The sequence below is a fragment of the Sulfitobacter sp. HNIBRBA3233 genome (assembly GCF_040149665.1).
Lineage (GTDB): Bacteria > Pseudomonadota > Alphaproteobacteria > Rhodobacterales > Rhodobacteraceae > Sulfitobacter > Sulfitobacter marinivivus.
Map to the genome: position 1 here is coordinate 1 of NZ_JBEFLP010000006.1, position 55,985 is coordinate 55,985.

Here is a 55,985-nt window from a genome sequence, read left to right on the forward strand (position 1 = left end):
CCCGCACCGCAGCCTTGCCGGGCTGCTCGGCGCGCACTTCGACGACCCGCGCCTGGCGCAGCTCTTCGCGCGGTACGCCACCTACGTGGGCGGGCTGCCTGCCTACAGCCCCGCCCTGCTCTCGCTGGTGTGGGAGGCAGAGCGGCGCGGCGTCTGGCACGTGCGCGGCGGCATGTACCGGCTGGCGCAGGCGATCGAGCGCCTGGCGCGGCAACGCGGGGCGCACTTTCTCTACGATACACCCGTTACTCGGATCGAGGTTCAGGACGGCAGACCCTGCGCTGTCCACGCGGGCGACACCCGGCTCGATGTCGACGCGGTTCTGTTCAACGGCGATCCGCGCGCGCTGGTCGAGGGGCTGCTCGGGCACGGTGCGCGCGACGCGGTGGCCCGCAGCGCGGTAGAGCCGCGCAGCCTGTCGGCGCATGTTCAGGCCTTTGCCGCAGATGTCGCGGGGGATTTCCCGCTGGCGGCCCATAATGTGTTCTTTGCCGATGATCCCCTGCGCGAATATGCGCCGCTGGCGCAGGGCGGCGCGCAGGACGACCCGACACTCTATGTCTGCGCGCAGGACCGTTTCGGCGGTGCCCGCCCTCGCGGTGCCGAACGGTTCGAGATCATCCTGAACGCAGCACCGATCACGGGCGACCCGCCCGTCCGCCCCACAGCCGCCGCCGCGATCCACCCCCGAGAGGAGCATCCCCCATGTCACACACTGATCTTCAAGAGGCTCGCCCGCTTCGGCCTGCGCTTCAGCCCCGCGCCGGACACCGGCACGCTGACCTCTCCGGCGGCGTGGAACAGCTTGTTTCCGGGATCGAACGGCAGCCTCTACGGGCGTTCCCCGCACGGGATGATGGCGGCGTTCCAGCGCCCCACGGCGCGCACGAAGATGCAGGGGCTATATCTGGTAGGCGGCGGGGCGCATCCGGGGGCGGGGGTGCCGATGGCGACGCTCTCCGGGCAGCATGCGGCCGAAGCGATGGCGCAAGACCTCGGTTTGACCTCGACGTCCCAGCGGGCGGATACGCGTGGTGGTATGTCGACGGCGTAAGCGATTGCGGCACCATGGCAGTGTCGGTCATCGGCTTTATCGGGTCGGTGTTTTCACCTTGGTACCATTGGTCGGGGCGCGGCAATCCGGCGAACCACTGCTGCATCAACGTGGCGACCTACGGACGCGGCGGACGCTTTGCCATGACCGACAGAGGGGCGGCGGCCCTGCGCGCCACGCCGGACGCGCTGGTGGTCGGCCCCTCGTCCATGCGCTGGACCGGCGCGGCACTGGAAATCGACATCGACGAGGTCTCCTCCCTCCCGCTGGTCTCGCGGATGCGGGGACGGATCACGCTTGTGCCCCAGGCCATTACATCGGTGGAATTGCCCCTGACGCTGGACGGCGCCCATGTCTGGCGGCCCTTCGCCCCTTCCGCACGGATCGAGGTCGCGCTGGAGGCGTCGGGCTGGCAATGGTCTGGCCACGGCTACTTCGACGCGAATTTCGGGACGCGCCCGCTGGAGCAGGATTTCAGCTACTGGACATGGGGGCGCTATCCCACGCGTGCCGGGGCCACCTGTTTCTACGATGCGGACCGGCGCGATGGCACCACCCTCGATGCGGCGATCGCTTTCGGACGCGACGGCGCCGCGCGGCAGGTAGAGGCGCCACCGCGCACGCCGTTCAAACGCACCCTCTGGGCGCTGCGCCGCGAGACCCGTGCCGACGCCGGCACCGTGCCGCGCCAAATCAAGCCGATGCTGGACGCGCCCTTCTATTCGCGGTCGGTCGTCGAGACCCGCATCGACGGCGAAACCGTGCAGGGCGTGCACGAAGCGCTGGATCTGGACCGCTATGCACAGCCCTTGTTGAAACCGATGTTGGCGGTGCGGGTGCCGCGCAGGCGCGGGTGGCGATTCTGATCGCACCGCGGCACCCGACGCGAGTGCGGGATTGAGTTTAAGGGCAAAATGGAGAAGACCCCGTCGCCCGGCAGGAGCGGTGACGCCCGGGGCGTAGGGCGCTAGAGCTTGTCCACGCGCAGCGGTTCGACCTTGGGGTTCAGCCGCCACATGCCGAGGTTCAGCGCTGCGGCCACCGTGACCCATGCCAGGTAGGGCACGAAGGCGGCACCGGCCCAGAAATCGAGCCAGAAATGGCTGAGCGTCGCCCCCAGAACACTGAGCCAGAGCGGCAGCATCACCAGCAGCGCGCCACGGATCCGGCGCAAGCCGAAGAAGATCGGTGTCCACAGGGTGGAGAAACCTGCCTGGACCGCCCAGAAAGCCATCGCATAGGCATTGTCGTTGAGCACGGCCACCCGTGCGCCCGCGAAGGAAATCAGCAGATAGATCGTCGTCCACGCGAGCGGGAACGCCCAGTCGGGCGGTGTGAACCACGGCTTTTCAAGCGTCTTGTACCACTCCCCCGGCGGGAACATGGCCCCCGTTGCACCGGCAGCGGAACAGGCGAGAAGGAAGAGAAGAAAAAGTGAAATATCCATGTCGGTCCATATGGGGCAGAGTTACTCGGCGGCCACCCCGTTCATGCCGCGCCGGCCGTCCTCGCGGGCGCGCAGGTCGGCCATGATCTGCATCAGCCCGTCCATCGGGCGGGGCACAGCACTTTGATGGGCGGCCGCATCGACGAGGAAGGCAACTTCCGGAAGCGGTCTTGCGTAGATGACCGGTGAACGCGGCAGGGTCAAGGTGGCCCCCGCGCGCAGACCGGCCTTGCCCAGAAGCACCAGCTTGGTCGCGCGCCCGGTGCGGGCGCGGCGGGTGACGCTGTCGCAGCCGTTGCGCCGCACTGCCGTGCCGATCCCCGCGTAGATATAGCGCGCGGCGAAGATGCCCGCGCGGGCCGAGGGCGGCAGGGCCGCGACGCCGGCTTCGGACCGGATGTAGAGCCGCTGCGCCTCGGCCAGCAGCCGGCGCACCATGCGCCGCAGTTGCGGCGTCGCCTCGGGTGCGGCGAGAAAATCGCCGACGTCCACACCGGCCTCGGCCAGCCAGTCGGTGGGCAGGTAGATCCGCCCGGCGGCCGCGTCTTCGCCCACGTCGCGGGCGATGTTCGTCAGCTGCATCGCCACGCCCAGATCGCAGGCCCGCGCCAGCGCGTTGCCGTCGCGGACCCGCATCAGCACACACATCATCGCCCCCACCGCAGCGGCGACGCGCGCGGAATAGGCCCGCACGTCCGACAGCGATGCGTAGCGCTGCCCGACCGCATCCCACGCCAGCCCTTCGAGCAGCGCATCGGGCAGCGCGCGCGGCATATCGAATTCGGCCACAATGGCGGCAAAGGCGCGATCCTCCGGCGCGTTGCGGGGCGTGCCCGCATAGACCAGATCAAGCCGCTTCTGCAGATCGAGCACGGCGCGCCCCTTGGCGTTGCCCTCGTCGACCTCGTCGTCGGCGAGACGGCAGAACGCATAGAGTGCCAGCGCCGGATCGCGCACCGCCGCAGGCAGCAGGCGCGATGCCGCGTGGAAAGACAGGCTGCCGGTGCGGATCACCGCGCGGCAATGGGCAAGATCGTCTGCGTCAATCATTCGGCGGCCATCCTTGTCTCTTTCTCGACCGGGGGCAGGTCCGGCACCAGCTTGCCCAGCACCTCGGCGCTGGAGACCACTCCGGGCAGCCCCGCGCCCGGATGCGTGCCCGCGCCGACGAGGAACAGCCCGCGCGCCTCCTCGCTCACGTTATGGGGGCGGAACCATGCGGATTGCAGAATCCGCGGCTCCAGCGAAAAACCCGAGCCGTTGGGGCTGAGATACCGGTCGCGGAAAGTCTCGGGCGTGAATTCCAGCTCGGTCGTGATCCGGTCGCGAAAGCCCGGCATATGCTCTTCGAGCACGGCGGCGACCTTCTCGCGGTATTTCGGGGCCTCGGTCAGCCAGTCCACGGGATCGTCCCAGCCCAGATGCGGCACCGGCGAGAGCACGTAGAAACTGTCGTCACCGGCGGGGGCCACCGTGGGATCGGTGATCGCGGGGCGGTGGATGTAAAGGCTCATGTCGTCGGAGAGCGTGCCACGGATGAAGATATCCTTCAGCAGCCCGGTGAAACGCGGCCCGTTGACGATGGTGTGATGGCCCAGATCGGGCCACATCGCGGCGGTACCCTTGGTTCCGAAATACCAGACATAAAGCCCCATCGACCACCGCTTGCGCGCGAGCTTCGGCGCGGTCCAGCGGCGGCGCGGATGATTGCGCAGAAGGTGGCTGTAGGTATGGCCCGCATCCGCGTTCGACACGATCAGCGGCGCGTCGAGACGGCTGCCGTCGGTCAGCCGCACCGCCCGTGCGGCCCCGCCTTCGACGATGATCTCGTCCGCCTCGGCCCCGTGACGGATGACACCGCCCTGCGCGCGCACCACATCGGCCATGGCGTCGGCGATCGCCTGCACCCCGCCAATCGCGTAATGCACGCCGTAGGTTTTTTCCAGATGCGCCACCAGCGCGTAGATCGAGGTGACATGGGTCGGATCGCCCCCGATGAAGAGCGGATGAAACGACAGCGCCATGCGCAACCGCTCGTCCCTGACCCGCGATGCGACCAGCCCGTAGATCGACCTGTCCGCGCGCAGCTGGGCGAATTTCGGCAAGACCTTGATCGTCTCCCACAGCCGGTGCATCGGCTTGGCGACCATGCCTTCAAAGCCGACCACGTAGCGCGCGGCGCTATCGCGCAGGAAACGCTTGTACCCTTTCAGGTCGCGGGGCGAGATTTTCGAGACCTGTTCGAACATGCGCTCGTCATCGGTCGATGCCTCGAAGCGCGTGCCGTCCGGCCAGCGCACCTCGTAAAAGGGATCGAGCGGGCGAAGGTCCACATCCGCATGGAAATCACGACCGCAGGCTTTCCACAGATCCTCGAACACCTGCGGGACCGTCACGATGGTCGGGCCAAGGTCGAAGCGGTGGCCGTCCTGGGTGATCGAGGAGCCGCGCCCCCCTGCCCGGTCAAGCCGGTCGAGCACGGTAACAGCGTAGCCCTTCGCCCCCAGACGCATGGCGGCGGACAGGCCGCCAAGCCCCGCACCGATGACAATGGCGCGGCGATCAGGGACGTCGGCGGAATCTGCTGTGTGAAAGACCATGAGAAATGCTACAACTGTCTAGCTTGATTTACAATCGTCCTGTCCACTCTTCCATACAAACCCGTAATGTGTAAAGCTGAGTTGACAGCCAAGGGACTCACGAACCAATGCAGCAGGTGGTCAGCCTCAGCTTCTATCGCTTCGGCAGCGTGCCCGCGCGCCTGTGGGCCTTTGCGCAGATGGGCCTTGCCCGCCGCGCCATGGCGCGCACCCCCGGCATCGGTTTCTGGAAGCTTTGCGGATCGGGCACCGGCGAGGGGTTCACACCCAAACCCAACCTGTCGGTCTACGCGATCCTTGCCACTTGGCCGGACGAGGCGACGGCACGCGCGGCCCTCGGATCCGGTGTATTCGCCCGGTACAGAGCCACATCAAGCGAGGACTGGACCATCCTGATGGCCGCCACCTCGGCGCGCGGTCAGTGGTCGGGGGTGGCCCCGTTCACCGCGCAGGACCACGCCGGCAACGGCCCCATCGCCGCCCTGACCCGCGCCACGATCAAACCGGGCATCCTGCACCGGTTCTGGGGGCGCGTCCCCGATATCTCGGGGGTGATCGGGCGCGATCCGTCGGTTCTGTTCAAACTCGGCATCGGTGAGGTGCCCTGGCTGCATCAGGTCACCTTTTCGATCTGGCCCGATGCCGCGGCCATGAATAATTTCGCCCGCACCGGCCCGCATGCGGAGGCGATCCGCGCCGTCCGCCGCGACGGCTGGTTCTCGGAAGAACTCTATGCCCGCTTCGCGCTGATCGCCGAAGAAGGGACATGGGGCGGCACATCGCCCCTCGCCACAAAGGACACGCCATGAAACAGCCCTTCCCGTTTTCCGCCATCGTCGGTCAGGAGGACATGAAACGCGCCATGATCCTGACGGCAATCGACCCGTCCATCGGGGGTGTTCTGGTCTTCGGAGATCGCGGCACCGGCAAATCCACCGCCGTGCGCGCGCTGGCGGCCCTGCTGCCACCGATCCGCGCCGTCAAAGGCTGCCCGGTCAATTCCGAGCGCAAGGCCGACTGCCCGGACTGGGCGCAGGTCCCCGGCAAGACGACAGAGGAAATCGCCACGCCGGTCGTCGATCTGCCACTGGGCGTCTCGGAGGATCGCGTGACGGGCGCGCTCGACATCGAGAAGGCTCTGACAAAGGGGGAAAAGGCTTTTCAGCCGGGGCTTCTGGCGCAGGCAAACCGCGGATACCTCTATATCGACGAGGTGAACCTGCTGGAGGATCACATCGTCGATCTGCTGCTTGATGTGGCGCAATCGGGGGAAAACGTGGTCGAACGCGAGGGCCTGTCGATCCGCCATGCCGCGCGGTTCGTTCTGGTCGGTTCCGGCAACCCCGAGGAGGGCGAGCTGCGCCCGCAGCTTCTGGACCGCTTCGGCCTGTCGGTCGATGTCGCCTCTCCCACGGTGATCGCCGAGCGGGTCGAAGTCATCAAGCGCCGCGATGCGTTCGAGAACGACAACACCGCTTTCATGCTGCGCTGGCAGGCCGAGGACGCGATGCTGCGCGAGCGGATCGTGGCGGCGCGCGCGGCGCTGAAACAGCTCAAAACCCCGGAACAGAGCCTGCATGACGTGGCCGAACTCTGCCTTGCGCTCGGCTCGGACGGGTTGCGCGGAGAGTTGACGCTGCTGAAAGCGGCGCGCGCCTATGCCGCCTTCCGCGACGATACCGCGCTGACACGCAGCCATATCCGCGATGTGGCGGCCCTCGCCCTGCGGCACCGGATGCGGCGCGATCCGCTGGACGATGCCGGATCGGGCACGCGCGTCGCGCGGGTGGTCGAGGATGTGCTGGGCGCATGACACCGCTGGCGCGCGCCCGCACTGCGCTGGCCCTGCTGGCGCTTGATCCGGCGCTCGGCGGCCTGCGCCTGCGGGCGCGCCCCTGTCCTGCCCGCGATGCGGTGCTCGACGCCGCCCGCGCGCTGCCCCTGCCCCTGACGCGTCTGCACCCCGCCATGGGCGCCGAGGCGCTGGAGGGCGGAATCGACGTTTCCGCGACACTTTCGGGCGGGACGTTGACGCGCACGCGCGGTCTGCTCGCCACGCCCGCGACGCTGGTGCTGGCCATGGCGGAACGCGCGCAGCCTTTCCTTGCCGCGCGGATCGCCGCCACGCTGGACGCAGGGACAGGCCATGTGCTGATCGCCCTCGACGAGGGGACGCAGGACGAGGCGATGCCCCCTGCCCTTTCCGACCGGCTGGCGTTTTGTGTCGATCTTTCCGACGTGGCGCTTGCGGATCTGGACGCCCCCGCCCCCGCCAGCGCACCGTCGCCGCACGGGCCCGTGACAGCCCCGGACGATCTGGCCGATACGCTTGTCGCGCTGGCGGTACGGCTGGGGATCCCGAGCCTGCGCGCGGTCACCTTCGCGCTGCGCACCGCCCGCGCCCATGCGGCGCTCAACGGCAGGTCCACCGTCACCGACGAGGATATCGCGGCGGCGGTCGAGCTGACCTTCGCGCATCTTGCCACGCGCCTGCCGGAGGCGGACCCGCAGGATCAGGCCGAAGACCCCCCCGAGGACCCCGCGGAGGACCCACAGGACCCCTCCCGGCAGAGCCACCTGCCCGAGGATCTGCTGCTCGACGCGGTGAAGGCCGCGCTGCCTGCGGATCTGCTGGCCCGCCTCGGGGCCGGCGCGGTGCAGCGCAGCGCCAGCGGGGCGGGCGCGGGCGTGAAAAAGACCGGAAACCGCCGTGGCCGCCCCCTGCCCGCGCGCCTCGGCGGCAGCACGCAGGCGCGTGTCGATCTGATCGCCACCCTGCGCGCGGCGGTCCCCTGGCAGACCCTGCGCCGGGCCCATGAGCCCGACCGTAGCGGCGCGATCATCACGCGCAGCGACCTGCGCCGCAAACGCTATCAGGACCACTCCGACCGGGTGCTGATCTTTGCGGTCGACGCCTCCGGCTCGGCGGCGATGGCGCGAATGGGCGAGGCGAAGGGCGCGATCGAACTGTTGCTGGCCGAAGCCTATGCCCGGCGCGACCACGTGGCGCTGATCGCCTTTCGCGGTGACGGGGCGGAGGTGCTGCTGGAGCCGACCCGCAGCCTTGTCCAGACAAAACGCAAGCTGGCCGCCCTGCCCGGCGGAGGCGCCACACCGCTGGCCGCCGGATTGATGTCGGCGCACGCCATGGCGCTTCAGGCGCGGCGCAAGGGGCTGAGCCCGACAATCATCACGCTGACGGACGGGCGGGCCAACATGCCCCTCGATGGCACACCTAGCCGCCCGCGCGCCGCCGAGGATGCCCGGACCGCCGCCACCGCCATCGGCGCCGCGCGGATCGACACCATGGTGATCGACACGGGCCGCAGACCCGAGGCGGCGCTGGCGCAGCTTGCCGCGCGCACGGGGGGTCATTACCTCGCCCTGCCCCGCGCGGATGCGCGCAGCCTGTCGGACGCGGTCAGCCGCACCCTGGACAGCTAGGGGATGGATTGGGCGCGCGAATGGCATGACTGGCCCCATGCGGAGTATTCGCGATTCAGTCTCTGCAAACCGCATTACTGGCATATTCAGGAGATGGGCGACGGCCCGCTCCTGTTGCTTTTGCACGGCGCCGGCGGGGCCAGCCAGAGCTTTCGCCACCTCATGCCCCTTCTTGCCGAGGCGTACCGCGTCGTCACGATTGACCTGCCCGGTCAGGGCTTCACCCGTCTGGGCGCACAGGCGCGGTGCGGCCTGCGGCCCATGGCCGAAGACATCGCCAAACTCTGCGCCCAACAGGGCTGGCACCCGATGGCCGTCATCGGCCATTCCGCGGGCGGTGCCGTCGCGCTGGAGCTGTTGAACCACCTGCCGCCCCCTGCCCCGCGCATCATCGGCATCAATGCCGCCCTTGCAGGGTTTTCCGGCCTTGCCGGTGTGCTGTTTCCGGTCATGGCGAAGGGGCTGGCGATGGTCCCCGGTGTAGCGGCGTTTTTCACCGCCTCGAACGCCAATCCGAAATCTGTACAGAGACTGTTAAGCGGAACAGGCTCTGATATCCCGCTGGAGGATCAGCGGTTCTACCGCCGCCTCGTGGGGGATACCGGCCACGTCAACGCGACCCTCCAGATGATGGCGCAATGGGATCTCGCCCCGCTTCTGAGAGACTTGCCAACGAGCGGTGCCGAAGGGCTGCTGATCACCGGATCGCGCGACCGTGCGGTGCCCCCGCGTACCTCGGCCGAAATCGCCGCAAAGGTGCCGGGGCTTTCGCATCTGGACCTTCCCGATCTGGGCCATCTGGCCCACGAGGAAGCGCCCGAGACAGTCGCCGAGGCTATTATCACAGACCTCACCCCCTGAACGCAGAATTGCCCGCGCAAATGGCGGGCAAATTTGGTGTATATTATTATTTTTCAATGCGTTATGCGGAAATTGCCCACGGGCAAGTCAGCTTTTGCCATACCGCGCCTTCACGAACGCATCGAAAGCGCCGCGCAGGCTTTCCGCACTCAGGCTGTCATCGAATTCCAGCTGGTATTTCCGGCCGCGCTTGCGGGCGGTGATCCCCCGCTCTCCCACGCTGCGGCTGTGGATCGTTTCTTCGACCGTGCGCTGGGGCTTCACCTTGGGAGGCTCCGCCGCCTGCCTGAGCCGCTTCATCACCTCCACAGGATCGACGAAGGCCCCTCGCCCGTTGCGCGCCGTCTGCTGCTGGGCCGCGATGCGCAGCGCCTCGGCAATCACGGGCTCCGCCGTGGCGGGCCGCGCCAACAGCGGCTTGAGATCGCGGGCGTGCCGTTCGCGCAGATCACGGATTGTCGGGAACGCATCCACCACCTGCTGCGGCAGAGACGCGAGCGCCAGATAGCGGCTCAGCCAGCTCTGGCTGACCTCCAGCCGCTCCGCCATCGCCTTTTGCTTGCCACCGTAGTAGCGCGCGATCGCGTCGGCGTAATCGATGGCCCGCTCGTAATCGCTGATGTCCTCGCGTTCGCGGTTCTCGATATCGGCGAGGCGGAACGCCTCTTCATCCGACAATTCGCGCGCTTCGATCAGGTATTTGAACTGCTGGTAGTTGTTCGCCCGCAGCCAGCTGACGGCAAAGTGCCGCCGGGCGCCGCAGATCACTTCGTACTTGTAATCGGGATCGTCGATGGGCCGGACGACCGCCGGAAATTCCTGCCGCCCCTGCGCCTTGATCCCGTCGATCAGGTCGCGGCAATTCTCTTCGTTCAGCAGGTCGTAGTCGCGGTTGTGGCGTTCCCACATGCGACACTCGGCAGGATCCACCCAGCGGAGCGTTTTCTCCTCCAGCTCGCCCGACAGCCGGTCGCTGATCGTGGTGGAGCGTTTCAGGAAGCGGGCGCTCTCGCGATCGCTGCGGGGGCTTTCCGGTCCGTCCAGCCCGCTGAGGACATCGTCGAAAATGGCGTCGTGCTTGCGGCTCATAGCAGCCCCTCCTTGCGCAATTGCTTGTGGTGGCTCGGCCAGGTCTTGCGGATCAGAAGTTCGATCTCGCCGTTGACCGCATCCAGATAGGCGCGGCAGCGCCGGTGTGTGTCCGACCGTGTGGCCGCCCCCGTCAGCTCGTATACCGTCGCGAGGTTCGCGGCGGCGTTGTCGATTTCGGCGCTGTCCTTCAGCACCGCGTTCAGCATGTCGTGCGGGAACACCGCGTCCATCATCCGCTTGATCGCCTGATGTGCCGACTTGCCGTCGTTCATCTTTGTCGCAAGAATTTTAATAAATGCGTAATCGCGCGCACCCCCGGCCCTTGCCAACTCGTTAAGGGTCGCGCCCATCATCTTGAGGAAGTGCGCCGTGGACCCGAAATCGATGTTGTTGGGCGGCGCGGGGATGACGATGGCATTGGCCGCCCGCAGCACGCTGAGCGACAGCATACCAAGGGCGGGCGGCGGATCCATCAGGATCACATCGAACTCGTCCTTGATGCTTTCGATGCCGTCGCGCAGCCGGTCGAGGACAAAGCTCTGGTCACGCGCCATCCGCGCCGCGAATTCGTATTCGGCGTCGTAAAGACCGAGGTTGGCGGGGATCAGCGCAACGCCCGGCCAGTAGGTTCCACGCAACGCGTAGTGCAGCGTCTTGGGGCCGCCGTGACGGAAGAAGGGGTAGAGCGTCTCCTCTTCCTCATCCACGTCGATGTCGGGGTTCAGGCCAAAGACCGATGTCGTCGACGCCTGGCTGTCGCAATCAATCACGCAGACGCGGTATCCCTTCAGCGCAAGATACTGCGCGAGGTGGCAGACCATGGTCGACTTCCCGACGCCGCCCTTGAAGTTCTGGATTGCCAGAACCATCGCGGGGTCGTCGGGGCTGCGGTGGGGCAGGGTGCCGAACACGCGCCGCATCTCGTTGACCTCTGCGAGGCTGTATCCCGTGCGGCGGCCGGTGTCGGAATCCTTTTCGGGTTCGGGCAGGCGCCCGTCGGCCTCCGCATCGCGGATCAGCTTGTCACTGCGGCCTACCATCTCGGCGGCCTTGCGAACGGTAAACCGCAGATCGAGTGTCTTGGCGGTGCCCGGCGCGAACAATCGGTCGCGCAGGCGGTTGATGACGGTGGACGCACGGGTGCTGAGCTGGTCGAGCTCGGCAAGAGTGACGGGGGGGAGAACAGGCTGCTCCATGGATGCCTCATGTTATTATGGTTAGGCGAATCATGAACGGGTGGCAGCGAATGCTCAAGTGTGAAGTTTTGCGCAGATCGTCCAAATAACGGGAAATCGCGGGTCAGGGGCGCAGAGAGTGGAATTTTGCCGACCGGCTTTGGGAAAGCACCTTAAAAAGCGGCCTGATCGGGCCAAACACCCGATAAGTAAGTTTAGCGATCCAGGCGCTCCGCGTGCTGTCAGGAATACCCCTAATCCTGAACCAGAAAACACCCCTGATGTTCTTCCTTCGGAATCTTCTATGTTCGTCTCCGGCAAGCAGCTGTTTCCATGTGGAAATCAGTCTCTAACCTTACGTGTTGGGATTGCTTCGGCTACATCAGGGGATGGCTGGACTTACACCTTGGGGCGGGTTGCCTTACGGGCAGGGAGGGGCCTGAAACCTTACCTTTCGGGTGCTGCCCCACGGGGGCTAGGCGGGGGTCGAAAAGCCCCTACAATACAGGCAGATGCGAATCGGTAGCGCCCGATCGGGTGATTCTAGACTTACTTTTCGGGTGATTGCCCATGGGCAATTTTTCGGCTAGCTTACACATCAAGAATAACAAATGTAAGAATAACCATGTAAGCGAGCAGGCACATGGCGACCAAACCCTACCGCACGATCTCGGCGCGACCGAACGCCGAAAGCCTTGTGAAACCCGGCGAACTGGTGGACCTCGTCGAGGTCACGCCGCTGACGCTGGCCGACAGGCGGATCTATAACCAGCTGCTGGAAAACGCGTGGGATGCCATCGACAAGCCGGTGACCCACGTGATCGCCAAGGCCGATCTGCGCGGATCGCATAATTCAAACGACCGGGTGGGCGAATCGATCGAGCGTCTGATGGCGTCGATCGTGAAGGTCAGGGTGCAGCGCGACGGCGAAGACGCGATCGAACGGGTGCAGCTTTTGGGCGGCAACATCGAGACGACGCGCCGCGACGGTTTGCTGGAATACGAAATCCCCACACGGCTGCGGCGGATCATCAAGGACAGCACTGTTTTCGCGCGGCTCCAGCGCGAGGTGATGTTCGCGCTGAGTTCGAAATACGCGCTGACGCTCTACGAGATGATCCAGAAACGCGGCAACCTGCGCTGGCGCAGCTCCGAGAAATTCGGTCTGGAGGATCTGCGCGGAATCCTCGGGGTGCCGAAGGGCAAGCTGACCTCGTGGTCAAACCTCAAGCTGCGTGCGATTGATCCCGCGGTGGCCGAGGTGAACGCGCTGAGCGATTACATGGTCGAAATCGCACCGGTCAAGACCGGCAGGCGGGTGACCCACGTCGAACTGCGCTGGTGGCGCAAGGACGCCAAAACCGAAGCCGAGGCCGAGCGCGAGTTGAGCTTTTCCAAAGTGGGCCGGAAGGCGCGTATGGAAGGGCGGGCAGAGATGCCGGCAGAGGGCAGGGCGAAGGCGGAACCACGCGCCCAGCCGCTGCGCCCGCGGCCGGTGTGGCTGGAGGCACGCGGTGCCGCCCTGCGTGCCGACACCTACGAGACCGCGCGCCTGCGCTATCCCGGCTACGATATCTATCACGTCGAAGGCGAATGGCGCGACTGGGCGAAAACGCGCGAGGCCCCGCGCGACCCGGACCGCGCGTTCCTTGCGTTCTTCAAGACCTTTGCCGAGAACAATCCGATCTGACCGCAGGCCGCCACATCGCCGGCGGGGCAGGGGCCCAGCCCCCCGTGGTGCCGGAAGAGAGCGCTTACCCGTTGCGGACCGTGTCGATCATCAACTGCACGTTCTCGGGGTCCGCATCTGGCGTGATGCCGTGGCCGAGGTTGAAGATATGCGGGCCCGACCCCAGTGCATCGACGATGCGGCGGGTTTCCGAGACAAGGGCCTCTCCGCCGGTGACCATATGCGAGGATTTCAGGTTGCCCTGAACGCAGCCGCCGGACTGGACATTCTCGGCAACCCAGGCCGCATCCACGCCGTCGTCCACCGCGATGCAATCGGCGCCGATGGCCGCGTGTGCACCGATGTAGCGCTTTCCGGCGCCGCGCGGGAAGGCGATGACCGGCACGCCGGGGTGTTTTTCCTTCAGCGCCTGCGTGATCCGGGCCATCGGCTTGATCGAGTAGTCGGTGAAATCGTCGCCGGTCAGCGATCCGGCCCAGCTGTCGAAAATCTTGACCACCTCGGCGCCCGCGTCGATCTGGGCGGACATGTAATGGATCGTGGCTTCGGTGATGCGGTCCATCAAGGCGTCGAACACCGCGCGGTTCTCGGCCTTCAGCGCGTGGGCCGGGCCCTGATCGGGGGTGCCGCGCCCCGCGATCATATAGGTGGCAACGGTCCAAGGGGCACCGGCGAAGCCGATCAATGTCGTTTCGGCGGGCAGTTCGCGGCTGAGGATCTCGACGGTCTTGTACACCGGCGACAGATGGTCGTGGATCGCGTCGGGCGGCAGCAACTTGTCGAATTCTTCCTGCGTGGTGATCGTGGACAGGCGCGGCCCCTCGCCGGTGACGAACCACAGGTCGGCCCCCAGCGCCTGCGGCACCAACAGGATATCGGCAAACAGGATCGACGCGTCGAATCCGTAGCGGCGGATCGGCTGCAAGGTCACCTCGGCGGCCAGTTCGGGATTATAGCACAGCGACAGGAAATCACCCGCCTGCGCGCGGGTGGCGCGGTATTCCGGCAGGTAGCGTCCTGCCTGCCGCATCATCCAGATGGGGGGCGTGGGCAAAGTTTCCCCGGCCAGCGCGCGGAGGATGGTTTTCTGGGCGGTCATGTGGTGTCTTTCCGTAACAAGGGCTTGGCGTCATCATGCGCCGAAGGGCAGGGGAGACACAAGAGTTGTCAGGTTTGGTTTACACGGCTAGAGATGCAGAATGACATTGAATTTGCCAACCCCCGCCCAACCGCTGAAGATCGGCACCCGTGGATCCCCGCTTGCGCTGGCGCAGGCGCATGAGACGCGGGAGCGGCTGGCGAAAGCGTTCGATCTCCCGTTCGAGGCGTTCTCGATCGTCGTCATCAAGACCACCGGTGACAAGATCATCGACCGCCCGCTGAAAGAGATCGGCGGCAAGGGTCTGTTCACCCGCGAGATCGAAGCGGACCTGCTGTCCGGCCAGATCGACATCGCGGTGCATTCGATGAAGGACATGCCGACGCTCCAGCCCGAGGGGCTGTTGCTGGACACCTACCTGCCGCGCGAGGACGTGCGCGATGCGTTCATCTCGCCCACGGCGACGGGGCTCGACGATCTGGCGGAAGGCACCAAGATCGGCACATCGAGTTTGCGCCGCCGCGCGCAGCTGATGGTAAAGCGCCCCGATCTGGAGGTCGTGGAGTTTCGCGGCAATTTGCAGACCCGGCTGATGAAGCTGGACCAGGGCGTGGCGGCAGCGACGTTTCTGGCCATGGCGGGATTGAACCGGCTGGGGATGGACGATGTGCCGAAGACCGCGATCGAGACGGATGTGATGCTGCCCGCCGTCGCACAGGGCGCCATCGGCATCGAGCGCCGCGCCGACGACACCCGCATGGCCGAGATGCTGTCCGCGATTCACGACACGCCCACCGGCCAGCGGCTGGCGGCGGAACGGTCATTCCTGCTGACGCTCGACGGCTCTTGCGAGACACCCATCGCGGGGCTGGCCGAGCTTGAAGGCGGCACATTGCATCTACGCGGCGAAGTGCTGCGCCCCGACGGGTCCGAGGCGCTGGATGACGCGGTGTCTTGCCCGATAGAGGACGGGCCGGAAGCGGGGCGCGTCATGGCGGAAAAACTGCTCGCGCAGGCCGGTGACGGATTTTTCGACTGGCGCTAGGCGCTGCGCGGAAGCTCGTCGGCGTAAAGGTTCAGCTCGTATTCCGCTTCGGGTCCGGTCGAGGACACACGGTGCGCGCCGCGCCGGACCAGAAGCTTGCGCATCCCCTGATTGCTGCCCTGCAACAGCGCCACGAATTGGGTGATCCCGGCGGCTTTGCCGGCTTCGATCAGCGCATCGATCAGAACGGTGCCCAACCCGCGCCCCTGCCAGTCGTCGATCACGGTCAGGGCGATCTCGGCCGTGTCGCTGTCGCCGATACGCACGTAGCGCGCGGTGGCCAGCGGGGTGCCGCCGGACAAAGCACCGATGGCGAAGTGGTTGTCGTCATTCGTTGCGGTGAAGGTATCAAGCTCGTCTTCACTCAGCACCGGATGGGATGCCAGAAACCGCATCACGCGCGAATCCGGGGACAGCTGGGTAAAGCCGTCCTGCATCAGGCAACGGTCTTGCGGGCCGATCTCGCGGATCGTGACCTCGGCGCCGTCGCGCAGGGTGGTGGTGAAGAAAACCGGTCTTGTCATGTGGAGGGAACACCGCGGCGGGGCGGGTTGTTCCGCGAAAGGACGTCACGTCTTTTTGAACCCGCGGGCCTCGTGCAATGACAAACGGGGCGCCCGTGCGCCCCGTCGCCCGCAAGTGCCGCACGGGCCGTGGTCAGGCCACCGCGTGGCTGATCGCGCATTGCCGCCACAGATGGCTCAACGCGTTGATCAGATGGGCAATATCCTCGTCCGTGTGCAGCGGCGACGGGGTAAAGCGAAGCCGCTCGGTGCCCTTGGGAACGGTGGGATAGTTGATCGGCTGCACGTAGATGCCCCATTCTTCCATCAGGTAATCGGCCAGCATCCGTGTCTTGACCGGATCCTTGATCATCACCGGCACGATGTGGCTTTCGTTCATCATGTGGGGAATGCCCGCGCGGTCGAGCCCGGCGCGCAGCTTGGCCACCTGTGCGCGCTGCCGGAGGCGTTCGTCGCTCGATGTCTTGAGGTGCATGATCGACGCGCGCGCCGCTGCCGCCACTGCAGGGGGCAGGGCGGTGGTAAAGATAAATCCCGAGGCGAAGCTGCGGATGAAGTCGCACAGCGACGCCGACCCGGTGATATAGCCGCCGACAACGCCGTAGGCCTTGCCGAGCGTGCCCTCGATCAGGGTGATCCGGTCGGCCAGCCCCTCGCGTTCGCTGACGCCGCCCCCGCGCGGCCCGTAAAGGCCCACCGCGTGCACTTCGTCGAGGTAGGTCATCGCGCCGTATTTTTCCGCCACTTCGACGATCTCGCGCATCGGGCAAATGTCGCCGTCCATGGAATAGACACTCTCGAAGGCGACGATCTTGGGCACGTTCAGCGGCAGCGCCTGAAGCTTGGCTTCCAGATCCGCCACATCGTTGTGCTTCCAGATCACCTTTTTCGCCTTCGAATGGCGGATCCCTTCGATCATCGAGGCGTGGTTGCCCGCATCCGACAGGATGACGCAGTTTTCCAACCGGCTGCCAAGGCACGACAGCGCCGCCCAGTTCGACACATAGCCCGAGGTGAACAGCAGCGCCGCCTCCTTGCCGTGGAGGTCGGCCAGTTCGCGTTCCAGCAGCAGGTGGTCGTGGTTGGTGCCCGAAATGTTGCGTGTCCCGCCCGCGCCGGTGCCGGTGCGCTGGACCGCTTCGCACATGGCGGCGATGGTCAGCGGGTTCTGTCCCATGCCCAGATAGTCGTTCGAGCACCAGACCGTGACCTCGCGCTTTTCGCCCTGGACGTGGTTGGCGGCGCGGGGGAACTTGCCGCATTTGCGCTCAAGCTCGGCGAAATAGCGATAGTTGCCGTCCGCCTTCAGCTGGTCGATCTGTTCGTCAAAAAGCGCGTCAAAGTTCATGGGGATTGTCCTGTCTTGAAGTCGTGGGATTTGGCAGCATCCAGCGCCAGAGCTTGGCGTCGGGCAGCGGAACCACCATCAACCAGTGTTCAATGGCGGCCAGCGCCGCCAAGGCAGTGAGCAGAGCGAAGGCGGTCACGGAGGCTTCGGTTTCTGCGGCGATCAGGCGTTCTGCGAAACAGGCCGCGCTGATCGAAAGGAAGGTCACGCCGATCGGAAAGGCCATGGTGATCGGCCCGCGGCGGAAATAGCTTTTGATATGGTCGAGAGGGGTGGGCACGAATTCTGTATTGATCCGCGGCACGCCGAAAAACAGGTTCAGCTTGGCCGAAATCCGTGCGGTGAAGAGGATCACATAGGTCCACAGGCCGACGGTATTCTGCGCCCCCGCGCAGATCACCACGACTCCCAGAAGTGTCGCCGCAAGCAGCAGTTCGTGGTGCGAAATCGTATCCCACGCGCGCGAAAACCGCGCATAGCCGTCCAGACCGGGCGGGCAGGGGCGGCGTTCGGGGCCGGTGATGATCCCGGCAAGAAACGCCAGTTCGATCCAGCCCCAGATCAGCAGCACGGACAGGAAAGCAAGATAGGCGTTGGTGGCCGTCAGCTCCTGCGCGGTGATGACCAGACCGGCCACGCCCAGTGCGGCCAGCGGCACCGACAGGAACACGTTGCGCCCGTGCGCCACCGCATCGCCCGCGTCGGCCCGCCGCACGATCAGCAGGATCGCCCCGGTGAAGAACCACCAGGCGAACAGGGCTGAAAGTGCGGCGAGCCAGGCTGTCATCAGTACGCGGGCTCCATCACGGGGCTTTCGGGCACGTCATGCTTGATCGCCGGGATCGTGTAGATCGAGACGAAGGCGCCGGCCGCCTTGGCCATGCCGCCCAGCCGCGACAGCGTCCCGCCGATGCCGCCGCGCTTCTTCGCTGCCGCGATCTGGCGCGAGGCCGCTTCCATCCGGTCGAGGTTCCGGCGCCAGCGCGGGTGGTCGATGTCCAGCGTCATCGGGAACACCTGCTTGGAAATCTCCGATGTCTTGCGGAACACTTCCTGCCCGTACCATGTGGTGTCGACGCCGAGCGCCTCGTGAAACAGCGGGCGCTGATGGTCGCGCACCCACATGGTCGAATAGACCGCCGTCAGGAAGAACTTGATCCACAGCTTGTTGGTGAAGCTTTCGGTCAGTTTCGGGTCGGTCTTCATCAACAGGGCGAAGGCTTCGCCGTGAGAGAACTCGTCGTTGCACCATTCGCGGAACCAGCCAAAAATCGGGTGGAACTGGTGCTCGGGGTGTTTTTCGAGGTGCCGGTAGATGGTGATGTAGCGGGCGTAGCCGATCTTCTCGCTTAGGTAGGTGGCGTAGTAGATGAACTTGGGCCGGAAATAGGTGTATTTCTTCTGCTGCGTCAGAAAGCCGAGGTTCACGCGGATGCCTGCCTCGCGCAGGGCGTCGTTGATGAAACCGGCGTGCCGCGCTTCGTCGCGCGCCATCAGTTGGAACAGCGTGGTGATGTCCGAATTGGACCCGCGCCGCTTCATTTCCTTGTACAGCACGCAGCCCGAGAATTCGGCGGTACACGACGAGATCAGAAAGTCGATGAACTCGGCCTTCAGGGCGGGGTCCATCCCGTCCCAGTTGGCGTCCCATTCGTCGGTTTTCTTGAAATGGCCCTTGTTGGGGTCCGATTTCATCCGTGCGATCAGGCGATCCCAATCGGCGCGCACGGGGGTGACGTCGATCGCGTCCATCTCGGCGAAATCCGTGGTGTAGAAGCGCGGCGTCAGCAGGGTGTTCTGCATTGCCACCTCGGTCGCTTTCTCCGAGGTCATGGCGCCATTGTCGAGCGCGTCCTGCGCGGCAATCGCCTCTTCGGCGGTGTTGGCATAGGCGGAATGGGACGGGGTCTTGGTGTGTGCGTTCATGACAGCACCTCCTCGGAGAAGCTGAATTCGCACAGCTCCATGAATTCGAAATCACCGGTGGCGCGGGTCCAGAGCTGTTCGAGCTTGGACGCCCGCGTGATGGTGGCCGTGCGTTCCTCGCGGACGACTTCGCCGTAGGGGGCCATGATCTCGGCCCCGTGGACAAGCACGCTGTCGCCGGGGTTCACGACCGCCCCGTTGAGGAATTTCACATGCGCCGACAGCTCCTCGAAGCGGTGCGAGATCGTGACCTCGCAGGGCGCGGTTTCCTTTGTTCTGGTTATCAGTCCCATAATTTCAGTCCCTATCGTTTACAGGTGGCGCATGTCTGGCTGGACACGCATCAGTCGATCAGCCTGGCGAAGGCTGCGACGTTGTCCTGGCCGTACCCGATCAGGGGCAGCGACCAATTGGTGGTATCGTCGATAATATCGGTGCGCCCGCCGTCACGGCGGACGATGCGCAGGGGGGCAGCGGCGTCGACGCCCTGCACCTTGCGTTCACGCATGACCGCGACCCAGACCACGTCGATGAAACCGGCCTTGTCGCGGGTAGAGGCGGCGATTTCCGCGCCGCTTTCGTCGAAGATCTGGATGCCCGTGGTGCGGTCCCCGCCAAAGGTGATCAGCCGCTCGGCCACGATGGGCCGCTCTGCGGTGACACCTGTGAGGGGCATGTCGGTCAGCCGCGCGTAGGCGACCAGCGCCAGCGAGGCCAGCATCAGCGAGAACATCGCGATCACCAGACCGCGCGGGACCATATCGCGGTCGCGTGCCTTCATCTGGTTGGCGAGGGAGGAGGTCTGGTTCATGCTCATGGTCCTTGTTCCCCTCACTCTGCCGCGACGGCGCCGGGGGCACCTTGCGCTGGATCAAGCCGTTCGATTTTCGGCTGGTTTACCCGTGTTTCGGCGGCATCCGCGAAAATCTGCGCCACGCGGGCGGCATCGGGGATCGACCGGAAGGCCGGTTGCGTCTTGGAGACATACCACGGCCGGACATGCGGCCATGTCATGATGTGTGAAAACCGTGTGTCGCCGATCAATTCGAAGGCGATGGTGCCATGGCCGTCGCGGCGCACGGCGGCATTCGCGTTGCCGATGCAGACATAGGGCAGGTTCAGCGTCATGGTCAGCGCAGCACCTATGCGCATCGCGACACGCTTGTTGGTCAGCGTATAGACGGTGGATCGCGCCTGAACGGTGGCGATCGTGTAGACGATGGCGCAGGCCACGAGACCCGCCAGAAGCAGCGGAATACCGTGGCCCATCGCCGTTGAAAGTGGCACGGTCGCCGCCGAAACGGCGACCCGCCAGAGTGCGAGCACCACGAAGTACCCCATGATCCAGTTCATCTTCCATGCGTCTTTGGCCAGACGCAGGGCCGAGGGCGCCCCCTGCCAGAGGATATGTTCATCCTTCGGCAGTGCTTCGGGCAGTCCGCGAACCGGTTCGAATTTGAAATCGTCGTGATGCATTGTCTTGTCCCCTGATGGTTGCCGGGCCCGTTGGCTGGCGGGCCCGGAGTGTTACGTCAGATCTGTGGCTCTGCGCGCTTGGGGTCGGCATAAAGGGTGCCGCCCCCGTAGTAGGCCATGATCTTTTCCTCTTCGAGAAGCGTGATCTCGCTGTCGGATTTGGTGCCCGGCACATTCGCGAAATTCGCCCCGTAAAGCGATTTGACCGACACCCGGTCGGATTTGATCCGGGCGAAGTTCGCGGGGATCAGGCAGGTCTTGCCCGTGCCTTCGGGATTCAGATCAACCGTGAGATAACGGACGTATTGTTCCGGCACGTCGACCCACATGTCGGTGACGCGGCCAACCACTTCACCATCGGCGGCGACAACGGCCTTGCCGCGCGGGTCGGTCCCCGACGAGACGGCGAAATCGTCCAGCATGCTCAGCGGTTTGATTTTCGCGTGGCCGTGGGCATCGAGCTCGGGGTGGTCGTTGCGCGGTGCCCAGGATCCGGGGCCCACACCGTCGAGCATCGGATCACCGGTGGGCACATAGGGGCTGCCCGCCGCGGTGGAGGTCTGCGCCAGTGCCAGATCGGCGCGGTCGCCGCGCTGGCCGGAGGGCACCACAAGATCGCCGCGCCCGTCGCGCAGGTGGAACGTCTTGTCCTTGGGCACCGGAAACGGCCCCTGGTTCGGCGATTCCTTCCCGTCGTCGGTGACGAGCGGATAGCCTTCGCGCATGTTTTCGGTTTGCAGGTAGTAAACCAGACCCGCAAAGAAGATCCAGAAGAGCCATATCGCGGCGCTCGCCAGATCGAAGTTTCCAAAGAATTCAGTGCCAACCATTGGGGGATCCTCCGTGAAAGGGTGGTCAGGTAGGGAAATCGGCAAGGCCGATGGGCCGTGTCGACGGTTCTGCCATCGCACGGGTCCGGACCAACGGACCGAGTGCGATAAGCGTGATGAAAAGAAGGCCGATCTCGATGTGGTAGACGACCGAATAGCCGGTCGCGTTCGATTGCAGCGCCGGACCCAGCTGGCCCGAGGTTGCGGCGTGGTTGATGATGTCGCGCAGCGCGCCGCCCGCGAAGATGGATACACCGGCCGCGGTGGCCTGTGCGGCCCCCCATGCGCCAAGCGCAAGCCCGCGTCCCGCGGTGCCGGAGGTGTCCAGCGTCATCGCCGCCGTCAGCGTCGCGACCGAAAACAGCCCCCCGCCCAGACCGATGCCGAAGGCGCCCGCGAAAAACAGCGTGCCGCTGCCCATGGGCGCTGCGAAAATCACGGCGCAGAAGGCGGCCAGCCCGACAAGGATACCGCGCGCGGCCATGCGCATCGGCAACAGCCCGGTTCTGAGCCAGCGCGCCGCACAGCCAAAACCCAGAAGCGCGCCGCCCGCCCACATCGCCGTCAGCAAGGTGGTGGCCGATACCGACAGGCCCAGCACCTCGCCGCCGTAGGGTTCCAGCAGCACGTCCTGCATGTTGAAGGCCAGCGTCCCGAGGAACACCACCACCAGCAGCCGCGCCGCATCGTTGCCCGACGTCAGGTCGCGCCATGCGTCGGCAAAGGCGGGGCGCGGGGCCTCGCGCTCTTGCTTTGTCATCGGGTTGACGCGCTCTTGTTTCCACAGGGCGATGACGTTCAGCACAAGGGTAACCACCGCCGCGCCCTGCACGACCTGAACCAGCCGCAAGGCGCTGAAATCACGCAGCAATGTGCCGATGATCACCGCCGAGACTCCCATCCCGATCAGGAACATCACATAAAGAAGGGCAACCACCTGCGGGCGCGTCTCGTCGCTGGCCCGGTCAGCGGCCAGCGCAAGGCCCGCCGTCTGCGTCATGTGCATGCCGAGGCCGGTCAGAAGGAACGCAAGACCCGCGCCCACTTCGCCCGCCCAGCCCGGCCCGGCGACCTGATCGCCCGACAGAACCAGAAGCCCCATCGGCATGATCGCCAGTCCGCCGAACTGCCAGAGCGATCCGAACCAGAGGTAGGGGATACGCTTCCAGCCGATGGCCGAGCGGTAGGTGTCGGACCGGAAGCCCAACAGCGCGCGGAAGGGCGCAACGAGCACCGGGATCGCGATCATCACCGCGACGATGGTGGCGGCCACGCCAAGCTCCACGATCATCACGCGGTTGAGTGTTCCCAGCAACATGACAGAGGCCATCCCGACCGACACCTGAAACAGCGACAGGCGCAAAAGCTGGCCGAGTGGCAGCTCTTCGCTGATCGCATCCGCAAAGGGCAGGGTGCGCAGGGTCATGTTCTTGATGGCCGAGTGCAGGCTCATGGAAGAAACTCCATCGCGTGGCTGATGTAGAAGCCCGATGTGACGCGGTTGAGATCGCGCAGTTTCCCGCGCGTCAGCGCGGCGGCAAGGGCTGCGGGCGTGTGGGGGATCATCGTGGGCGACCGGTCCGACCGCGGGAACAGTTTGCCCACGCGCCACATCGCCATCAGCAGCGGGGTGCGCGGCGCCACGGTAAAGATCATCTTGTGGTCGAGCCGGGGGGCAAGCCGGTCCAGCATCGCCGCGATGTCGCGGGCGCTGTAGTAGATCATGCTGTCCATCGCGACGATGTAGTCAAAGCGCCCCAGCGCCGGATCCAGCATGTCGCCGGCGGCGAAGCTGACCTTGTCGGCCACCGCATCGGGGGTGCGCAACTTGGCGATGTCGATCAACTGCGGAGAGATATCGACCCCGGTAACCTGTGCGCCGCGCCCGGCCAGATCGAAGGCCAGCGCCCCTGTGCCGCAGCCCGCGTCGAGGATCCGCGCGCCGCGCAGATCCTGCGGCAGGCTGTTCGAGATCAGGCTGCGCATTTCGTCGCGGCCCGCGCGCACGGTGGCGCGAATGCCGGACACGGGCGCGTCCGAGGTCAGACGCTCCCAAGTTCTGGTGGCGGTGCTGTCGAAATAGGTCTCGACCCGGTTGCGGGTCGAGGTATAGGCATCGGTTGCCTGCGCCGCGCCGGCGGGCGCGGTCTGTCCTACGTCATGCAGGGTGCCACCATCGGCCATCAGTCGAATCCCAACAGTTCAAAGATCTCGCGATCGGGCAGCGGCGCGGGGGCCAGCGGTTCGGTCCCGTTCCACAGCGTTTCGGCGAGACGGATGTATTCCTTCTGGACGGCGGCGATCTCGTCATCGAGATCCATCTCGAACAGCGTCTTCTTCTTAAGGCGCGACCGGCGGATGGCGTCCAGATCAGGCATATGTGCGATGCGGTTGAAGCCGACGGTCTTGCAATAGCGGTCGACCTCGTCGGTGTCCTTGGACCGGTTGGCCACACAGCCCGCCAGCCGCACCTTGTAGTTTGCCGATTTCGCCTGCACCGCCGCGATGATGCGGTTCATGGCATAGATGCTGTCGAAATCGTTGGCGGTCACGATCAGCGCGCGGTCCGCGTGCTGCAGGGGCGCGGCGAAGCCACCGCAGACCACATCGCCCAGCACGTCGAAGATCACCACGTCGGTGTCCTCCAGCAGGTGGTGCTGTTTGAGCAGTTTCACGGTCTGCCCGACCACGTATCCGCCACAGCCTGTCCCCGCAGGGGGGCCGCCGGCCTCGACGCATTTCACGCCGTTGAACCCTTCGAAAACGAAGTCTTCGGCGCGCAATTCCTCGGGGTGGAAATCGACTTCCTTGAGGATGTCGATGACCGTGGGCACCAAGGTGCCGGTCAGGGTGAAGGTGCTGTCATGCTTGGGGTCGCAGCCGATCTGCAAGACCCGCTTGCCCAGCATGGAGAACGCCGCCGACAGGTTCGACGATGTGGTCGATTTGCCAATCCCGCCCTTGCCATAGACGGAAAACACCTTTGCGCCTTCGATTTTCGCATCTTCGTCCTGATGCACCTGAACGGATCCTTCGCCGTCCTGTCCCCTGAGAGAAGGGATCCCTTTGTCGAGTGGGCTCATGTTGTTTCCTTCACGTGTTTCATTCGGCTGGAATACCTTCCAGCTGATCCTCGATGGCATCCGCTGCATCCTGCAGGGCGGCCAGTGTCGCGTCGTCGGGTTGCCAGTACTGGCGGTCGGAGGCTTCGAGCAGGCGGTTCGCCATGCGCATCGATGCCTGCGGGTTGAGGTCGGAAAGCCGCTTGCGCATCGCGTCATCCAGCACGAAGGTCTCGCTGAGGCGCTGGTAGACCCAGGGCTCGACCGTGCCGGTGGTCGCGGACCAGCCGACGGTGTTGGTGATATGCGCCTCGATCATGCGGACGCCTTCGTGGCCGTGCTTGAGAAGCGGCTCGTAGAATTTAGGGTTCAGGCTGCGCGCGCGTGTTTCGAGCGCTACCTGATCGCGCAGGGTGCGGACCTTGGTGCCGCCCATGGTCTGGTCGCCGATGTAGACGGGCGTTTCGGTACCGCCCTTGGCGCGTTTGACGGCGGATGCGATGCCGCCCAGCGTGTCGAAATAGTGGTCAACCGATGTGACGCCCAGTTCGACGGATTCGAGGTTCTGGTAGGCCAGATCGACGTGTTTGAGCGTATCCTGCAACAGCGCGGATTGCTGGCTTGCCTCGCCGTCCGCACCGTAGGCAAAGCTTTTGCGCGACTGGTAGGCGTCTGCCAGATCGTCCCCGTCGCCGAAGGCGGAACTGTCGACCAGCTGGTTGACGTTCGAGCCATAGGCCCCTTCGGCGTTCGAGAAGACGCGCAGCGCGGCGGTGGCCATGTCGCATCCCTGCGCCGCCATGAAGGCCAGCGCGTGGGCGCGGATCGGGTTCATCTCAAGAGGTTCGTCCGCTTCGGCGCATTTCAGCGCCGCGTCGGCCAGAAGTTTGGTTTGCAGCGGCAGCAGGTCGCGGAAGATGCCCGAGAGGGTCATCACCACGTCGACCCGCGCGCGGCCAAGGCTGGCCAGCGGCATCAGGTCGGCCCCGCACAGACGCCCGTGCGCGTCAAAGCGCGGGGTGCAGCCCATCAGCGCCAGCGCCTGCGCGATCGGACCGCCGTTCGATTTGATATTGTCGCTGCCCCAGAGCACCAGAGCCACGGACCGCGGCATGCAAGGATGGGTGCGCAACAGCTCGTCGGCCTGACGCTTGCCCGCAACCATCGCTTCGCTGGTGGGCATGCGGAAGGGATCGAAGGCGTGGATGTTGCGGCCCGTGGGCAGGATTTCGGGCGTGCGGATCACATCGCCACCGGGGACAGGAGCGATGAACTGCGCGTTCATGGCGCGCATCAGCGCGGGCAGCTCGGCCTCCTCGCTCAGATGCCGCTGCGCGGCTCTGCGCTCCTCGGGGGTGTCGAAATACATCAGCGACAGCGTGTTCTCGACACTCTCGGGGCTGGGCAGTCGCCCGACGACGTGCAGGCCATCGGGGATCAGGCTGCCTTCGGTTTCCAGCAATTGCAGCCACAGCCCATCGGGGTCCGCGGCGTCCAGATCGACCGCTTCGGCCTGCGCCGCGATCAGCGTTTGCAGGTCCGACAGATCGCTGCCGGGAGGTGCCGCGCGCCACGAAGACAGGCTTTCCTTCAGCGCCGCAAGGCCCTTGTAGAGGCCTGCGTTCTGCAAGGGCGGGGTCAGATGGGTGACAGTCACGGCGGCGCTGCGGCGTTTCGCCAGCGTCGCCTCCGACGGATTGTTCGCCGCATAGAGATAGACGTTGGGCAGGTTGCCCATCATCCGCTCGGGCCAGCAATTGCCACCCAGCCCGTTCTGCTTGCCGGGCATGAACTCCAGCGCGCCGTGCATGCCGAAATGCAGGACCACATCGGCGGCGAGGTCGTGTTTGATATACTGGTAGAAGGCGCTGAACGCATGGGTGGGGGCAAAGCCGCGCTCGAAAAGCAGCCGCATCGGATCGCCCTCGTAGCCGAAGGTCGGCTGCACGCCGACAAAGACACGGCCAAACTGCGCGCCCAGCACGAAAACCTCGCGGCCGTTCGACTGGATCTTGCCGGGGGCGGGGCCCCAGACCTGCTCGATCTCGTCGAGCCAGGGTGTGCGTTCCACGATCCGGTCCGCGCTGACGGTGGCGGCCACATTGGCCTCCTGGCCATACAGCTGCGCGTTGCCCTTCAGCACCGCGTCGCGCAGGTCTTCGACCGTGGCGGGCGGTGTCACGTCGTAACCTTCGGCGCGCATCCGGTGGAGCGTGTTGTGAAGACTCTCGAACACTGACAGATAGGCGGCGGTCCCAACCGCCCCCGCATTCGGCGGAAACCCGAACAGCACGATCGCGGCTGTCTTCTCGGCATTGCGCTTGCGGCGCAGGCTTGCCAGCCGCATCGCCTTTTCGACCAGCGCGTCGATCCGTTCGGGGCAGGGGGCCATCGCCTTGACCGCACCTTGGGCGCCGCACCGGCGGTCGCAGCCGGTGCAGCCTTCGACAGCGTGCCGGCCCGCAAAGACGGTGGGGTTTGTCGCGCCGTCGATCTCCGGCAGGGCGATCAGCATCGTGGTTTCAACCGGGCTCAGCCCCTGGCCACCGGTCGACCATTGCTCCAGCGTCTGGAATTCCAGCGGCTGCGCGCTGAGGTAGGGTACATCGAGCTTCTGCAGCGCGGCGACGGCGGCGTCGCTGTCGTTATAGGCAGGGCCGCCAACGAGGCTGAAGCCGGTCAGCGACACCAGCGCATCGATATCGCCCATATAGGCATCCATCGCCGGACGCCCGTCGAGGCCACCGGCGAAACCGGCGATCACCCTGCATCCCTGCGCCTCGAAGCGGCGGATCACATGGTCGTAATGGGCCGTGTCGGAGGCGAGGATATAGCTGCGCAGCATCAGCAGACCGATCGTCGGGCCGGTGCCGCGACCGGGCAGGTCGGCGGGATCCTCGGTGATGTGGTGTCCGGGCAGATCGGGGTGGTAAAGCCCGCATTCGGGATATTCCACGGGCAGCGGCGCCGTGATGCCGCGCCAGCCGGGCACGCGGGCGTAGCGCGAGATCAGGAAACGGACCAGCGCCTCGATATTGTCGTCAGACCCGCCCAGCCAGTACTGCATGCACAGGAACCACGCGCGCAGGTCCTGCGCCTTGCCGGGCACCAGCCGCAGGATCTTCGGCAGGCGGCGCAGCATCTTCATCTGGCCCGCGCCCGAATTGCCCTCTTTCTTGGCGGGCTTGAGCTTTTTCAGAAGCGCCATCGCACCGCTTGCGGGGCGCGACATGTCCAGATCGCCCATCCGCGTCAGCTGCACGATGGACTGGTCTGCGATGATGCCGACCATCGCATCGCACTGATCACGCCGCGCTTCCAGCGCCGGAACGATGGCCTTCAGATGGTCCTCGAGAAACAGGACCGACGACACCACGATATCAGCAGCCGCCACATCTTCCTTGGCCGCGGCAAGTGCCGCATCATCCTTGCCCCATTCGGCGGCAGCGTGGATCTTCAGCTGCAGGCCCGGAAAATCCTGCGCAAGCCGTGGCGCCACGCGTGCGGCGGGTCCGGCCGCGTGGCGGTCGAGCGTCACCAGAACGATGGTGTAGGGCTTATGGATTACGTCATCGCGCAAAATGTGCCTTCGCCTCGTAGAGTGTATCGACCGAGATTTCCGCCAGCCCCCGCTCGGAGGCGAAGCTTTCGGTGTTGCGCCGCGCCTTGCCGCGCACGAAAAACGGTATTTTCTTCAACTCGCGTTCGGCGGTTTCCAGCCAGACCACCTCGCCGCCCGTGGGTAGGGCCGGGGCGGGCGCGCCATCTGTCTCCATTTTGCCATCTAAACTCATGGGCGCTTGCGCCCCTGCACCGGATGCGGCAGGCGCGTGGCCGCCGTGGTGCGACGGACCCGCCGCGTCGTTGAACTCGAAATCCTCGCGGAACATGTGCAGCAGATGCTCCTCCAGCCCCATGACCAGCGGATGCACCCATGTATCGAACAGCACATTCGCGCCCTCGAACCCCATCTGCGGCGAATAGCGCGCGGGAAAATCCTGTACGTGGACGGGCGCGGAGATCACGGCGCAGGGGATGCCCAGACGCTTGCCGATATGGCGCTCCATCTGCGTGCCGAGAATCATCTCGGGCTGCAGCTCTTCGATGGTGCGCTCCACCTCCAGATAATCGTCGGTGATCAGCGCCTCGAGCCCGTATTCCTTGGCCAGCGCACGGATCGGGCGGGCGAATTCGCGGTTGTAACAGCCCATGCCGGCCACTTCGAAGCCCATCTCGTCGCGCGCGAAGCGGGCGGCGGCGGCCACATGGGTGCCGTCGCCGAAGAGGAAGACACGCTTGCCGGTCAAATAGGTGCTGTCGACAGAACGGCTCCACCATGTCTGGCGGTTGCGGTCCTCGGCGATTTCGGTCCATGATCCCGACAGCGCGCGCACTTCGGCGATGAAATCGCGGGTGGCGCCGACGCCGATGGGAATGACCCTTGTATAGGGCTGGCCGAATTTCTTTTCACAGTAGCGCGCCGCCTGCTCGCCCGTCTCGGGATAGAGCAGGACGTTGAAATGCGCCTGACCCATCTTCGCGATGTCCGAAGGCGTGCTGCCCATGGGGCCCGTCACATTGACCTCGATCCCCATCTCGTAGAGCAGATTGGTGATTTCCTGCACATCGTCGCGGTGGCGGAACCCCAATGCGGTGGGGCCGAGGATGTTGCACGACACGCGGGCGGTCTTTTCCATCGGCTTCGCCAGATGGCGCACGATCTGGAGGAAGGTCTCGTCCGCGCCGAAATTTTCCTTGCGCTGGTAGCTGGGCAGCTCCAGCGGGATCACGGGAATGGGCAGCCCCATGGTTTCGGCCAGACCGCCGGGATCGTCCTGGATCAGTTCGGCGGTGCAGGACGCGCCGACGATGATCGCCTCGGGCTTGAACCGGTCATAGGCGTCCTGGCAGGCCCGCTTGAACAGCCCCGCCGTGTCGCTGCCAAGGTCACGGGCCTGAAAGGTGGTATAGGTCACGGGCGGACGGTGGTCGCGCCGTTCGATCATCGTGAACAGAAGATCGGCGTAGGTATCGCCCTGCGGGGCGTGCAGAACGTAGTGCAGGCCCTTCATCCCGGTCGCCACGCGCATCGCGCCGACGTGGGGAGGGCCCTCGTATGTCCAGACGGTCAGCTTCACGCGTGTTGCCCCCGGCAACGCGACAGTGTGAGGCAGTGTTCGCCTGTGGCGAGCACGTTCACACCCCGTTGCAATGATGCGATGAAGGTTCTCATTCCGCAGCCTCCAGAATGCCCTTGCGGCGCAGCGGGCGCGCAAAGAGAGAGGCCAGATCGCCCGCCTGTTCGTAAAAATGCACCGGCGTGAAGACCAGTTCGATCGCCCATTTGGTCGACAGCCCCTCGGCCTCCAGCGGATTGGCAAGGCCGAGGCCGCAGACCGTGAGGTCGGGCCGGGCCGCGCGGCAGCGGTCGAGTTGAAGATCGACGTCCTGACCCTCGGAAATCTGTGGTCCGGCGGGCAGCAGGTCGAGGTCGGGACCGTGCAGCGCGTCGTGGATATAGGGCGATCCGACTTCCAGTGGGGTCATGCCGCATTCGCGCGCGAGAAACCGTGCCAGCGGGATTTCAAGCTGGCTGTCGGGAAAGAAGAAAACCGATTTGCCGTCCAGCGTCGCCGCAGCCTGTGCCACGGCCTGCCGCGCGCGGCGGCGCGGCGCTTCGGTCACGCGCTCGAAGGTCTCGGCGCTGACGCCGAATTCCTCGGCCACGGCGCGCAGCCACGCGGTTGTGCCTTCCTCGCCCAGCGGGAAAGGCGCCTGGATGTGGCGCGCGCCACGGCGCAGCAGCGCTGCGTGGGTATCGCCCAGAAATGGCTGTGTCAGGGCAAAGACCGTGTTCGCGCCGATGCCCATTTCGTCGTCGATATTGCGGGCGGGCAGCACGCGGACCGGCCCGATCCCCAGATCGGACAGCAGGCCGAGCATCTGGTCCTCGACCACGTCTGGCAGCGCACCGACGACCAGAAGCTCGCGCTCCTGCGTCTCGGGCAGCACCGGCACCATCGACGCGAGGCAGGCATCCTCGCCTTGGGTAAACGTGGTCTCGATCCCCGAGCCGGAATATTCCAGAACCCGCACTTTCGGCGCGAACTGCTGTGTAAGACGCTCCGCCGCACGGCTGAGATCCAGCTTGATGACCTCGGACGGGCAGGAGCCTACAAGAAACAGCTGCCGGATGTCGGGACGGCGCGACAGCAGCCGCTGCACTTCGCGGTCAAGCTCGGCGTGGGCGTCGTTGAGACCGGCGAGATCCGATTCTTCGAGAATCGCCGTGCCGAAGCGGGGTTCGGCAAAGATCATCACGCCCGCCGCGCTTTGCAGAAGATGTGCGCAGGTGCGGCTGCCGACCACCAGAAAGAACGCGTCCTGGATCTTGCGGTGCAGCCAGATGATGCCGGTCAGGCCACAGAAGACCTCGCGCTGGCCGCGCTGTTTCAGGACCGGTGCCGTGCGGCAACCTGTGGTTGGGGGCAGGGGGGTGTGATCGTTCATGCGGGCACCTGTGACTGAAGGCGCGCAACGCGCAGTTTCCACAGGAACTGGCCTGCGTTCACGACGTAGGCGGCATAGGCCAGAAGGGCCGTCACCATCAACGTGTCGGGGGACATCGTCCCGGCGAAAAGTCCATAGATATAAAGGGTATGCAGCGCGATGACACCAAAGCTGAACACGTCTTCCCAGAAGAAGGCAGGGGCGAAAAGCCATTGTCCGAAGACGACCTTTTCCCAGATCGCGCCGGTCACCATGATGAGGTAGAGGGCGCCGGTTTTCAGCACAACCGAAGCGGTCGCGATGGCGTAGCCTTCACCGGTGACGAGGTAGCGCAGGACCAGCGCAAGAGAGATCAGGAAGATGACAAACTGCACCGGCGCGAGCACGCCCTGAACCAGCGTCCAGCGCGACGCATCGCGGCGCGCGCGCTGTGCGGGCGTGTAGAGCGGTCGGTGGCTGCCGTGGGCGCGGTCGGCGCGTTCCATAGAATGATCCCTGTCGCATGTGCTTACCTGACGCTGACACTCAAACAACAAACTGTCAACTTTGACTTACACATTGGAAATCGGCCACAGAGCAGGGATTAGGCGAGAGGCCCCTGAAAAACATGAACAAAATGGAAAAAAGAATTTGATTGTCAATAACAATTGACAACATCGAAGGGGGTGTAGACCATGTTTGGCAATCACTCTACAAGGTCCCGAATTCCCAGCGCCCCTGCGCGCGTGCGGAGGGTTAATAGATGCGACGAGATCCAGAGGACTATGCGACACGCAATCCCGCGCATCGGGTGGGGGGTGTCGCGCGTCGCGTCCTGTCTGTATTGTCTCAGGAATTGAAGGGGATATACCCCGATCTGCCCGACTGCGTTCTGGTCCGTTACCTTGAACAGATGGAGGCGGCGATCCTTCATCCCGGGGTGGAACGGGCGGACAAGGTTCTGAACCTGATGCGCCGGTCGGGGATTCGCGATGCGGATATCGCGGACTTCTATATCCCCGTCATCGCGCGCCGTCTGGGCGAGGGGTGGGTCGCCGATACCCTTGATTTCGCCGCAGTGACCACCGGATCGGCGCGGTTGCAGGATATGCTGCGGCGCCTTGATTCAAGCTGGTGCACGCCCGCCGACAAACATATCGGCATGCGCGGAGAGTATTGCGTGATCGTGCCCGAAGGCGTTCAGCACTCGCTGGGCGCGCGTATACTGGCCGGACAGCTGCGCCGCGCCGGCTGTAACGTCCACCTGAAGATCGAACTTCCGGTCGCGCAGATTGCCCAAACCGTGGGCTCGGCAGATTTCCGCGGCGTGTTTGTTTCGGCGACTTCTCGTGAAAGCCTTGATTTCCTGCGCTGCGTCGTGACACAAGCCCGCGATGGTAACGCATGGTCGCCCGTCCTTCTGGGGGGCAACGTGCTGGAGCGGGGTTTCGAAGTGGACAGTGTGGTCGGAGCGGATTTTGCGACCAATGACTGGAGCGACGCCTTGCGCTTTTGTGAGCGGCGGGTCGAGCAATGAAGCCGATGGTAGGAGGGACCTGGACAAGCGGTCTTATTCCGATGATCGAGCCCGAAGTCGTGACCGACATCATTTCGCGCGTCGCCGATCTGGGAGTCGTGATCTCTCCGGACGGGATTGTTCTGGGCATATTGGCCAACCCCAATTTCAAGCCGAAAGAGGCGCTGAGCCGTTTCGAGGGGGCGCGGCTGCGCGATACGCTGACCACAGAAAGCGCCGAAAAGTTCGATGGCCGTCTGGCGCAGTTCCTGAATGATCCCTCGGGCGTGCGCCCGGTCGAGCTGAACCACATCTCGACGGATGCGTTCGACAGTTTCCCGGTCCGCTACAGCTTTCACAACGTCGGCAGCGACGGGTCGATCCTGCTCATGGGTCGCGATCTGCGGCCGCTGGCAGAGATGCAGCAGCAACTGGTCGCCGCGCAGATCACGCTGGAAAAGGACTATGAGGCGCGGCGCGCCTTCGACACGCAGTTCCGCGTTCTGATGGCCTCGGTGGACGATGCGATGGTTTTCGTGTCGCTGCCCGAAGGCATGGTCAGCGATTGCAACCCCGCGGCGCGGGCGATGCTGGGCAAGCAGGGCGGCGATCTGGTGGGGATCTCGCTCGAACATCTGTTCGAGGGGCGCGCCAAGGGCGATCTTGTGGACCAGCTGGTGACCCTCGCGACAGAGGGCGGCAAGCCGCAGATCACGCTCAAGGCGCGCGGGGCGGGCCGGATGGTCACGGTCAAGCCGACGCTCTTCCGCAGCGGGGGCGATCAGGCGATGCTCTGCCGTGTGCTGAGCAGCAATGTCGAATCCCTGCGCTCCGACAGCCTGCATGACAATCTGGCGGGGCTGTACGAAAAGGGTGTCGATCCGATCATCTTTGTCAGCGCCGCGGGGCAGATCCTCAGCGCGAACGAGGCGTTTCTGAACCTTGCCGATGTCACCCACGGGCGCGCCCTGAAGGGGCGCAGCCTGTCGGACTTCCTCAGCCGGGGGAGTGTCGATCTGAACGTGATGCTCGACAATGCCGCGCGCAGCGGGTTGATGCGCGCCTATACGACAAAGATCACCGGTGAATTCGGCGCCGAGCGCGCGGTCGAGATCGCGACGACCCATGTGCAGACCGGCGTCGATCCGGTCTTTGCGATGGTGGTGCGCGATATTTCGCGCCACGACACCGGCCGTCAGGACACCCAGCAGTTGGGCGAGGTCGACATGCAGTCGGTGATCGAACTGATCGGCAGCCAGTCGCTGCGCGATATCGTGGCCAAGACCACGGATGTGGTCGAGAAGATGTGCATCGAGACAGCGGTCGAGCTGACGTCGAACAACCGTGTGGCGGCGGCGGAGATGCTGGGTCTGTCGCGTCAATCGCTCTATGTGAAGCTGCGCAAGTACGGGCTTTTGAAAACCGGCGCCGACGACAGCTGATTTGATCTGGCAAAACCCGCGCTCTTTGCCCTAAAGAGCGCCATGGAAAAATTCCCTCTAGAAAACGATCTGGTCGCGCGCGGGCTGTCCGCCTATGCGCCGTACCTCATGAACCGGATCACGCATCGCTATAACCAGACCCTCGGCACCACGATGGCCGAGGCCGGTCTGAGCACGATCAAGATGCGTGTTGTCTGCGCGCTGGCGGCAAAGGGTTCGCTGACCGTCAACGATCTGTCCGTCTATGCCGTGGCCGAACAATCCACCATGAGCCGCACCTTGGAGCAGATGGCCCGCGAAGGTCTGGTGGACCGTGCGATGGACGAAAGCGACAGCCGTGTGCGGGTCATTTCGCTGACCCAGGCCGGGCACGATATCTATACCCGGATCTGGCCCGCCATGGCCGAGGCCGAGGCCCGGATGTTCGACGGGATCGATCCGGCGGACCGCGCGCAGCTGCTCGAGACGCTCGACGGTATGCTGCGCAACATCCGGCTGAACCCGCTCTAGGCGCTATCCGTCGCCAAGCTCGGCCAGCAGCGCCTGCAAGGCGGGCTTCAGCCGCGCCTGATCCTCGGGTGAGAGCCGTGCCATCAGGCGCGTCTCGTGGGCGCGGGCCTGCGTGACCAGCTGCGCCGCAAGCGCCGTGCCCGCGTCGGTCAGGTGAATGCGGCGGCGGCGCTTGTCGCGGACGTCGGCGCGGCGCACCAGCAGGCCGCGATCGACCATGCCGTCGATGATCCGGGTGAGGCGCGATTGCTCAAGCATGGCGTATTCGGCAAGCCGCGTGATCATCTGCCCGTCGTTGTCGATCAGACAGGCCAGCACGCGCCATTCCGGCACCCGCAACCCTGCCTTGCGCACCTGCGCGTGAAACTCTGCACTCGCCGCCTCCGAAGACGCGGCCAGCAGGTAGAGCAGATAGGAGGAGACAAAGCTGTCGCCCGGTGTGTCCTGATCGCGTGCCATACCCTAGAATCGCGCCTTCGCAGGAATTCTCAAGCGAAAAGAAATCCCTTGACGGAATAAATATGAAATTTCATATTTTATCGGACAGGAGGATGCCCATGCCAGATCTCACGCTGCGGCTTGACCGGATCGAAGACGTCACCGACCGGGTGCGGTATTTCCGTTTCGTCGCGGCGCAGGACGACGGGGCGCTGCCGCCTTACACGCCCGGTGCGCATCTGTGTTTCGATCTCGGCGGGGGTCGGCGGCGTGAATATTCGCTGATCGACTGGCCTGGCGCCGACGACGCCTATTGCGTTGCCGTCCAGCGCGAGAATGCGGGGCAGGGCGGATCGCGGGCGATGCACCGGCTGGCGGTGGGCGACACGGTGACCGCGCAGGCGCCGATCAATGATTTTCCGCTGGAGGGTAAAGGCCCGGTCGTGCTTCTGGCGGGCGGCATCGGGATCACGCCGATAATTTCGATGGCAACGGCGCTGCAGGCGGCGGGGCGCGAATTCGCGTTGCACTACACCGCGCGCTCGGCGGCGGCGATGGCCTTTGCCAGCCGTCTGCGCGACAGCTTCGGAGAGGCGGTGCATCTTTACCACGACGATGCGCAGGCGCTGGACCTGACGGCGCTGATGCAATCGCTCGACCCTTCAACGGCACTCTATATCTGCGGGCCGCGCGGGATGATCGACGCGGCGCGCGCGGCAGCCGCCGACAGGGGCATCGACGATATCCACGTCGAACTGTTCACCGCCCGCGCCCCCGAAGCAGGTGACCGCGCCTTCGAGGTCGAGCTGCACGGCACCGGCCGGACCTTTACCGTGCCGCCCGGACGCAGCATCATCGAGGTGCTGGAAGAAGGCGGCGTCGATCTGACCTACGATTGCCAGCGCGGCGATTGCGGGATCTGCCGGACAGAGGTTGTCGCGGGGATTCCCGATCACCGCGATGTGGTCCTGACCGACGAGGAACGCGCATCGGGCAAGGTGATGCAGATCTGCGTGAGCCGCGCCAAAAGCGACCGTCTGGTGCTGAAGCCGCGCGAGAAGCGGCAGGCCACGGCCCCGCGCCAGACCCGCCGCGTGCAGCCCCAGGCCACCCGCGCCGAGGATATCCGCGCGCTGTTTACCGGCCCGCAGGTCCACCGCGATGTCTATACCAGCCCCGAAATCTACCGGCTGGAAATGCGCCACCTGTTCCGCAACGCATGGGTCTTTGTCGGCCACGAAAGCCAGACACCCAATAACGGCGACTATTATACAACCCAGATTGGCGACCAGCCGGTGATTCAGGTGCGTCACAGCGATGGCGAAATCCACGTTCTGCACAACCGCTGCCCGCACAAGGGCACCAAGATCGCCATCGACCGCGAGGGCAATACCGGCAAATTCTTCCGCTGCCCCTATCACGCGTGGAGTTTCGAGACGGACGGCTGTCTTCTCGCGATTCCGCTGAAGAAAGGATACGACGGCACCGGCCTTCAGCAGACCGAGAACGCGAAGGGGATGAAGGCCGTGGGCGCCGTGCATGTGCACCGCGGCTTTGTCTTTGCCCGCGTCGCGGACGAGGGGATCTCTTTCGAGGAATTCTTTGGCGACAGCCTCAGCTCCATCGACAACATGGTGGACCGGTCGCCGGAAGGGCGGCTGGAAGTGGCGGGGCCGCCGCTGCGCTACATGCACAAGTGCAACTGGAAGATGCTGGTCGAGAACCAGACCGACACCTGCCACCCGATGGTGGCACATGAATCCTCCGCCGGGACCGCCGTCGCGATCTGGGAAGAGATGGGCAACCCCGAACCGCGCCCGCCCGCGATGCAGATCATCGCCCCCTTCATGTCGGCCTATGAATTCTTCGAGGATATGGGAATACGGACATGGCCGAACGGGCACGGCCATACCGGCGTCAACATGTCGATCCATTCCGACTATGATGCGATCCCCGGCTATTTCGAGGCGCTGACAGAGGCCTATGGCGAGGACCGTGCGAAAGAGATCCTCGACGAAAACCGGCACAACACGGTCTATTTCCCGAACATCATGGTGAAGGGGCCGATCCAGCAGCTGCGCAATTTCATCCCGCTGGGGCCGGACAAGACGCTGGTCGAAAGCTATATCTACCGCCTTGTCGGCGCGCCGGACGAATTGCTGGCCCGTACCGCGATGTACAACCGGATGATCAACGCGCCCACGTCAATCGTGGGCCACGACGATCTGGAGATGTACGAGCGCGCACAAGAGGGGTTGATGTCGGACGGGCTGGAATGGGTCAACATCCAGCGCCTGATGACCGGCGACGAGGATTACACCGACGAAGCGGTCGAGAACGGCACCACGGAACGCCAGATGCGCAACCAGTTCGACGCATGGGTCAAGTTCATGACCGCGACGATGGAGGGCGCGTGATGGAGCGGGAGCGGATCATCGATTTCCTCTACGACGAAGCGCGGATGCTGGACGAGGGGCGGTATTCGGAATGGCTCGACCTGTGGCTGGAGGACGGGCATTACTGGATGCCTCTCGATTACAAGCAGACTGATCCGCATCTGGTGACATCGCTGCTCTATGAGGACATGTTCATGCTGCGCCTGCGGGTCGAGCGTTTGAACGGCGCGCGGACCTTCAGCCAGAAACCCAAAAGCCGCTGCCACCACGTGATCCAGCGCCCCTTCGTGGACGAGATCGACGGCGACCGGATCCGGACAAACACGTCGATGCACTATGTCGAGACGCGGCTGGACGACCAGTTCCTGCTCGCGCTGACCGCCACCCACGATCTGCGCGTGGTCGACGGCGCGCTGCGTATCGCGAACAAGCGGGTGGATCTGCTGAATTCCGACGCGGCCTTCGGCAATATCCAGTTGTTGCCATGATCGGAGATGCGCAAACAGTCTACGAGGCTTTCGCCGCCACCGCCGCGCATCATCCGATCCGCCCCATGCTGAACGTCCTGCCCGGCACCGCCGGGGTCTACGGCATCGACGCGGGCGAGATCCTCTATGCCGAGGCGCTGGCGCGGGTCGACCACCTTGCCGCGCGGTTCGAAGCGGCGGGATACGGCGCTGGGATGCGCGTGGCCCTGCTGCTGGAAAACCGGCCCGATTTCTTTCTGCTGTGGCTGGCGCTGAACAAGATCGGCGCGTCTGTCGTGCCGATCAATCCCGACCTGCGCGCAGCGGAGCTGGAATACCTGATCGGTCACGCCGAACCCGCGCTGATCATTTCCATACCTTCCCGTATGGAGGAGCTGGGCCTTGCCGCCGGTGCCGCCGGTGTCGATCTTTCCGTGATCCCGCCGGATCTGGCCCCGCCGGCCCCGCGCGCGGGGGCATCGGTTGCCGCGCCGGGTGACGGGCAGACGCGGGAGGCGGCGATCCTCTATACCTCTGGCACGACGGGCAAGCCCAAGGGCTGCGTGCTGCCCAACGCCTATTTCCTGCTTGCCGGTGACTGGTACGCACGTGTCGGCGGCATTGCCACGCTGCACGACGAGGGCGAGCGGATGATCACGCCGCTGCCGATCTTTCACATGAACGCCATGGCCTATTCCTTCATGGCGATGATCGCCGTGGGCGGATGCCTGACCGCGCTGGACCGTTTTCACCCGCGCAGCTGGTGGGCCGATGTGGCAGTATCCGGTGCGACCTGCCTTCACTATCTGGGTGTGATGCCCTCGATGCTGCTGGGTCTGCCGCAAACGCCGCAGGATCGCGGGCACAGCGTGCGCTTCGGTTTTGGCGCGGGGGTGGACCCCAAGAAACAGCACCAGTTCGAGGACCGCTTCGGCTTTCCGCTGGTCGAGGCATGGGCGATGACCGAAACCGGCGCAGGGGCGGTGATCGCCGCCGCGAACCACGACCGTCTGGTCGGCGAGGCCAGCATCGGCACGCCCGGCCCGGAGGTAGAAGTCATGCTGCGCGACGATGCCGGAAACCCGTCGGATCAGGGCGAGCTTCTGGTGCGCCGCGCGGGCAATGACCCGCGCTACGGCTTCTTTTCGCATTACGAGAAGGATCAGGCGGCCACCGATGCCGCTTGGGAGGGAGGGTGGTTCCACACCGGAGATATCGTGCGGCGCGGCGCGGACGGGAACATGTTCTTCGTGGATCGCAAGAAAAACGTCATCCGCCGCTCGGGCGAAAACATCGCGGCGGTGGAGGTTGAATCGATCCTCATGCGGCATCCGGCGATCACGGCGGCAGGGGTGGCGGCGGTGCCCGATCCGGTCCGCGGAGACGAGGTATTCGCCTGCGTCACCGCCGCCGGTGTCACCGCCGAGGAAATCGCGACATGGTGTCTGGACCAGATGGCCTATTACAAGGTGCCGGGCTATATCGCCTTCGTCGATGCGCTGCCGCTGACGCCCACGCAAAAGATCCAGCGCGCGGCGCTGAAGGCCCTGGCGCTGGAGCTGCGCGACGATCCTGCCACGGTGGACACCACCGCGCTGAAGAAACGGCAGGTCGCGTGATGCGCCAGTCCTACGCCGGTGTGGCCCTTGCGGCACCCTATTCACACCCCTACCAGCGCTACAGCCCCGAAACCGCGCATTGGTGGATCGCCAAGGCGCTGCGCGGATCGCTTGACGCCGCCGGCCTGCGCCCTGCGGACGTGGACGGCTTTTGCGTGTCGTCGTTCACGCTGTTTCCCGATACCGCCGTGGGGCTGGCACAGCATTTCGGGCTCTCGCCCCGCTGGCTCGATCATATTCCCATGGGCGGTGCCAGCGGGATCGTCGCTCTGCGCCGCGCGGCACGGGCGGTGCAGGCGGGCGATGCCAGCATCGTCGCCTGCGTGGCGGGCGACACCAACCACATCGACAGTTTCCGCAACCTGCTGTCGGGGTTTTCGCGCTCGGCGCTCGATGCGTCCTACCCCTATGGCTACGGCGGACCGAACGCGAATTTCGCCCTGCTCACGGACCGCTACATGGCCGAGTACGGCGCCACCCGCGAGGATTTCGGGCGGCTCTGCGTGGCGCAACGCGCCAATGCCCTGCGCTATCCCGGCGCGGTGATGAAAAAACCGCTGAGCATGGAAAGCTATCTGGATGCCATGCCCGTCGCTGACCCGATTGCCCTGTTCGATTGCGTCATGCCCTGCGCAGGGGCAGAGGCGTTTCTGGTGATGTCCGAGGACGAAGCAATGCGGCGCAGTCTGCCCTTCGCGCGCCTGGACGCAGCCATCGAGCGGCACAACGCCCACGCCGAGGATCCCGTGCAGCTGCGCGGCGGCTGGACCGTGGACATCGACGAACTTTGGCAGATGGCCGATGCCACCCCGCAGGACATGGATCTGCTGCAGACCTACGACGATTATCCGGTGATCTCGATGATGCAGATCGAGGATCTGGGTTTCTGTGCCAAGGGGGAGGCGCCGGCCTATATCCGCGACCGCGACCTGACCGTGGAGGGTGATTTTCCGCACAATACCAACGGCGGGCAGCTTTCGGCGGGGCAGGCGGGGGCGGCAGGCGGATATATCGGACTGGTCGAGGCGATCCGCCAAGTCACCGGACAGGCAGACGGCACGCAGGTGGCGGGCGCCCGCCGCGCGCTGGTGTCGGGTTTCGGGATGATAAACTACGATCGCGGTGTGTGTTCAGCCGCTGCGGTCATCGGTGAGGGGGTGCGGGCATGACCGACCCGATGCAGCCGCCCGGAAAGAAGAACCCGCAGGCGCGCAGTGCCACGCCGACGCGCCCGCCCGAATGGCGCAGCCGCGCGGCCATGGGGCTGACGGCAGCGGCCGCCGAAGCGCGCTTTGCCCTGCAACACTGCGCCGAGTGCGGCACCGTGCAATACCCGCCGCGCGATGCCTGCGGGCGCTGCATCGGCACGCGGCTCGACTGGCGCGATACCGACCCGCGCGGCACGCTTCTGGCGGAAACCTTGGTGCGCACTTCGACGAACCTCTATTTCCGCGCGCGGATGCCGTGGCGCATGGGGTCGGTTCAGCTCGACGCGGGGCCTGTTGTGCTGTGCCATATCCACCCCGACGTACCGGCGCGGGGCCGCGTGACCCTGATCAACCGGCTGGACCGTGCCGGGCAGGGGGTGCTGATCGCCCTGCCCGAGACACCCACCCCCAACATGGAGGACGCCGCCGTGATGCGTGCTGTCACCTCGGACCCGAAACACCGCCGCGTGCTGATCACCGATGCGCGCGCGCCCTACGCGGCGGCGCTGGCCCGCGCGGTTCAAAAGGCGGGCGCCGCAACCGTCTTTGCCGGTGTGTCCGAGACATGGCGCGGCCCGCTGCCGCAGATCGAGGGCGCACAGATGGTGCCGCTCGACGTGACCGACACCAGCGCGGTCCGGCGGCTGGCCGCCGAGATTGGCGGCAAGGTCGATATCCTGATCAACACCGCGCGCTTCATGCGCCCCGGCGGGGCGCTGGCGCGGGGGGACACCGGCTTTGCCCGCGACGAGATGGAGGTGAACTATCTGGGCCTCATGCGCCTTGCGCAGGCCTTCGGCCCTGCCATGTCGGCCCGCACGGCGGATGGCGACAACAACGCGGTCGCATGGGTCAATGTGCTGGATGCCCACGCGCTCAGCCCTGATCCCGCCTTCGGCTGTTTCTCGGCCTCGCACGCGGCGGCGCGGGCACTGTCGCAATCGCTGCGCGGCGAGTTTCGCGCCAGCGGCCTGCGGGTGATGAATGTCTACACCGGCCCCACGGACGACGACTGGTTCGCGCCGCTGCCGCCGCCCAAGGTGGGTGCCGCGGCCCTTGCCCGCGCGCTGGTCGGCGGCCTGCAGGACGGGGCCGAGGATGTCTGGTGCGGCGATGTCGCCAAGGATCTGCGCGACCGCTGGATGCGCGACGCGAAAGTGCTGGAACGCGAACTGACCATGGGAGGGGACGCGCCATGAGCCTTGCGGATTTCGCCGCCGATATCGCCACGGGGGCCGTGCGGGTGGTTGACCTGACCCATACGCTGGACCCCGATTTCCCGGTGATCGTCCTGCCGCCCGAGTTCGGCCAATGCGCGCGTTTCCGCATGGAAGAGATCAGCGCATACGACCACCGTGGCCCCGCGTGGAAGTGGCACAACATCACCATGTCCGAACATACCGGCACCCATTTCGACGCGCCCAGCCACTGGGTGTCGGGCCGCGACGTACCCAATGGCGCGGTCGACGAGATCCCCGCGCAGGCGCTGATCGGGCCGGTGTGCGTGATAGACTGCAGCGCAGGCGCTGCAGCGGACGACGACTTCGAGCTGACACCGCAGATCATCGCGGAATGGGAAGCCGCCCACGGCCCCATTCCGGCGGGCGCCTGGGTGCTGATGCGCACGGATTGGTCAAAACGCACGGGTGCGGAATACCTCAACATGCGCGAGGACGGGCCGCATTCGCCGGGGCCCACCCCTGCGGCGGTCCGGGCGCTGCTGGCGCGGGACATTCGCGGTTTCGGCACCGAATGCGTCGGCACCGATGCGGGGCAGGGCGCGCATTACACGCCGCCCTATCCCGCGCACGACCTGCTGCATGGCGCAGGGAAATACGGGCTGCAATGTCTTGCCAATCTCGATCAGCTGCCCGCCACGGGTGCTGTGCTGATCACCCCGCCGCTGAAAATCCGCAACGGAACCGGCAGCCCCCTGCGGGTGCTGGCACTGGTGCAGACATGACCCACACAGCTGTCATCACCGGTGGCAACAAGGGCTGCGGTGCCGATCTGGCCCGCGCGCTGCTGGAGCGTGACTATACCGTCATTTCCGTGGCGCGCCGTGCTCCCGAAACCAGCCACCCCAACCTGCATTCCGTCGAGGCCGATCTGCTGGACCCTGCCGCCGTGCAGGCCGCCGCCGAGGAAATCGCGCAGCGTTTCGCGGTGACTCATCTGATCCACAACGCCGGGCTGATCTGGCCCAATCTGGTCGAAGACGCCACGCCCTCCGACATCACCGGTCTTGCGCAGCTGCACCTCGGCTCTGCGCTCACGCTGGTGCAGGCGGTGCTGCCAAACATGAAGGCGGCGGGCTTCGGGCGGGTGATGTTCAATGCCTCGCGCGCGGCACTTGGGGCACCCACCCGCACGGCCTATTCGGCCAGCAAGGCGGGCATGATCGGCATGGCGCGCACATGGGCGCTGGAACTGGCGCAGCACGGGATCACCGTGAACGTCGTGGCCCCCGGCCCGATCCTGACCGACAATTTCTGGGGCATCGTGGAAAAGGGCAGCCCCCGTCAGGATGCGCTGGCAAAATCCATTCCCGTCGGGCGTCTGGGAACGGTCGAGGATGTCACCAACGCCTTTCTGTTTTTCTGCGATCCGGCCAGCGGTTTCGTCACCGGTCAGACCCTCTATGTCTGTGGCGGGGCGAGCGTTGGAACGCTGACGATCTGACTGGACTCTTATATGATTTCGCATAGGGTAAAGAGTTACAAAAATAACCATAAACTAACCAAGGGAGAAACATAATGACTGCTTTCACACGTATTCTTGCCGCTGCAGGACTGGCTGCCGGATTGTCCACAGCCGCCGCTGCGCAAGAGAAAACCCTGACCATTTCCACATGGCTGCCGCCTTCGCACAGCATCAACGTGGACATGTTCGAGGGGCTCATCGACATGATGGAGGAAGCCACCGACGGGCAGGTCACCGCCGAGATCAAGAGCGGCCTCGCCCCGCCACCGGCGCAGATGGATCTGGTGATGGACGGCGCGGCCGATATCTCGATCATCTTTCACGGCTACCAGCCCGGCCGCTTTATCGCGACCAAGCTGATCGAACTGCCCGGTTACGAAGGCAACGCCGAGGCGGCATCGGTCGCCTACTGGCGTGTGCACGAGGCGATGCTGTCCGAGCTGGACGAGCACCGCGGTGTGAAGCTGATCGGGCTCAGCACCCACGGCCCGGGCCAGATCCACGCGACCGAGCCGGTTGAATCCCTTGCCGATCTTGACGGGCTGAAGACCCGTCTGGGCGGTGGCGTCAGCGGTGACGTGGGCGCGGCTGTCGGTCTGATCGGCATCAACGTGCCCGCGCCGAAGGTCTACGAGACGCTGGAATCCGGTGCTGCCGATGCGGTGGCGATGAACGTGGGCGAACGCCTCGGCTTCAAACTGACCGAAGTAGCCGAGCACCTCTATGTCATGCCCGGCGGCTTCTACCGCGGATCGTTTGCCGTGCTGATGAGCCAGCAGGCCTTTGACAGCCTGACCGAAGAGCAGCAGGCCGCGCTGGAGGAAAACGTCTTTGGCGAGCCGTTCAGCAGGTTGATGGGTGCCGCATGGGATGCATCCGACGAAGCGGCCTATGCCGCCACCCGCGAGGCCGAAGGCAACACCGTGACCGAAGCCTCCGCCGCCGATCAGGAGGCTTTCGCCAAGATCGCCGCCGATGTGCGCGCGAAGGTGCTGGCAGAGATCGCGGATGCCGGGATCGACGCGCAGGCGGCCTACGACATGGTTGTCGAAGAGATGGCGAAGTAATCGAGCCAGATCAGACCGGCGGGGCGCCCCAGCGGCGCCCCGTTCCACGACCGACAGGAGCCCTGCATGTTGCGACTGCTATTCCGCCTGCCCATCGCGATCGCGGGGGCGGTTCTGTTCTTTCTCATGGCGATGACATTTTGCGATGTCATCATGCGCTCGGCGTTCAACGCGCCGATCGAGGCGGCGACCGAGCTGACCAAGCTGAGCGTCGCGCTGGTCGTCTTCGCGACCCTGCCGACAATTTCCTTTCGCGGCGAACATATCGCGGTCGACCTGCTGGATCCGCTGTTCTCGGGGCGGGGACTGGCGCGGTTGCGCGACGCGGTGATCGCCCTGGCCTGCGGCGTCATGCTGATCTGGCCCGCACTATACGTTCAGGTGCTGGCCGAACGCGCGCGCAGCTACGGTGACCGGACCGAATACCTCGAAATTCCGCAATTCATCGTCGGCTATTTCATTTTCATCATGTGCGCGCTGACCATCGTGGCGCTGATCGTCAAGGGTGTGCTGCTGCTGGTCGCGCCCCGTCTGGTGGAGGACGCGCTGTGATTGCAGGTCTGATCGGGTTCTTCTGCGTCCTTGTGCTGGTGCTGCTGCGCATGCCCATCGCCTTCGCGATGGGGCTGGTGGGGATGGTCGGCTACATGATGGAAAACTCCGTGCGCGGTGCGATTTCCATGGGCGCGCGGCTGATCATCGATACGGCGCAGGACTACGGTCTCAGCGTGGTGCCGCTGTTCATCCTGATGGGGCTGTTCGTGAACAAGGGCGGGATTTCCAAGGAGCTCTATGCCGCGTCGAACGCCTTCCTCGGGCATCTGCGCGGCGGTCTGGCGATCGCGACCATCGTCGCCTGCGGCGGGTTCGCCGCGATCTCGGGCAGTTCGCTGGCAACGGCGGCGACCATGTCGAAGGTCGCGATGCCCGAAATGCGCCGCTACGGCTATTCCGACGGTCTGGCCACCGCGTCGATTGCGGCGGGCGGGACGCTGGGCATCCTGATCCCGCCGTCGGTGATCCTCGTGATCTACGGGCTGCTGACGGAAACCTCTATCGGCAAGCTTTTCGTCGCGGGCATCATTCCCGGGTTTCTGGGCATCCTGTTCTATATCTTCGCGGTGCAACTTTCCGTGCGCCGCAACCCCGAGGCCGGCCCCGCGGGCGAGCGTACGGACTGGTCCGGCAGGCTGAAGGCGCTGCGCGGTGTCTGGGCGGTCCTGCTGCTTTTTGCGCTGGTGATCGGCGGGCTGTACGGGGCGCTGGACGTCTGGCCGATCTACCTGTCGTTTTCCCCGACCGAGGCGGCGGGAATGGGGGCGGCCGGTGCCTTCCTCATCACGCTGCTGCGCGGGCGCCTCGACTGGGCCGGGTTTACCGAAGTGCTGGGCGAAACCGCGATCACCACTGCCAGCCTGTTTTCGGTTCTGATCGGGGCATGGATCTTTTCGAACTTCGTCAACATCGCGGGGCTTCCCGAAGCGCTGCTCGCGCTGGTCAGCGAGAACGATCTGAGTCCCTGGGCTGTGATGGCGGTGATCCTGCTGATCTACATCGCGCTGGGATGTGTCTTTGAAAGCCTCTCGATGCTGCTGCTGACGGTCCCTATCTTCTTTCCGCTGGTGACGAGCATCGGATTCGATCCGATCTGGTTCGGCATCGTCGTGGTTGTCGTGACCGAGATCAGCCTGATCACGCCGCCGGTCGGGCTGAATGTCTTCGTCCTCAAGGGCGTGGTGAAGGACGTCAGCACCGCGACGATCTTCAAGGGTGTGACGCCGTTCTGGCTCATGGATATCGTCCGGCTGCTGCTGCTTCTGGCGGTTCCGGCGCTCGCGCTCTATCTGCCGGGGCGGATGTAGCACAACATAATCATGATTCTCGGTGCTCGGGAGCCACCGGAAACCTCAATTTCGCAAGGCTTCACGCGGTTCTACCCTGACGCGCACTGCGGCATATTGACTATTTCGTAGAATCTCTTGCGATGTGCCGCAACTATCGTATCCTACTGTATACCGCTGCACTCGCCATGCAGTGCAGGGGAGACGCCATGAAAACCGAAAAAGACGCGACGTCTTTGTTCAAGGACAGTCTGTATCACGAGACTGTCACCCAGATTGGCACGCTTCGTGCGAAGCTACCGGAGGAGGTTTTTGCGAACCTCGCCCGCGAGGTGATCCGCCGTCTGACGGACCATCCCGCCGTCCTGTCCTCCTCTATCGCCTTTCCGACCGACAGCAAGATAGACGAGCTGGCGCGCGCGCTTTTGCTGCCCAATCCGCGGGCCGGGATCGCCTTTGTCGAGCGCATCCGCGATCAGGGCGCGTCCGTCGAAACCGTCTATCTGGCCTATCTGGCCGAAGCCGCGAAACGGTTGGGGTACTGGTGGGAAACCGACCAGATCGGCTTTACCGACGTGACGATCGGCACCGGCCACATCTATGCGATCATGCGCGGGCTGAAACCCGTGTTCGGGCAAAACGCGCGCCCTGCGCAGCCCTCGGCCCTGTTCTGCCCGGTTCCCGGCGAAACCCATACGCTGGGCATCCAGATGGCGGCCGATATGGCGCGCAAGCAGGGATGGAACATCACGCTCAAGCGCGACCTGTCCCATGACGCGCTTATCAGCCATGTTATCAGCGCCGGCCACAGCGTCATCGGCATGACAGCGGCGGGCGAACATTCGCTGCCCGCGCTGGCGCGGATCATCCTGGCCCTGCGCATTTCCGCGCCGAACGCGGCGATCCTGATCAGCGGCAATGCCGCGCGCATCGCCCCCGAAACCATTACATTGATGGGCCCCGACGCCGTGGAGCCCGATTTCGACAAGGCGATGACCCGTCTCGGTGAAATCTGGGAAGACGGCAACCGCGCCTCCGAAACCGGCTGAGCCAACGAAAAAGGGCGACCCCGTGGGACCGCCCGTTCCGTTGCGCAAACCGGTCCTTTCGGATCAGCTGTCGCCTTCTTTTTCTTCTTATTCCGGTGCGGGACCGACAGAGACGAGGTACGCCCAGACGTTGACCGCGTCTTCCTCGTCACGCAGTTTGAACGCCATCTTGGACCGCGCTTTGGAATCGTCGAGGTAGTCCGCAAGATACTCTTTCGGGTCAGCGACGTATTTCACGAATTCTTCTTCGTTCCACTCAAGACCCGCTTCGCCGGCTTCCACGATGGAATCGCCATAGCGGAAATCGGTCGAACCGGCCTGACGGCCCAGAACACCGTAAAGGTTCGGACCGGTCCGGCCACCGCGCACGATCGTTTCGCCGTCGGCGTCCTCGATCATGTGGCAGGCCTTGCACTTGTTGAAGACCGACTCGCCTGCTTCCGCGTCACCGGTTGCGTGGCCATCGGCAAAGGCAGGGGCGCTCATCAGCGCCATGCCCATAGCTGTTGCTGCGAAAAGTTTCATTGTAATCCTCCGTTGTATGCCCTCCACCTAGACTGGACGCGGCCAAGGTAAAGGACTGACGAAGGAAAAAGATTGCACACTATCTACCCTGCGCCAAGCGCTACTGACAGAACGTCGTCCGCTGGCCATGGATGGCCCTGTGTAAATTGCACATTACACTTGCCGAAACATAAGGTGTCAGATTAATCTGACACAATGTCACTCGCACCCGCCCAACCTTTGCGCCGCCTGCCCCAGCCTGCCGCGGCCCTGGCCCTTATAAAGCCGATCACATGGTTTCCGCCCATGTGGGCGTATCTCTGTGGCGTGGTGTCGTCGGGTGTGGCCCCGTCGGGGCAATGGGCGCTGGTGGTGCTGGGTCTGGTTCTGGCGGGCCCTCTGGTCTGCGGGATGAGCCAGGCCGCAAACGACTGGTGCGACCGCCATGTCGACGCCATCAACGAACCATTGCGCCCGATTCCGTCTGGCCGGATACCGGGGCGCTGGGGGCTCTGGATTGCGCTGGCGATGTCGGTGCTTTCGTTGCTCGTGGGCTGGCAACTGGGGCCATGGGGTTTTGGCGCGACACTCCTCGCCGTTGCGGCGGCATGGGCCTATTCCGCCGAACCCGTGCGGCTGAAGCGGTCGGGCTGGTGGGGGCCGGGCCTGTGCGGTCTGGCCTATGAAACGCTTCCATGGATCACCGGCGCGGCCGTCGTGTCTGGCGGAGCACCTGCCGCGCCCGTTCTGGCGGTTGCAGTGCTTTACGGTCTGGGCGCGCATGGCATCATGACGCTGAACGATTTCAAGGCGGTCGAAGGGGACCGCGCGCTCGGCCTTGCCTCCCTGCCCGTCACGATGGGTGCGGACCGCGCGGCGCGGGTCGCCTGTGTGGTCATGACCGTGCCGCAGCTTGCGGTCATCGCCCTGCTGTTTTGGTGGGGCAAGCCGGTGCACGCGCTGGCCATCGCCGCGCTGCTGGCCGGACAGGGGGCCGCGATGCGCGTGCTGCTGCGCGATCCGAGGGGCAACACCCCATGGTATCAGGGCGTCGGCATCCTTCTTTACATCAGCGGCATGATGGTCGCCGCCTTCGCGCTCAGGGGGCTGTGATGCAACTGTCCTGGATCCAGATCTTCCGGCTCGGACTTGTGCAGATGGCGCTTGGCGCGATCGTGGTGCTGACGACATCGACCCTGAACCGGCTGATGGTCGTCGAATTCGCCCTGCCCGCCGTTCTGCCCGGCGCACTGGTGGGGCTGCACTACGGCATCCAGCTCAGCCGCCCGCGCTGGGGATTCATCTCGGACAAGGGGGGCAACCGGACCGCGTGGATCATCGGCGGCATGGCGCTTCTGGCGCTCGGCGGTCTGGGTGCTGCACTCGGGGTGACGATGTTTGCGCAAAGCTATGGCGCGGCGCTGGCCCTGTCGGTGCTGGCCTATGCGCTGATCGGGCTGGGCGTGGGGGCTTCGGGCACATCGCTGCTGGCGCTTCTGGCCACCACCACCGCGCCGCACCGCCGCGCCGCTGCCGCGACGATCACCTGGCTGATGATGATTTTCGGCATCGCCCTGACAGCGGGGCTCGCGGGCAGTTTCCTCGACCCCTATTCGCCCCCCCGCCTGATGGCGGTGGTCGCCGTGGTCGTGGGCGCTGCCTTCGTGCTGACCGTCATCGCCGTGGGCCGCATCGAACGCGGCCTGACGAAACAGGCATCCGAACCGCCAACCCCCTTCATGGAAGGGCTGCGCGAAGTCTGGGCAGAACGCCGTGCGCGGAACTTCACCCTCTTCGTGTTCCTGTCGATGAACGCCTATTTCATGCAGGAACTCATCCTCGAACCCTTCGCGGGCCTCGTCTTCGGCTTTACGCCGGGACAGTCGACACAGCTGTCGGGAGCGCAGAACGGCGGTGTCTTTCTGGGTATGCTGATCGTCGGGGTCGCCGCCACCGGCCTCAAGCTCGGCTCGCTGCGGGCGTGGGTCGTGTCGGGCTGTATCGGCTCGGCGCTGGTGCTGGGGTTGATCGCGCTGGCGGGAACGGGCGCCTTCGCATTGCCGCTGGTGCCGCTGGTCATGGGTCTTGGCCTGTTCAACGGGATGTTCGCCGTCGCGGCGATCGGGTCGATGATGGCGCTGGCCTCTGACGGGCGCGAACGCCGCGAAGGCACGCGGATGGGGCTCTGGGGTGCGGCGCAAGCCATCGCTGCGGGCTTTGGCGGGCTGACTGGTGCCGCCGCCGTCGACCTTTTGCGCCTGTCGCTGCCCGACGGCCCCGCCTTTGCCGCCGTTTTCACGGCCGAGGCCGCTCTATTCCTTGCCGCTGCCGTGATGGCCCGGCGGATCCTGTCCACCACCCCAGCGCCGCACGCCGCCGCGCTCGTTCCGGGAGAATAACAGATGTATGATGTCGTCGTCGTAGGCGGGGGCCCCTCGGGCACCACCGCAGCAGCCGATCTGGCGCGGTCCGGCAAGACCGTCGCCTTCATCGATCGCGAAGGCCGGATCAAACCCTGCGGAGGCGCGATACCGCCACGGCTGATCCACGATTTCAACATTCCCGACAGCCAGATCGTCGCGCGCATCCGTACCGCGCGGATGATCTCGCCCACCCAGCGGCAGGTCGACATCCCCATCGAGAACGGTTTCGTCGGCATGGTCGACCGCGAGCATTTCGACGAGTTCCTGCGCGTGCGCGCCGAAGCCTCGGGCGCGGAACGCTTCGCCGGCACGTTCACGCGGATCACCCGCGACGAGGAAGGCACCCATGTGCACTACCGTCACAAACACTCGGGCGAGATGCGCACGCTGACCGCGCGCATCGTCATCGGAGCGGACGGGGCGCGCTCGAACGTGGCCAAGGCCGAAGTGCCCGGTTGCGAGAAGATCCCCTACGTCATCGCCTACCACGAGATCATCGAAGCCCCCGAAACCGCGCACGCCCAATACGACCCCATGCGCTGCGACGTGATCTATGACGGCGCGATTTCGCCGGATTTCTACGGCTGGGTGTTCCCGCACGGCGGACAGGCCAGTGTCGGGATGGGCACCGGTCTCGACGGTGTGGACCTCAAGAAAGCCACGGCAGCGCTGCGGGCCGCGTCCGGTCTGGCCGACTGTCGCACGATCCGCCGCGAGGGCGCGCCGATCCCGCTGCATCCGATGGACTGCTGGGACAATGGCCGCGATGTCGTGCTTGCCGGGGATGCGGCGGGCGTTGTCGCGCCTTCCTCGGGCGAAGGCATCTATTACGCCATGGTCGGGGGCCGCGTCGCCGCCACCGCTGCGGCTGCGGCGCTTCAATCCGGCCGCGTGCAGGATCTGGGACTGGCGCGCAAGCTGTTCATGCGCGAGCACAAGCAAGTGTTCCGCGTGCTGGGCGCGATGCAGAATGCGTACTACCGGTCGGACGCGCGCCGCGAACGCTTCGTGTCGTTGTGTCACGACGTGGACGTGCAGCGCCTGACCTTCGAGGCCTACATGAACAAGAAACTGGTCAAGGCACGGCCCTTCGCGCATCTGAAAATCGGGGTCAAGAACCTCGCGCATCTCACAGGTCTCGTATCCGAGACACGGGTATAGTAAACGCACCGGTGCAGAGGCACCTGGGTACGAACGCGACAGAGAGGCCAGATCATGCGCGACGGAGACGTTATGAACGACATCATGATCCCCGCCTGGGTCGACGGCAGGTTGACGCCGGTCGAAAAGCTGGCCGCGCACCAGCGCGGATTGCGCCACAAGGCGGTGTCGGTTTTCGTGATGGACGGGCCGCGCATGTTGATCCAACGCCGCGCGCTCGGCAAATACCACACGCCCGGCCTTTGGGCGAATACCTGCTGCACCCACCCCGAATGGGAAGAGGACGCCGCCGATTGCGCGAACCGCCGCCTGTCCGAAGAGTTGGGCATCACGGGTGTGATCCCGCGCCCGCGCGGGCAGGTGGAATACCGCGCCGATGTGGGCGACGGGCTGATCGAACACGAACTGGTCGATGTCTTTGTGGTCGACGCGCCGCGGGAAATGCCTCTGGCACCGAACCCTGACGAGGTGATGGATACCCGCTGGATCGATCTGGATACCCTGCGGTCCGAGATCGCCACAACGCCAGAGGTCTTCACCCCGTGGCTGCGGATCTACATGGCCGAACACACCGCGCTGATTTTCGGCAATCCGGCCTGAGCCGGTCCTGCGAGGAGCGTCTTGCGCGGCGCGCGGAGGCGCGGCGCGAGCGAGGAGCCCCCGCCAGCCCTGTGGTCAGGCCTTGACCCGCTCCACCTTCGCGGCCTGCAAGGCCGCCGCGGCGATATCCGCCGCCGTCAGGCCGGCATCCGCATACATCGCATCCGGTGCCGCCTGATCGATAAACCGGTCCGGCAATGTCATCGTGCGCACGGCCAGATCCCCGTCCAGCAGCCCCTCGTCGCTGAGGTAGTGCAGCACCATCGCGCCAAATCCGCCCCGTGATCCCTGCTCTACCGTGATCAGCGCGCGGTGCTTGCGGGCCAGCTTCGCAATCAGCCTGGTATCCAGCGGCTTGGCGAACCGCGCGTCCGCAACCGTCACGGTCAGGCCCTCCGCCTCGATGATGTCCGCGGCCCGCAGGCTTTCGCCCAGATGCGCGCCGAAGGACAGGATCGCCACGTCGAACCCGTGGCGCACGACCAGCCCCTTGCCGATCTCCAGCGGGACACCGCGTTCGGGCAGGGCCACACCGCTGCCTTCCCCGCGCGGATAGCGAAAGGCGATGGGCCCGCTGTCGTGGGCGACTGCAGTGGCCACCATATGCACCAGCTCCGCCTCGTCCGACGCGGCCATCACCACCATGTTCGGCAGCGCCGCCAGATATCCGATGTCGAAGGCCCCGGCGTGGGTTGCCCCGTCCGCCCCGACCAGCCCGGCCCGGTCGATGGCAAACCGCACCGGCAGATTCTGCAAGGCCACGTCGTGGACGATCTGGTCATAGCCGCGCTGGAGGAAAGTGGAATAGATCGCGCAGAAGGGCTTCAGCCCGCCCGCCGCCAGACCGGCGGCGAAGGTCACGCCATGCTGCTCTGCGATGCCCACGTCGAACATGCGGCGCGGGTGCTGCTTGGCAAAGATGTCGAGCCCGGTGCCTGAGGGCATCGCGGCGGTGATCGCCACGATCTTAGCATCGCGCGCGGCCTCTTCGGCCAGCGCCCTGCCAAAGACCGACGTATAGCTCGGGGCATTGGGCCGCTTCTTGGGTTGCGCGCCGGTGGCCGGATCAAAGGCGCCGACACCGTGATAGCGGTCGGCGGCGGCTTCAGCGGGGGCGAACCCCTTGCCCTTCACGGTGCAGCAGTGGATCAGGACCGGCCCCGTGGCGCGGGTGCGCGCGCTGCGCAGGACCGCCAGCAGCTGGGTCATGTCATGCCCGTCGATCGGGCCCATGTATTCAAATCCGAGATTCTCGAACAGCGTGCTCTGGTCGCTCACCGATCCCGTGACCAGCTGGCGCGCCCGGCGCGCGTGGTCGCGCAGCGGCCCGGGCAATGCGGCCTCGAAACCTTCCGCCATGGTCTTCAGCTCGCCCAGCGGTCCGGCATTCAGACGCGACAGGTAGGACGACATCGCCCCCACCGGCGGCGCGATACTCATTTCATTGTCGTTGAGGATGACGAACATCCGGCGGCCCTGCGCACCCGCGTTGTTGAGCGCCTCGTAGGCCATGCCAGCACTGATCGACCCGTCACCGATCACCGCGATGGCGTCGCCGGTGGCCTCGCCCATGTCGCGCGCCACGGTGAACCCCAGCGCCGCCGAAATCGACGTGGAGCTATGCGCAGCGCCGAAGGGGTCGAAAATGCTCTCGCTGCGCTTGGTAAACCCCGAGATACCGCCCTCCTGCCGCAAGCTCGGCATGCGGTCGCGGCGGCCGGTCAGGACCTTGTGCGGATAACACTGGTGTCCCACGTCCCAGATCAGCTTGTCGCGCGGCGTGTCGAACACCGCATGCAGCGCCACAGTCAGCTCCACCACGCCCAGCGACGATCCCAGATGGCCGCCGGTGGTCGCCACCGCGTCGATGACCTCGCCGCGCAGCTCGGTGGCGAGCGCTGCAAGTTCTCTGTCGGTGAGGGATTTCAGGTCGGACGGTGCCGCGACACGGTCCAGAAGGGGGGTGGGACGGCCCATGGCGGGCTCCTTTTCTCGACATCTGGCTCTCGACGGTTTGGCTGGGGACCTGTTGGCCGGGGAACAGAGGGTGGCGGACGCCGGAACGCACCACCCTCTGTCTCCCGTAGCCAACAGGAAGCGTCGGAGGGTCGAGGCCCCCGACAGTATCAGACAACCCTAGGGACAGAATTGACTGATCTCGTGTGGCAGGGGCGGCGCCGAAAGGGCGGCCGCCCCCGCCGAAAACTCAGGCCGTCGTGGTGGCCTCTTGTGGCGCGAGCAACGACAGCGGCGTCGGATCTGGCGCCTCTTTCGATTCCTCGGGCAGCAGGTTGCTGATCCCGACCGTGACCGCAAAGAACACGCCGAGGACGATACAGAGAACCGCGGCATAGCCCGCCCCCTTCATCATCAGCAGGAACACATCTGCCCTCAGGCGGAATGTCGGATCCTCGGTGCGCAGGTAATTATGATCGCTCATGTCAGTGCTCCTTAATCAAGCGGCGCGTAGCCGTGGTCCTGCGCCCAGATGAACCAGTTGTCGACAACCGTGCCGGTCAGCAGGATACCGATACCGCCGGTCAGCGTTGTCAGTACCGCGAACCACCACGCCCAGCGGTGGATACCCTCCATCGTCGCGTTGAACCCCATGGTCCAGCGCCAGAAGAGCGCAGCGCGTTCGGACGCTGTCCCGCGGTCCACGATCTGTTCGATTTCGCGCTCGCCGCCGTAGCGGCTGACGGCGAGGATCGTCGCCCCGTGCATGGCAAACAGCAGCGCCGAGCCATAGAGGAACACGATCGAAAGCGCGTGGAACGGGTTGTAGAAGAGGTTCCCGTAGGTCAGCGAAAACAGGTTCGTCCAGTCGAGGTGCGGGAAGATCCCGTAGGGTACGGCCTCCGACCACGATCCCATCAGGATCGGGCGGAACAGGCCCAGCACAAGGAACAGCCAGATCGCCGAAGCGAAGGCCCAGCTGACGTGCTTGCCCAACCCCAGCTCCTCCGCCCGCAGGTAGGTGCGGATCCACCAGCTGATCACGGAGATCAGCAGGAAGAACGAGGCGATGAGGAACCAGCCGCCCTCGTTCAGGGGCGGAAAGCCGAGCCCGTAGTCGGACGAGGGCGGCTCCAGCGCCAGCCAGAACAGTTCGCGGAAGAAGAGGGCGGGCGAATAGTCGACCTGCCACCAGAAGTTCATCCCGACGATAAAGAACCAGGCAAATCCGGTGGCCAGCGCCACCAGCCCGAAGGGGCCAAGGTAGACCGGCCCGAGCTGTGCGTTGCCGAACCACCCCGCGAGGGTGCTGAAACCCGCGCGGCTGGTGCGTTCCCGGGCGATGGTCCCCGTGGGGTCCATGCCCATCTCAGGCGGTCCTTGGACCTGAACCTGGGTGAAGATGTTTTGATACTCAACCATGTGTCAAATCCTTGTGCTTAGAGATCCGCCCACCAGGGCAGTTCGGCGTACCAGTCCCACCACGCGCTCCACTGGTCGAACCAGATGGTGCCCGAGATAACGATGCAGATCGCGCTCCACAGACCGGCGTTCAGCGCCAGCAGCAGGCCAAGGCGGTGAATGCCCAAGGGCCCGATCGAATAGCCGATCAGATCGCGGAAGTAGGTGTCTTCGTGGTCCGGCGTGCCGATGGTCTTGCCCTTGCCGGGGTTGACCGCTGACAAGACCAGCGACCCGTGCAGCGCCAGCGCCAGACAGGTGGTGAAGAAGAACGTGATCGCCACCATATGCGCAGGGTTATAGTGGAAGTTGCCGTAGGCGTAGCCGACGTTGTTCACCCAATCGAGGTGGCTGAAGATCCCGTAGGGAAATCCGTGCCCCCATGCGCCCATCAGGATGGGCCGGATGATGACCAGCGTCACATAGGCAAGGATCGCCATGCCGAACGCCCATGGCACGTGG

General features: G+C 65.2%; 53 protein-coding genes (1 of these 53 running past the window's edge). 26 read left to right on the plus strand and 27 right to left on the minus strand.

The genetic code is table 11. The annotated features are described in order from the left end of the window. Together ABMC89_RS17720 and crtC are read left to right on the plus strand one after the other, a co-directional pair. Positions 1 to 1,054, plus strand: a 1,054-nt coding sequence (locus ABMC89_RS17720; protein WP_349570332.1) for a phytoene desaturase family protein, incomplete at its 5' end; no start/stop codon positions are given. A 14-nt stretch (positions 1,055 to 1,068) separates the two neighbouring features. After that, positions 1,069 to 1,920, plus strand: coding sequence for a carotenoid 1,2-hydratase (gene crtC / locus ABMC89_RS17725; protein WP_349570334.1), 852 nt, complete (start codon positions 1,069 to 1,071; stop codon positions 1,918 to 1,920). A gap of 101 nt (positions 1,921 to 2,021) precedes the next feature. Here crtC and tspO read toward each other — a convergent pair whose 3' ends face one another. From tspO to ABMC89_RS17740, 3 genes are read right to left on the minus strand one after another with little or no spacing between them, the layout of a single operon-like run. Beyond that, the gene (gene tspO, locus ABMC89_RS17730; protein ID WP_349570336.1) at positions 2,022 to 2,501 is read right to left on the minus strand and encodes a tryptophan-rich sensory protein TspO; all 480 of its coding nucleotides are present in this window, start codon (positions 2,499 to 2,501) and stop codon (positions 2,022 to 2,024) included. 21 nt (positions 2,502 to 2,522) lie between these two features. Continuing rightward, positions 2,523 to 3,551 carry a 15-cis-phytoene synthase gene (gene crtB / locus ABMC89_RS17735; protein ID WP_349570338.1) on the minus strand — a complete coding sequence of 343 codons (1,029 nt, stop codon included), beginning with the start codon at positions 3,549 to 3,551 and terminating at the stop codon, positions 2,523 to 2,525. Further along, positions 3,548 to 5,101, minus strand: a complete 1,554-nt coding sequence (locus ABMC89_RS17740) for a phytoene desaturase (protein WP_349570340.1) — start codon at positions 5,099 to 5,101, stop codon at positions 3,548 to 3,550. Before ABMC89_RS17740 ends, crtB begins: the two co-directional genes overlap by 4 nt. Before the next feature lie 107 nt (positions 5,102 to 5,208). Between ABMC89_RS17740 and crtA the strand changes: the two genes are divergently transcribed. The 4 genes from crtA to bchO are packed head-to-tail and all read left to right on the plus strand — an operon-like array spanning position 5,209 to position 9,406. Next, positions 5,209 to 5,910 (plus strand): spheroidene monooxygenase, encoded by a 702-nt coding sequence (gene crtA / locus ABMC89_RS17745; RefSeq protein ID WP_349570342.1) that lies wholly within the window; start codon positions 5,209 to 5,211, stop codon positions 5,908 to 5,910. Continuing rightward, positions 5,907 to 6,914 (plus strand): magnesium chelatase ATPase subunit I, encoded by a 1,008-nt coding sequence (bchI, locus tag ABMC89_RS17750; RefSeq protein WP_349570344.1) that lies wholly within the window; start codon positions 5,907 to 5,909, stop codon positions 6,912 to 6,914. Before crtA ends, bchI begins: the two co-directional genes overlap by 4 nt. Continuing rightward, positions 6,911 to 8,545 (plus strand): magnesium chelatase subunit D, encoded by a 1,635-nt coding sequence (locus tag ABMC89_RS17755; RefSeq protein ID WP_349570346.1) that lies wholly within the window; start codon positions 6,911 to 6,913, stop codon positions 8,543 to 8,545. Before bchI ends, ABMC89_RS17755 begins: the two co-directional genes overlap by 4 nt. Positions 8,546 to 8,548: 3 nt before the next feature. After that, a complete protein-coding gene (bchO, locus tag ABMC89_RS17760) occupies positions 8,549 to 9,406 on the plus strand; it encodes an alpha/beta fold hydrolase BchO (protein ID WP_349570348.1) in 858 nt (285 codons plus the stop codon). A gap of 87 nt (positions 9,407 to 9,493) precedes the next feature. On the opposite strand, the gene ABMC89_RS17765 is transcribed toward bchO, so the two are convergent. Together ABMC89_RS17765 and ABMC89_RS17770 are read right to left on the minus strand one after the other, a co-directional pair. Further along, a complete protein-coding gene (locus ABMC89_RS17765) occupies positions 9,494 to 10,495 on the minus strand; it encodes a ParB/RepB/Spo0J family partition protein (RefSeq protein ID WP_349570350.1) in 1,002 nt (333 codons plus the stop codon). Next, the gene (locus tag ABMC89_RS17770) at positions 10,492 to 11,694 is read right to left on the minus strand and encodes an AAA family ATPase (RefSeq protein WP_349570352.1); all 1,203 of its coding nucleotides are present in this window, start codon (positions 11,692 to 11,694) and stop codon (positions 10,492 to 10,494) included. The genes ABMC89_RS17765 and ABMC89_RS17770 overlap by 4 nt, the downstream gene beginning before the upstream one ends. Positions 11,695 to 12,316: 622 nt before the next feature. On the opposite strand from ABMC89_RS17770, the gene ABMC89_RS17775 reads away from it, so the two are divergent. Next, positions 12,317 to 13,363 carry a RepB family plasmid replication initiator protein gene (locus tag ABMC89_RS17775; RefSeq protein WP_349570354.1) on the plus strand — a complete coding sequence of 349 codons (1,047 nt, stop codon included), beginning with the start codon at positions 12,317 to 12,319 and terminating at the stop codon, positions 13,361 to 13,363. 64 nt (positions 13,364 to 13,427) lie between these two features. On the opposite strand, the gene hemE is transcribed toward ABMC89_RS17775, so the two are convergent. Beyond that, complete coding sequence (gene hemE, locus ABMC89_RS17780) at positions 13,428 to 14,462, minus strand: uroporphyrinogen decarboxylase (RefSeq protein WP_349570357.1); 1,035 nt, start codon at positions 14,460 to 14,462, stop codon at positions 13,428 to 13,430. 100 nt (positions 14,463 to 14,562) lie between these two features. Here hemE and hemC point away from each other — a divergent pair, with 100 nt between their 5' ends. After that, a complete protein-coding gene (gene hemC, locus ABMC89_RS17785) occupies positions 14,563 to 15,507 on the plus strand; it encodes a hydroxymethylbilane synthase (protein WP_349570359.1) in 945 nt (314 codons plus the stop codon). Here the strand turns inward: hemC and ABMC89_RS17790 are convergent. The 15 genes from ABMC89_RS17790 to bchF form a co-directional block, all read right to left on the minus strand. Continuing rightward, positions 15,504 to 16,031 (minus strand): GNAT family N-acetyltransferase, encoded by a 528-nt coding sequence (locus ABMC89_RS17790; protein ID WP_349570361.1) that lies wholly within the window; start codon positions 16,029 to 16,031, stop codon positions 15,504 to 15,506. The genes hemC and ABMC89_RS17790 overlap by 4 nt on opposite strands. Before the next feature lie 133 nt (positions 16,032 to 16,164). Further along, a complete protein-coding gene (hemA, locus tag ABMC89_RS17795; RefSeq protein ID WP_349570363.1) occupies positions 16,165 to 17,379 on the minus strand; it encodes a 5-aminolevulinate synthase in 1,215 nt (404 codons plus the stop codon). Continuing rightward, positions 17,369 to 18,166: a putative photosynthetic complex assembly protein PuhE gene (puhE, locus tag ABMC89_RS17800; RefSeq protein ID WP_349570365.1), complete on the minus strand. Its 798-nt coding sequence runs from the start codon at positions 18,164 to 18,166 to the stop codon at positions 17,369 to 17,371. The genes hemA and puhE overlap by 11 nt, the downstream gene beginning before the upstream one ends. Next, the gene (gene acsF / locus ABMC89_RS17805; RefSeq protein ID WP_349570367.1) at positions 18,166 to 19,305 is read right to left on the minus strand and encodes a magnesium-protoporphyrin IX monomethyl ester (oxidative) cyclase; all 1,140 of its coding nucleotides are present in this window, start codon (positions 19,303 to 19,305) and stop codon (positions 18,166 to 18,168) included. Before acsF ends, puhE begins: the two co-directional genes overlap by 1 nt. Beyond that, entirely contained in the window at positions 19,302 to 19,598 is a 297-nt protein-coding gene (locus ABMC89_RS17810) for an O2-dependent cyclase accessory protein (protein WP_349570369.1), read from the minus strand. The genes acsF and ABMC89_RS17810 overlap by 4 nt, the downstream gene beginning before the upstream one ends. Positions 19,599 to 19,648: 50 nt before the next feature. Beyond that, positions 19,649 to 20,116, minus strand: a complete 468-nt coding sequence (puhC, locus tag ABMC89_RS17815) for a photosynthetic complex assembly protein PuhC (RefSeq protein ID WP_349570371.1) — start codon at positions 20,114 to 20,116, stop codon at positions 19,649 to 19,651. 20 nt (positions 20,117 to 20,136) lie between these two features. Next, positions 20,137 to 20,781: a photosynthetic complex putative assembly protein PuhB gene (gene puhB / locus ABMC89_RS17820; protein WP_349570373.1), complete on the minus strand. Its 645-nt coding sequence runs from the start codon at positions 20,779 to 20,781 to the stop codon at positions 20,137 to 20,139. A gap of 56 nt (positions 20,782 to 20,837) precedes the next feature. Next, entirely contained in the window at positions 20,838 to 21,611 is a 774-nt protein-coding gene (gene puhA / locus ABMC89_RS17825; protein ID WP_349570375.1) for a photosynthetic reaction center subunit H, read from the minus strand. Positions 21,612 to 21,636: 25 nt separating this feature from the next. Next, positions 21,637 to 23,064, minus strand: a complete 1,428-nt coding sequence (locus tag ABMC89_RS17830; RefSeq protein WP_349570377.1) for a PucC family protein — start codon at positions 23,062 to 23,064, stop codon at positions 21,637 to 21,639. Beyond that, positions 23,061 to 23,795, minus strand: coding sequence for a magnesium protoporphyrin IX methyltransferase (gene bchM, locus ABMC89_RS17835; protein ID WP_349570379.1), 735 nt, complete (start codon positions 23,793 to 23,795; stop codon positions 23,061 to 23,063). Before bchM ends, ABMC89_RS17830 begins: the two co-directional genes overlap by 4 nt. Further along, a complete protein-coding gene (bchL, locus tag ABMC89_RS17840; RefSeq protein WP_349570381.1) occupies positions 23,795 to 24,694 on the minus strand; it encodes a ferredoxin:protochlorophyllide reductase (ATP-dependent) iron-sulfur ATP-binding protein in 900 nt (299 codons plus the stop codon). Before bchL ends, bchM begins: the two co-directional genes overlap by 1 nt. A gap of 19 nt (positions 24,695 to 24,713) precedes the next feature. Continuing rightward, positions 24,714 to 28,253, minus strand: coding sequence for a cobaltochelatase subunit CobN (locus ABMC89_RS17845; RefSeq protein ID WP_349570383.1), 3,540 nt, complete (start codon positions 28,251 to 28,253; stop codon positions 24,714 to 24,716). Continuing rightward, positions 28,243 to 29,811: a ferredoxin:protochlorophyllide reductase (ATP-dependent) subunit B gene (gene bchB / locus ABMC89_RS17850; protein ID WP_349570385.1), complete on the minus strand. Its 1,569-nt coding sequence runs from the start codon at positions 29,809 to 29,811 to the stop codon at positions 28,243 to 28,245. The genes ABMC89_RS17845 and bchB overlap by 11 nt, the downstream gene beginning before the upstream one ends. A 91-nt stretch (positions 29,812 to 29,902) precedes the next feature. Beyond that, a complete protein-coding gene (locus tag ABMC89_RS17855; RefSeq protein ID WP_349570387.1) occupies positions 29,903 to 31,183 on the minus strand; it encodes a ferredoxin:protochlorophyllide reductase (ATP-dependent) subunit N in 1,281 nt (426 codons plus the stop codon). Continuing rightward, on the minus strand, positions 31,180 to 31,668 hold the full coding sequence (gene bchF / locus ABMC89_RS17860) for a 2-vinyl bacteriochlorophyllide hydratase (RefSeq protein WP_349570389.1): 489 nt from the start codon (positions 31,666 to 31,668) through the stop codon (positions 31,180 to 31,182). Before bchF ends, ABMC89_RS17855 begins: the two co-directional genes overlap by 4 nt. 257 nt (positions 31,669 to 31,925) lie before the next feature. On the opposite strand from bchF, the gene ABMC89_RS17865 reads away from it, so the two are divergent. From ABMC89_RS17865 to ABMC89_RS17875, 3 genes are read left to right on the plus strand one after another with little or no spacing between them, the layout of a single operon-like run. Continuing rightward, positions 31,926 to 32,699, plus strand: a complete 774-nt coding sequence (locus ABMC89_RS17865; protein WP_349570391.1) for a cobalamin-dependent protein — start codon at positions 31,926 to 31,928, stop codon at positions 32,697 to 32,699. 41 nt (positions 32,700 to 32,740) lie between these two features. Then, on the plus strand, positions 32,741 to 34,120 hold the full coding sequence (gene ppsR / locus ABMC89_RS17870) for a transcriptional regulator PpsR (protein WP_349570393.1): 1,380 nt from the start codon (positions 32,741 to 32,743) through the stop codon (positions 34,118 to 34,120). 42 nt (positions 34,121 to 34,162) lie between these two features. Then, entirely contained in the window at positions 34,163 to 34,630 is a 468-nt protein-coding gene (locus ABMC89_RS17875) for a MarR family winged helix-turn-helix transcriptional regulator (RefSeq protein WP_349570395.1), read from the plus strand. A 3-nt stretch (positions 34,631 to 34,633) separates the two neighbouring features. On the opposite strand, the gene ABMC89_RS17880 is transcribed toward ABMC89_RS17875, so the two are convergent. Beyond that, positions 34,634 to 35,089 (minus strand): MarR family winged helix-turn-helix transcriptional regulator, encoded by a 456-nt coding sequence (locus ABMC89_RS17880; RefSeq protein ID WP_349570397.1) that lies wholly within the window; start codon positions 35,087 to 35,089, stop codon positions 34,634 to 34,636. A gap of 98 nt (positions 35,090 to 35,187) precedes the next feature. Between ABMC89_RS17880 and ABMC89_RS17885 the strand changes: the two genes are divergently transcribed. From ABMC89_RS17885 to ABMC89_RS17935, 11 genes are all read left to right on the plus strand, one after another. After that, positions 35,188 to 37,485: a Rieske 2Fe-2S domain-containing protein gene (locus ABMC89_RS17885; RefSeq protein ID WP_349570399.1), complete on the plus strand. Its 2,298-nt coding sequence runs from the start codon at positions 35,188 to 35,190 to the stop codon at positions 37,483 to 37,485. Then, on the plus strand, positions 37,446 to 37,952 hold the full coding sequence (locus tag ABMC89_RS17890; RefSeq protein ID WP_349570401.1) for an aromatic-ring-hydroxylating dioxygenase subunit beta: 507 nt from the start codon (positions 37,446 to 37,448) through the stop codon (positions 37,950 to 37,952). Before ABMC89_RS17885 ends, ABMC89_RS17890 begins: the two co-directional genes overlap by 40 nt. After that, positions 37,949 to 39,550 (plus strand): AMP-binding protein, encoded by a 1,602-nt coding sequence (locus ABMC89_RS17895; protein WP_349570403.1) that lies wholly within the window; start codon positions 37,949 to 37,951, stop codon positions 39,548 to 39,550. Before ABMC89_RS17890 ends, ABMC89_RS17895 begins: the two co-directional genes overlap by 4 nt. Then, positions 39,550 to 40,719 carry a thiolase family protein gene (locus tag ABMC89_RS17900; RefSeq protein WP_349570405.1) on the plus strand — a complete coding sequence of 390 codons (1,170 nt, stop codon included), beginning with the start codon at positions 39,550 to 39,552 and terminating at the stop codon, positions 40,717 to 40,719. Before ABMC89_RS17895 ends, ABMC89_RS17900 begins: the two co-directional genes overlap by 1 nt. Further along, complete coding sequence (locus ABMC89_RS17905) at positions 40,716 to 41,957, plus strand: SDR family NAD(P)-dependent oxidoreductase (RefSeq protein WP_349570407.1); 1,242 nt, start codon at positions 40,716 to 40,718, stop codon at positions 41,955 to 41,957. Before ABMC89_RS17900 ends, ABMC89_RS17905 begins: the two co-directional genes overlap by 4 nt. After that, positions 41,954 to 42,721 (plus strand): cyclase family protein, encoded by a 768-nt coding sequence (locus ABMC89_RS17910; RefSeq protein WP_349570409.1) that lies wholly within the window; start codon positions 41,954 to 41,956, stop codon positions 42,719 to 42,721. Before ABMC89_RS17905 ends, ABMC89_RS17910 begins: the two co-directional genes overlap by 4 nt. Further along, positions 42,718 to 43,440 (plus strand): SDR family NAD(P)-dependent oxidoreductase, encoded by a 723-nt coding sequence (locus ABMC89_RS17915; RefSeq protein ID WP_349570411.1) that lies wholly within the window; start codon positions 42,718 to 42,720, stop codon positions 43,438 to 43,440. Before ABMC89_RS17910 ends, ABMC89_RS17915 begins: the two co-directional genes overlap by 4 nt. Before the next feature lie 74 nt (positions 43,441 to 43,514). Beyond that, complete coding sequence (locus ABMC89_RS17920; protein WP_349570413.1) at positions 43,515 to 44,528, plus strand: TRAP transporter substrate-binding protein; 1,014 nt, start codon at positions 43,515 to 43,517, stop codon at positions 44,526 to 44,528. A 66-nt stretch (positions 44,529 to 44,594) separates the two neighbouring features. Next, complete coding sequence (locus ABMC89_RS17925; protein ID WP_349570415.1) at positions 44,595 to 45,080, plus strand: TRAP transporter small permease; 486 nt, start codon at positions 44,595 to 44,597, stop codon at positions 45,078 to 45,080. Next, a complete protein-coding gene (locus ABMC89_RS17930; protein WP_349570417.1) occupies positions 45,077 to 46,390 on the plus strand; it encodes a TRAP transporter large permease in 1,314 nt (437 codons plus the stop codon). Before ABMC89_RS17925 ends, ABMC89_RS17930 begins: the two co-directional genes overlap by 4 nt. 188 nt (positions 46,391 to 46,578) lie before the next feature. Further along, positions 46,579 to 47,418, plus strand: a complete 840-nt coding sequence (locus tag ABMC89_RS17935) for a cobalamin B12-binding domain-containing protein (protein WP_349570419.1) — start codon at positions 46,579 to 46,581, stop codon at positions 47,416 to 47,418. Positions 47,419 to 47,505: 87 nt separating this feature from the next. Here the strand turns inward: ABMC89_RS17935 and ABMC89_RS17940 are convergent, their stop codons facing one another. Continuing rightward, positions 47,506 to 47,943: a c-type cytochrome gene (locus tag ABMC89_RS17940; RefSeq protein WP_349570421.1), complete on the minus strand. Its 438-nt coding sequence runs from the start codon at positions 47,941 to 47,943 to the stop codon at positions 47,506 to 47,508. Between the two features lie 195 nt (positions 47,944 to 48,138). On the opposite strand from ABMC89_RS17940, the gene chlG reads away from it, so the two are divergent. The 4 genes from chlG (at position 48,139) to idi (ending at position 52,106) form a co-directional block, all read left to right on the plus strand. Next, positions 48,139 to 49,035 carry a chlorophyll synthase ChlG gene (chlG, locus tag ABMC89_RS17945; protein ID WP_349570423.1) on the plus strand — a complete coding sequence of 299 codons (897 nt, stop codon included), beginning with the start codon at positions 48,139 to 48,141 and terminating at the stop codon, positions 49,033 to 49,035. Further along, positions 49,035 to 50,321: a BCD family MFS transporter gene (locus ABMC89_RS17950; protein WP_349570425.1), complete on the plus strand. Its 1,287-nt coding sequence runs from the start codon at positions 49,035 to 49,037 to the stop codon at positions 50,319 to 50,321. The genes chlG and ABMC89_RS17950 overlap by 1 nt, the downstream gene beginning before the upstream one ends. A 3-nt stretch (positions 50,322 to 50,324) precedes the next feature. Further along, the gene (locus ABMC89_RS17955; RefSeq protein WP_349570427.1) at positions 50,325 to 51,506 is read left to right on the plus strand and encodes a geranylgeranyl diphosphate reductase; all 1,182 of its coding nucleotides are present in this window, start codon (positions 50,325 to 50,327) and stop codon (positions 51,504 to 51,506) included. 72 nt (positions 51,507 to 51,578) lie between these two features. Continuing rightward, positions 51,579 to 52,106, plus strand: coding sequence for an isopentenyl-diphosphate Delta-isomerase (gene idi, locus ABMC89_RS17960; RefSeq protein ID WP_349570429.1), 528 nt, complete (start codon positions 51,579 to 51,581; stop codon positions 52,104 to 52,106). Positions 52,107 to 52,181: 75 nt separating this feature from the next. Here the strand turns inward: idi and dxs are convergent, their stop codons facing one another. The 4 genes from dxs to pufL all read right to left on the minus strand — a co-directional run. Next, the gene (gene dxs, locus ABMC89_RS17965) at positions 52,182 to 54,083 is read right to left on the minus strand and encodes a 1-deoxy-D-xylulose-5-phosphate synthase (protein ID WP_349570431.1); all 1,902 of its coding nucleotides are present in this window, start codon (positions 54,081 to 54,083) and stop codon (positions 52,182 to 52,184) included. A gap of 229 nt (positions 54,084 to 54,312) precedes the next feature. After that, complete coding sequence (pufX, locus tag ABMC89_RS17970; RefSeq protein ID WP_349570433.1) at positions 54,313 to 54,546, minus strand: RC-LH1 core complex protein PufX; 234 nt, start codon at positions 54,544 to 54,546, stop codon at positions 54,313 to 54,315. A gap of 11 nt (positions 54,547 to 54,557) precedes the next feature. Next, on the minus strand, positions 54,558 to 55,484 hold the full coding sequence (pufM, locus tag ABMC89_RS17975; RefSeq protein WP_349570435.1) for a photosynthetic reaction center subunit M: 927 nt from the start codon (positions 55,482 to 55,484) through the stop codon (positions 54,558 to 54,560). A 17-nt stretch (positions 55,485 to 55,501) separates the two neighbouring features. Further along, positions 55,502 to 55,985, minus strand: partial view of a photosynthetic reaction center subunit L gene (gene pufL, locus ABMC89_RS17980; RefSeq protein ID WP_349570437.1) — the 3' portion only. Its footprint extends 347 nt past the window's final position; 484 of the gene's 831 nt are visible here — the last part of the coding sequence; its start codon lies off the right edge, out of view; it ends in the stop codon at positions 55,502 to 55,504.

Coding starts and splice junctions, on each gene's coding strand:
- crtC (WP_349570334.1), top strand. CDS start 1,069: ATGGCAGTGTCGGTCATCGGCTTTATCGGGTCGGTGTTTTCACCTTGG.
- tspO (WP_349570336.1), bottom strand. CDS start 2,501: ATGGATATTTCACTTTTTCTTCTCTTCCTTCTCGCCTGTTCCGCTGCC.
- crtB (WP_349570338.1), bottom strand. CDS start 3,551: ATGATTGACGCAGACGATCTTGCCCATTGCCGCGCGGTGATCCGCACC.
- ABMC89_RS17740 (WP_349570340.1), bottom strand. CDS start 5,101: ATGGTCTTTCACACAGCAGATTCCGCCGACGTCCCTGATCGCCGCGCC.
- crtA (WP_349570342.1), top strand. CDS start 5,209: ATGCAGCAGGTGGTCAGCCTCAGCTTCTATCGCTTCGGCAGCGTGCCC.
- bchI (WP_349570344.1), top strand. CDS start 5,907: ATGAAACAGCCCTTCCCGTTTTCCGCCATCGTCGGTCAGGAGGACATG.
- ABMC89_RS17755 (WP_349570346.1), top strand. CDS start 6,911: ATGACACCGCTGGCGCGCGCCCGCACTGCGCTGGCCCTGCTGGCGCTT.
- bchO (WP_349570348.1), top strand. CDS start 8,549: ATGGATTGGGCGCGCGAATGGCATGACTGGCCCCATGCGGAGTATTCG.
- ABMC89_RS17765 (WP_349570350.1), bottom strand. CDS start 10,495: ATGAGCCGCAAGCACGACGCCATTTTCGACGATGTCCTCAGCGGGCTG.
- ABMC89_RS17770 (WP_349570352.1), bottom strand. CDS start 11,694: ATGGAGCAGCCTGTTCTCCCCCCCGTCACTCTTGCCGAGCTCGACCAG.
- ABMC89_RS17775 (WP_349570354.1), top strand. CDS start 12,317: ATGGCGACCAAACCCTACCGCACGATCTCGGCGCGACCGAACGCCGAA.
- hemE (WP_349570357.1), bottom strand. CDS start 14,462: ATGACCGCCCAGAAAACCATCCTCCGCGCGCTGGCCGGGGAAACTTTG.
- hemC (WP_349570359.1), top strand. CDS start 14,563: ATGACATTGAATTTGCCAACCCCCGCCCAACCGCTGAAGATCGGCACC.
- ABMC89_RS17790 (WP_349570361.1), bottom strand. CDS start 16,031: ATGACAAGACCGGTTTTCTTCACCACCACCCTGCGCGACGGCGCCGAG.
- hemA (WP_349570363.1), bottom strand. CDS start 17,379: ATGAACTTTGACGCGCTTTTTGACGAACAGATCGACCAGCTGAAGGCG.
- puhE (WP_349570365.1), bottom strand. CDS start 18,166: ATGACAGCCTGGCTCGCCGCACTTTCAGCCCTGTTCGCCTGGTGGTTC.
- acsF (WP_349570367.1), bottom strand. CDS start 19,305: ATGAACGCACACACCAAGACCCCGTCCCATTCCGCCTATGCCAACACC.
- ABMC89_RS17810 (WP_349570369.1), bottom strand. CDS start 19,598: ATGGGACTGATAACCAGAACAAAGGAAACCGCGCCCTGCGAGGTCACG.
- puhC (WP_349570371.1), bottom strand. CDS start 20,116: ATGAACCAGACCTCCTCCCTCGCCAACCAGATGAAGGCACGCGACCGC.
- puhB (WP_349570373.1), bottom strand. CDS start 20,781: ATGCATCACGACGATTTCAAATTCGAACCGGTTCGCGGACTGCCCGAA.
- puhA (WP_349570375.1), bottom strand. CDS start 21,611: ATGGTTGGCACTGAATTCTTTGGAAACTTCGATCTGGCGAGCGCCGCG.
- ABMC89_RS17830 (WP_349570377.1), bottom strand. CDS start 23,064: ATGAGCCTGCACTCGGCCATCAAGAACATGACCCTGCGCACCCTGCCC.
- bchM (WP_349570379.1), bottom strand. CDS start 23,795: ATGGCCGATGGTGGCACCCTGCATGACGTAGGACAGACCGCGCCCGCC.
- bchL (WP_349570381.1), bottom strand. CDS start 24,694: ATGAGCCCACTCGACAAAGGGATCCCTTCTCTCAGGGGACAGGACGGC.
- ABMC89_RS17855 (WP_349570387.1), bottom strand. CDS start 31,183: ATGAACGATCACACCCCCCTGCCCCCAACCACAGGTTGCCGCACGGCA.
- bchF (WP_349570389.1), bottom strand. CDS start 31,668: ATGGAACGCGCCGACCGCGCCCACGGCAGCCACCGACCGCTCTACACG.
- ABMC89_RS17865 (WP_349570391.1), top strand. CDS start 31,926: ATGCGACGAGATCCAGAGGACTATGCGACACGCAATCCCGCGCATCGG.
- ppsR (WP_349570393.1), top strand. CDS start 32,741: ATGATCGAGCCCGAAGTCGTGACCGACATCATTTCGCGCGTCGCCGAT.
- ABMC89_RS17875 (WP_349570395.1), top strand. CDS start 34,163: ATGGAAAAATTCCCTCTAGAAAACGATCTGGTCGCGCGCGGGCTGTCC.
- ABMC89_RS17880 (WP_349570397.1), bottom strand. CDS start 35,089: ATGGCACGCGATCAGGACACACCGGGCGACAGCTTTGTCTCCTCCTAT.
- ABMC89_RS17885 (WP_349570399.1), top strand. CDS start 35,188: ATGCCAGATCTCACGCTGCGGCTTGACCGGATCGAAGACGTCACCGAC.
- ABMC89_RS17890 (WP_349570401.1), top strand. CDS start 37,446: ATGGGTCAAGTTCATGACCGCGACGATGGAGGGCGCGTGATGGAGCGG.
- ABMC89_RS17895 (WP_349570403.1), top strand. CDS start 37,949: ATGATCGGAGATGCGCAAACAGTCTACGAGGCTTTCGCCGCCACCGCC.
- ABMC89_RS17900 (WP_349570405.1), top strand. CDS start 39,550: ATGCGCCAGTCCTACGCCGGTGTGGCCCTTGCGGCACCCTATTCACAC.
- ABMC89_RS17905 (WP_349570407.1), top strand. CDS start 40,716: ATGACCGACCCGATGCAGCCGCCCGGAAAGAAGAACCCGCAGGCGCGC.
- ABMC89_RS17910 (WP_349570409.1), top strand. CDS start 41,954: ATGAGCCTTGCGGATTTCGCCGCCGATATCGCCACGGGGGCCGTGCGG.
- ABMC89_RS17915 (WP_349570411.1), top strand. CDS start 42,718: ATGACCCACACAGCTGTCATCACCGGTGGCAACAAGGGCTGCGGTGCC.
- ABMC89_RS17920 (WP_349570413.1), top strand. CDS start 43,515: ATGACTGCTTTCACACGTATTCTTGCCGCTGCAGGACTGGCTGCCGGA.
- ABMC89_RS17925 (WP_349570415.1), top strand. CDS start 44,595: ATGTTGCGACTGCTATTCCGCCTGCCCATCGCGATCGCGGGGGCGGTT.
- ABMC89_RS17935 (WP_349570419.1), top strand. CDS start 46,579: ATGAAAACCGAAAAAGACGCGACGTCTTTGTTCAAGGACAGTCTGTAT.
- ABMC89_RS17940 (WP_349570421.1), bottom strand. CDS start 47,943: ATGAAACTTTTCGCAGCAACAGCTATGGGCATGGCGCTGATGAGCGCC.
- chlG (WP_349570423.1), top strand. CDS start 48,139: ATGTCACTCGCACCCGCCCAACCTTTGCGCCGCCTGCCCCAGCCTGCC.
- ABMC89_RS17950 (WP_349570425.1), top strand. CDS start 49,035: ATGCAACTGTCCTGGATCCAGATCTTCCGGCTCGGACTTGTGCAGATG.
- ABMC89_RS17955 (WP_349570427.1), top strand. CDS start 50,325: ATGTATGATGTCGTCGTCGTAGGCGGGGGCCCCTCGGGCACCACCGCA.
- idi (WP_349570429.1), top strand. CDS start 51,579: ATGAACGACATCATGATCCCCGCCTGGGTCGACGGCAGGTTGACGCCG.
- dxs (WP_349570431.1), bottom strand. CDS start 54,083: ATGGGCCGTCCCACCCCCCTTCTGGACCGTGTCGCGGCACCGTCCGAC.
- pufX (WP_349570433.1), bottom strand. CDS start 54,546: ATGAGCGATCATAATTACCTGCGCACCGAGGATCCGACATTCCGCCTG.
- pufM (WP_349570435.1), bottom strand. CDS start 55,484: ATGGTTGAGTATCAAAACATCTTCACCCAGGTTCAGGTCCAAGGACCG.